56 protein-coding genes (2 of these 56 only partly in view) are annotated in these 56,050 nt (G+C 69.5%); 36 read left to right on the top strand and 20 right to left on the bottom strand.

The features are described 5' to 3' along the window. Together ACFYTS_RS12910 and ACFYTS_RS12905 are read right to left on the bottom strand one after the other, a co-directional pair. Positions 1-471, bottom strand: the 5' portion of a protein-coding gene (locus ACFYTS_RS12910; protein ID WP_387303633.1) for a PucR family transcriptional regulator. 741 nt of this gene lie to the left of the window's left edge; 471 of the gene's 1,212 nt are visible here — the first part of the coding sequence; the start codon lies at positions 469-471; its stop codon lies beyond the left edge, outside the window. 10 nt (positions 472-481) lie between these two features. After that, positions 482-2,245, bottom strand: coding sequence for an AMP-dependent synthetase/ligase (locus ACFYTS_RS12905; protein ID WP_387303829.1), 1,764 nt, complete (start codon positions 2,243-2,245; stop codon positions 482-484). A gap of 330 nt (positions 2,246-2,575) precedes the next feature. Here ACFYTS_RS12905 and glnA point away from each other — a divergent pair, with 330 nt between their 5' ends. Then, positions 2,576-4,012 carry a type I glutamate--ammonia ligase gene (gene glnA, locus ACFYTS_RS12900; protein WP_387303631.1) on the top strand — a complete coding sequence of 479 codons (1,437 nt, stop codon included), beginning with the start codon at positions 2,576-2,578 and terminating at the stop codon, positions 4,010-4,012. On the opposite strand, the gene helR is transcribed toward glnA, so the two are convergent. Continuing rightward, positions 3,997-6,174, bottom strand: coding sequence for an RNA polymerase recycling motor ATPase HelR (gene helR / locus ACFYTS_RS12895; protein ID WP_387303628.1), 2,178 nt, complete (start codon positions 6,172-6,174; stop codon positions 3,997-3,999). The genes glnA and helR overlap by 16 nt on opposite strands. Positions 6,175-6,354: 180 nt before the next feature. Next, positions 6,355-6,828 carry a nuclear transport factor 2 family protein gene (locus ACFYTS_RS12890; protein ID WP_357283979.1) on the bottom strand — a complete coding sequence of 158 codons (474 nt, stop codon included), beginning with the start codon at positions 6,826-6,828 and terminating at the stop codon, positions 6,355-6,357. 134 nt (positions 6,829-6,962) lie between these two features. On the opposite strand from ACFYTS_RS12890, the gene ACFYTS_RS12885 reads away from it, so the two are divergent. The 5 genes from ACFYTS_RS12885 (at position 6,963) to ACFYTS_RS12865 (ending at position 10,828) form a co-directional block, all read left to right on the top strand. Next, positions 6,963-7,742 carry a helix-turn-helix domain-containing protein gene (locus ACFYTS_RS12885; RefSeq protein WP_387303626.1) on the top strand — a complete coding sequence of 260 codons (780 nt, stop codon included), beginning with the start codon at positions 6,963-6,965 and terminating at the stop codon, positions 7,740-7,742. Positions 7,743-7,782: 40 nt separating this feature from the next. Further along, complete coding sequence (locus tag ACFYTS_RS12880; protein ID WP_357283974.1) at positions 7,783-8,067, top strand: hypothetical protein; 285 nt, start codon at positions 7,783-7,785, stop codon at positions 8,065-8,067. Next, positions 8,049-8,486, top strand: a complete 438-nt coding sequence (locus ACFYTS_RS12875; RefSeq protein ID WP_387303624.1) for a DNA-binding protein — start codon at positions 8,049-8,051, stop codon at positions 8,484-8,486. The genes ACFYTS_RS12880 and ACFYTS_RS12875 overlap by 19 nt, the downstream gene beginning before the upstream one ends. Before the next feature lie 275 nt (positions 8,487-8,761). Beyond that, positions 8,762-10,375 carry a hypothetical protein gene (locus ACFYTS_RS12870; RefSeq protein ID WP_387303622.1) on the top strand — a complete coding sequence of 538 codons (1,614 nt, stop codon included), beginning with the start codon at positions 8,762-8,764 and terminating at the stop codon, positions 10,373-10,375. Positions 10,376-10,468: 93 nt separating this feature from the next. Next, positions 10,469-10,828 carry an arsenate reductase family protein gene (locus ACFYTS_RS12865; protein WP_357283966.1) on the top strand — a complete coding sequence of 120 codons (360 nt, stop codon included), beginning with the start codon at positions 10,469-10,471 and terminating at the stop codon, positions 10,826-10,828. Between the two features lie 405 nt (positions 10,829-11,233). Here ACFYTS_RS12865 and ACFYTS_RS12860 read toward each other — a convergent pair whose 3' ends face one another. Then, positions 11,234-11,686, bottom strand: a complete 453-nt coding sequence (locus ACFYTS_RS12860) for a nitroreductase family deazaflavin-dependent oxidoreductase (RefSeq protein ID WP_387303620.1) — start codon at positions 11,684-11,686, stop codon at positions 11,234-11,236. Positions 11,687-11,813: 127 nt separating this feature from the next. On the opposite strand from ACFYTS_RS12860, the gene ACFYTS_RS12855 reads away from it, so the two are divergent. After that, the gene (locus tag ACFYTS_RS12855) at positions 11,814-12,503 is read left to right on the top strand and encodes a TetR/AcrR family transcriptional regulator (RefSeq protein ID WP_387303618.1); all 690 of its coding nucleotides are present in this window, start codon (positions 11,814-11,816) and stop codon (positions 12,501-12,503) included. Positions 12,504-12,522: 19 nt separating this feature from the next. Here the strand turns inward: ACFYTS_RS12855 and ACFYTS_RS12850 are convergent, their stop codons facing one another. Together ACFYTS_RS12850 and ACFYTS_RS12845 are read right to left on the bottom strand one after the other, a co-directional pair. After that, entirely contained in the window at positions 12,523-12,870 is a 348-nt protein-coding gene (locus ACFYTS_RS12850; protein ID WP_387303616.1) for a DUF4873 domain-containing protein, read from the bottom strand. After that, positions 12,867-13,784, bottom strand: a complete 918-nt coding sequence (locus ACFYTS_RS12845; RefSeq protein WP_357283955.1) for a diiron oxygenase — start codon at positions 13,782-13,784, stop codon at positions 12,867-12,869. The genes ACFYTS_RS12850 and ACFYTS_RS12845 overlap by 4 nt, the downstream gene beginning before the upstream one ends. Positions 13,785-13,878: 94 nt before the next feature. Here ACFYTS_RS12845 and ACFYTS_RS12840 point away from each other — a divergent pair, with 94 nt between their 5' ends. Both ACFYTS_RS12840 and ACFYTS_RS12835 read left to right on the top strand, forming a co-directional pair. Beyond that, a complete protein-coding gene (locus tag ACFYTS_RS12840; protein ID WP_387303614.1) occupies positions 13,879-14,592 on the top strand; it encodes a TetR/AcrR family transcriptional regulator in 714 nt (237 codons plus the stop codon). Positions 14,593-14,615: 23 nt separating this feature from the next. Further along, positions 14,616-14,936 (top strand): hypothetical protein, encoded by a 321-nt coding sequence (locus ACFYTS_RS12835; RefSeq protein ID WP_387303612.1) that lies wholly within the window; start codon positions 14,616-14,618, stop codon positions 14,934-14,936. Here ACFYTS_RS12835 and ACFYTS_RS12830 read toward each other — a convergent pair. Beyond that, the gene (locus tag ACFYTS_RS12830; protein WP_387303610.1) at positions 14,933-16,159 is read right to left on the bottom strand and encodes a DUF418 domain-containing protein; all 1,227 of its coding nucleotides are present in this window, start codon (positions 16,157-16,159) and stop codon (positions 14,933-14,935) included. The two genes, ACFYTS_RS12835 and ACFYTS_RS12830, sit on opposite strands and share 4 nt — an antisense overlap. 132 nt (positions 16,160-16,291) lie before the next feature. Between ACFYTS_RS12830 and dop the strand changes: the two genes are divergently transcribed. The 13 genes from dop (at position 16,292) to ACFYTS_RS12765 (ending at position 30,259) form a co-directional block, all read left to right on the top strand. Beyond that, the gene (dop, locus tag ACFYTS_RS12825) at positions 16,292-17,791 is read left to right on the top strand and encodes a depupylase/deamidase Dop (RefSeq protein WP_357283945.1); all 1,500 of its coding nucleotides are present in this window, start codon (positions 16,292-16,294) and stop codon (positions 17,789-17,791) included. 194 nt (positions 17,792-17,985) lie between these two features. Then, positions 17,986-18,180, top strand: a complete 195-nt coding sequence (locus ACFYTS_RS12820) for a ubiquitin-like protein Pup (protein WP_033089305.1) — start codon at positions 17,986-17,988, stop codon at positions 18,178-18,180. Next, a complete protein-coding gene (gene prcB / locus ACFYTS_RS12815; protein WP_357283942.1) occupies positions 18,177-19,037 on the top strand; it encodes a proteasome subunit beta in 861 nt (286 codons plus the stop codon). Before ACFYTS_RS12820 ends, prcB begins: the two co-directional genes overlap by 4 nt. Then, a complete protein-coding gene (prcA, locus tag ACFYTS_RS12810; protein ID WP_357283940.1) occupies positions 19,034-19,804 on the top strand; it encodes a proteasome subunit alpha in 771 nt (256 codons plus the stop codon). Before prcB ends, prcA begins: the two co-directional genes overlap by 4 nt. A 201-nt stretch (positions 19,805-20,005) precedes the next feature. Then, positions 20,006-21,364 carry a Pup--protein ligase gene (gene pafA, locus ACFYTS_RS12805; protein ID WP_357283937.1) on the top strand — a complete coding sequence of 453 codons (1,359 nt, stop codon included), beginning with the start codon at positions 20,006-20,008 and terminating at the stop codon, positions 21,362-21,364. Positions 21,365-21,552: 188 nt separating this feature from the next. After that, positions 21,553-22,545, top strand: coding sequence for a YafY family protein (locus ACFYTS_RS12800; protein ID WP_357283934.1), 993 nt, complete (start codon positions 21,553-21,555; stop codon positions 22,543-22,545). A gap of 122 nt (positions 22,546-22,667) precedes the next feature. Continuing rightward, positions 22,668-23,660: a helix-turn-helix transcriptional regulator gene (locus ACFYTS_RS12795; protein WP_387303827.1), complete on the top strand. Its 993-nt coding sequence runs from the start codon at positions 22,668-22,670 to the stop codon at positions 23,658-23,660. Then, positions 23,657-24,688: a 2-dehydropantoate 2-reductase gene (locus ACFYTS_RS12790; RefSeq protein ID WP_357283932.1), complete on the top strand. Its 1,032-nt coding sequence runs from the start codon at positions 23,657-23,659 to the stop codon at positions 24,686-24,688. Before ACFYTS_RS12795 ends, ACFYTS_RS12790 begins: the two co-directional genes overlap by 4 nt. A 64-nt stretch (positions 24,689-24,752) precedes the next feature. Beyond that, positions 24,753-25,025 (top strand): Sec-independent protein translocase subunit TatA, encoded by a 273-nt coding sequence (gene tatA, locus ACFYTS_RS12785; protein ID WP_387303606.1) that lies wholly within the window; start codon positions 24,753-24,755, stop codon positions 25,023-25,025. Positions 25,026-25,147: 122 nt separating this feature from the next. Further along, positions 25,148-26,122 (top strand): twin-arginine translocase subunit TatC, encoded by a 975-nt coding sequence (gene tatC / locus ACFYTS_RS12780; RefSeq protein WP_357284199.1) that lies wholly within the window; start codon positions 25,148-25,150, stop codon positions 26,120-26,122. A gap of 3 nt (positions 26,123-26,125) precedes the next feature. Then, positions 26,126-28,819, top strand: coding sequence for a DEAD/DEAH box helicase (locus ACFYTS_RS12775; RefSeq protein WP_387303604.1), 2,694 nt, complete (start codon positions 26,126-26,128; stop codon positions 28,817-28,819). Positions 28,820-28,931: 112 nt separating this feature from the next. Then, entirely contained in the window at positions 28,932-29,660 is a 729-nt protein-coding gene (locus ACFYTS_RS12770; RefSeq protein ID WP_387303602.1) for a DUF4333 domain-containing protein, read from the top strand. Positions 29,661-29,797: 137 nt separating this feature from the next. Then, complete coding sequence (locus ACFYTS_RS12765; protein WP_387303600.1) at positions 29,798-30,259, top strand: hypothetical protein; 462 nt, start codon at positions 29,798-29,800, stop codon at positions 30,257-30,259. A 39-nt stretch (positions 30,260-30,298) separates the two neighbouring features. Here the strand turns inward: ACFYTS_RS12765 and ACFYTS_RS12760 are convergent, their stop codons facing one another. Then, positions 30,299-31,276 carry a 5'-3' exonuclease H3TH domain-containing protein gene (locus ACFYTS_RS12760; protein WP_387303598.1) on the bottom strand — a complete coding sequence of 326 codons (978 nt, stop codon included), beginning with the start codon at positions 31,274-31,276 and terminating at the stop codon, positions 30,299-30,301. A 478-nt stretch (positions 31,277-31,754) separates the two neighbouring features. Between ACFYTS_RS12760 and ACFYTS_RS12755 the strand changes: the two genes are divergently transcribed. Continuing rightward, the gene (locus ACFYTS_RS12755) at positions 31,755-32,882 is read left to right on the top strand and encodes a M24 family metallopeptidase (RefSeq protein ID WP_387303595.1); all 1,128 of its coding nucleotides are present in this window, start codon (positions 31,755-31,757) and stop codon (positions 32,880-32,882) included. A 21-nt stretch (positions 32,883-32,903) separates the two neighbouring features. Here ACFYTS_RS12755 and ACFYTS_RS12750 read toward each other — a convergent pair whose 3' ends face one another. Further along, positions 32,904-33,332, bottom strand: a complete 429-nt coding sequence (locus ACFYTS_RS12750) for a PPOX class F420-dependent oxidoreductase (protein ID WP_357283913.1) — start codon at positions 33,330-33,332, stop codon at positions 32,904-32,906. 67 nt (positions 33,333-33,399) lie between these two features. Here ACFYTS_RS12750 and ACFYTS_RS12745 point away from each other — a divergent pair, with 67 nt between their 5' ends. Beyond that, positions 33,400-34,161, top strand: coding sequence for an SDR family NAD(P)-dependent oxidoreductase (locus ACFYTS_RS12745; protein WP_357283911.1), 762 nt, complete (start codon positions 33,400-33,402; stop codon positions 34,159-34,161). After that, positions 34,158-35,402: a precorrin-6y C5,15-methyltransferase (decarboxylating) subunit CbiE gene (gene cbiE / locus ACFYTS_RS12740; RefSeq protein ID WP_387303592.1), complete on the top strand. Its 1,245-nt coding sequence runs from the start codon at positions 34,158-34,160 to the stop codon at positions 35,400-35,402. Before ACFYTS_RS12745 ends, cbiE begins: the two co-directional genes overlap by 4 nt. Before the next feature lie 208 nt (positions 35,403-35,610). Here the strand turns inward: cbiE and ACFYTS_RS12735 are convergent, their stop codons facing one another. Continuing rightward, positions 35,611-36,147, bottom strand: coding sequence for a hypothetical protein (locus tag ACFYTS_RS12735; protein WP_357283905.1), 537 nt, complete (start codon positions 36,145-36,147; stop codon positions 35,611-35,613). Positions 36,148-36,584: 437 nt separating this feature from the next. On the opposite strand from ACFYTS_RS12735, the gene ACFYTS_RS12730 reads away from it, so the two are divergent. From ACFYTS_RS12730 to ACFYTS_RS12710, 5 genes are all read left to right on the top strand, one after another. After that, positions 36,585-37,067, top strand: coding sequence for a nitroreductase/quinone reductase family protein (locus ACFYTS_RS12730; protein WP_357283902.1), 483 nt, complete (start codon positions 36,585-36,587; stop codon positions 37,065-37,067). Positions 37,068-37,169: 102 nt separating this feature from the next. After that, positions 37,170-38,054: an alpha/beta fold hydrolase gene (locus ACFYTS_RS12725; RefSeq protein WP_387303589.1), complete on the top strand. Its 885-nt coding sequence runs from the start codon at positions 37,170-37,172 to the stop codon at positions 38,052-38,054. Positions 38,055-38,185: 131 nt separating this feature from the next. Beyond that, positions 38,186-38,932, top strand: coding sequence for a pirin family protein (locus ACFYTS_RS12720; RefSeq protein ID WP_357283897.1), 747 nt, complete (start codon positions 38,186-38,188; stop codon positions 38,930-38,932). A gap of 114 nt (positions 38,933-39,046) precedes the next feature. Then, the gene (locus ACFYTS_RS12715) at positions 39,047-39,250 is read left to right on the top strand and encodes a cold-shock protein (RefSeq protein ID WP_357085479.1); all 204 of its coding nucleotides are present in this window, start codon (positions 39,047-39,049) and stop codon (positions 39,248-39,250) included. A 154-nt stretch (positions 39,251-39,404) separates the two neighbouring features. Beyond that, the gene (locus ACFYTS_RS12710) at positions 39,405-39,662 is read left to right on the top strand and encodes a (4Fe-4S)-binding protein (protein ID WP_387303584.1); all 258 of its coding nucleotides are present in this window, start codon (positions 39,405-39,407) and stop codon (positions 39,660-39,662) included. 28 nt (positions 39,663-39,690) lie between these two features. Here ACFYTS_RS12710 and ACFYTS_RS12705 read toward each other — a convergent pair whose 3' ends face one another. After that, positions 39,691-40,503, bottom strand: coding sequence for a hypothetical protein (locus ACFYTS_RS12705; RefSeq protein WP_387303581.1), 813 nt, complete (start codon positions 40,501-40,503; stop codon positions 39,691-39,693). A 266-nt stretch (positions 40,504-40,769) separates the two neighbouring features. Between ACFYTS_RS12705 and ACFYTS_RS12700 the strand changes: the two genes are divergently transcribed. Both ACFYTS_RS12700 and ACFYTS_RS12695 read left to right on the top strand, forming a co-directional pair. Further along, on the top strand, positions 40,770-41,486 hold the full coding sequence (locus ACFYTS_RS12700; protein ID WP_387303578.1) for a sigma 54 modulation/S30EA ribosomal C-terminal domain-containing protein: 717 nt from the start codon (positions 40,770-40,772) through the stop codon (positions 41,484-41,486). Between the two features lie 144 nt (positions 41,487-41,630). Then, positions 41,631-42,590, top strand: a complete 960-nt coding sequence (locus ACFYTS_RS12695) for an acyl-ACP desaturase (RefSeq protein WP_357283886.1) — start codon at positions 41,631-41,633, stop codon at positions 42,588-42,590. An 18-nt stretch (positions 42,591-42,608) separates the two neighbouring features. Here the strand turns inward: ACFYTS_RS12695 and hsaA are convergent, their stop codons facing one another. After that, positions 42,609-43,772, bottom strand: a complete 1,164-nt coding sequence (gene hsaA / locus ACFYTS_RS12690; RefSeq protein ID WP_387303575.1) for a 3-hydroxy-9,10-secoandrosta-1,3,5(10)-triene-9,17-dione monooxygenase oxygenase subunit — start codon at positions 43,770-43,772, stop codon at positions 42,609-42,611. A gap of 205 nt (positions 43,773-43,977) precedes the next feature. On the opposite strand from hsaA, the gene ACFYTS_RS12685 reads away from it, so the two are divergent. The 4 genes from ACFYTS_RS12685 to ACFYTS_RS12670 all read left to right on the top strand — a co-directional run bounded on the left by ACFYTS_RS12685 (position 43,978) and on the right by ACFYTS_RS12670 (position 48,223). Continuing rightward, positions 43,978-45,195 carry a Rieske 2Fe-2S domain-containing protein gene (locus ACFYTS_RS12685; protein WP_387303572.1) on the top strand — a complete coding sequence of 406 codons (1,218 nt, stop codon included), beginning with the start codon at positions 43,978-43,980 and terminating at the stop codon, positions 45,193-45,195. Positions 45,196-45,261: 66 nt separating this feature from the next. Then, positions 45,262-46,209 (top strand): universal stress protein, encoded by a 948-nt coding sequence (locus ACFYTS_RS12680; protein WP_387303569.1) that lies wholly within the window; start codon positions 45,262-45,264, stop codon positions 46,207-46,209. Between the two features lie 78 nt (positions 46,210-46,287). Further along, on the top strand, positions 46,288-47,286 hold the full coding sequence (locus ACFYTS_RS12675) for an Acg family FMN-binding oxidoreductase (RefSeq protein WP_387303566.1): 999 nt from the start codon (positions 46,288-46,290) through the stop codon (positions 47,284-47,286). Between the two features lie 37 nt (positions 47,287-47,323). Next, positions 47,324-48,223 (top strand): universal stress protein, encoded by a 900-nt coding sequence (locus ACFYTS_RS12670; protein ID WP_387303564.1) that lies wholly within the window; start codon positions 47,324-47,326, stop codon positions 48,221-48,223. A 66-nt stretch (positions 48,224-48,289) separates the two neighbouring features. Here ACFYTS_RS12670 and ACFYTS_RS12665 read toward each other — a convergent pair whose 3' ends face one another. The 7 genes from ACFYTS_RS12665 to ACFYTS_RS12635 all read right to left on the bottom strand — a co-directional run. Continuing rightward, a complete protein-coding gene (locus tag ACFYTS_RS12665) occupies positions 48,290-50,017 on the bottom strand; it encodes a GAF domain-containing sensor histidine kinase (RefSeq protein WP_387303562.1) in 1,728 nt (575 codons plus the stop codon). Positions 50,018-50,145: 128 nt separating this feature from the next. Further along, positions 50,146-52,455, bottom strand: coding sequence for a phosphoenolpyruvate synthase (gene ppsA, locus ACFYTS_RS12660; protein WP_387303559.1), 2,310 nt, complete (start codon positions 52,453-52,455; stop codon positions 50,146-50,148). After that, entirely contained in the window at positions 52,448-52,624 is a 177-nt protein-coding gene (locus ACFYTS_RS12655) for a hypothetical protein (RefSeq protein WP_357283863.1), read from the bottom strand. Before ACFYTS_RS12655 ends, ppsA begins: the two co-directional genes overlap by 8 nt. Next, complete coding sequence (locus ACFYTS_RS12650; protein WP_387303556.1) at positions 52,621-53,100, bottom strand: DUF2267 domain-containing protein; 480 nt, start codon at positions 53,098-53,100, stop codon at positions 52,621-52,623. Before ACFYTS_RS12650 ends, ACFYTS_RS12655 begins: the two co-directional genes overlap by 4 nt. Positions 53,101-53,129: 29 nt before the next feature. Beyond that, positions 53,130-53,684 carry a flavodoxin domain-containing protein gene (locus ACFYTS_RS12645; protein WP_357283857.1) on the bottom strand — a complete coding sequence of 185 codons (555 nt, stop codon included), beginning with the start codon at positions 53,682-53,684 and terminating at the stop codon, positions 53,130-53,132. An 83-nt stretch (positions 53,685-53,767) separates the two neighbouring features. Continuing rightward, on the bottom strand, positions 53,768-54,646 hold the full coding sequence (locus ACFYTS_RS12640) for a DUF302 domain-containing protein (RefSeq protein ID WP_357283854.1): 879 nt from the start codon (positions 54,644-54,646) through the stop codon (positions 53,768-53,770). Positions 54,647-54,779: 133 nt separating this feature from the next. Further along, positions 54,780-56,050, bottom strand: the 3' portion of a protein-coding gene (locus ACFYTS_RS12635; RefSeq protein ID WP_387303823.1) for a heavy metal translocating P-type ATPase. Its footprint extends 1,000 nt past the window's final position; the window shows 1,271 of its 2,271 coding nt (coding positions 1,001-2,271); its start codon lies beyond the right edge, outside the window — the gene reads right to left on this strand; its stop codon occupies positions 54,780-54,782.

The following is a 56,050-nucleotide window of genomic DNA, read 5'->3' as shown; positions in this document are numbered from 1 at the left end:
GGCAATGGCCCGGCGGCGTTCCAGCAACTCCCAGCGCGGGTCGTGAGCGCGCTGCACGCAGGCGGTGGCGATGCGGGTGGTGAGCAGGGTGACGTAGCGCAGCAGCGAGATCGCGGCGTCGTCGAGGAGTTCGCGTTCGGGTCCGTGAGCGGTCTCGCGCACCCGCGACCAGATCAGCTCCGCGCCCAGGCTGTAGCGGTTGAGCACTTCCTCGAGCGTCTCGCCGTCGCGGATACGGCTCAACGCGATCTGCACGACCTCGGCGGTGTCCTCGGGCGAGGGCGCGACACCGGTGCGCAGGAACTCGAAGAACAGGTCCACGTTCAAGGCCGTGCCGCGCTCGAAACCGCTGGTCACCAGGGATTCCGGGAGCTTCGGGTAGGGCGGTGCGAGGGCGGGGAATTCCGCGCGCGCCACGACGGCGCGTCGGTACAGCTCCTCGAGCGTCCGATCCCGTAATCGCGCGTGCATAACTCTCCTACTACCCGTACAGCGACTCGATAGTAGCGGCGTAGGTGATAGCTATTGGTTTGCGCCTGAGTTTTCCGGTCGCCGTGAGGTGATCGGAGCCCGGGGCCCACACCTCCGGCAGCACCGCGAACTTCTTGATCTGCTCCACCCGCGAGAGCTTGCCGTTCGCCGCGTCCACGCCCTCCTGGAGGGCGGCGAGCACGCGCGGATCGCGGGCCAGGGCCGCGATGTCCCGCTCGGTTAGCTGGTGGCGCTCGGCGAACGCGGCGGCCAGGTCGGGGTCCAGGCAGATCAGCGCGGTGTTGTAGGCGCGGCCCTCACCGATGGCCACCACCGCACCCGCCAGGGGCGTGTGCTCGGTGACGGTGTTCTCGATATTGGTCGGCGACATGTTCTTGCCGGCCGCATTGATGATGAGTTCCTTCTTGCGGTCCACGATCCGCAGGAAGCCCTCGGCGTCGAGTTCGCCGATATCGCCGGTCTGCAGCCAGCCGTCGGCGTCCACGGTCTCGGCGGTCTTGGCGGGCTCGCCGCGATAGCCGCGCATCACGTTGCCGCCGCGCACCAGCACCTCGCCGTCCTCGGCGATGGCGACCTCGGTGCCGGGGAACGCGGTGCCGACAGTGCCGATCTTGATGCGGGCCGGGCGGTCCATGGTCGCGCCCGCCGTGCACTCGGTCATGCCGTAGCCCTCGCACAGCGGCAGGCCCAGGCCGAGGAAGAACTCGTGGGTGTCCTTCGGGATCGGGGCGGAGCCGGTGACGGCGATGCGAATCCGGTCCAGGCCCAGCTGCTCCCGCACGGCCGACAGCACCAGGCGATCCGCCAGCCGGAACCGCCAGGTGTCGAGGATGTTCAGCGTGCGTCCGTCCGACGCCGCGCGGGCTCGCGCCCGGCCGCTCGCGATCGCCCAGGCGATGAGGCGGCGTTTGATCGAGCTCGGCTCGGCGGCGAAGCGTTCCTCCAGCGCCGCTTTGACTTTCACCCACACGCGCGGCACACCCATGAACACGGTCGGATGCACCTCGCACAGCGCCGCGGCGACCTGCTTCAGGTCCGGGCAGGTGGTGATCTGGCCGCCGGTCAGGATCGAGAGATAGTGCGAGAGCCAGCGATTGGCGGCGTGCGCGTCGGGCAGATAGGAGATCACCTGGTCGGCGGGGGAGCCGCCGCCGAACTCGTCCACCACGCGGGCGTTCTCGAGGAAATTGGTGTGGGTGAGTTCCACGCCCTTGGGTGGGCCGGTGGTGCCGGAGGTGTAGACGATGGTGAGCAGATCCTCGGGAGCCACGGCGCGCCAGGCGGATTCGAAGTCGAACCCGCCCGGCGCGGTCGCCTCGATCTCCGCCAATGCCACGCAGCCCGCGAGCGCCTCGTCGACACAGATCACGTGTTCCACGGCCGCACCCCGCTCGGCGGCCCGTGCCACCGCGGCGCGGATCTGCGGCGCGAACTGCGCCTCGCAGATCACGGCCCTGTTGCCCGCATTGGTGAACTGGTAGGCCAGCACCTCCACCGGATTGGTGTTGTACACCGAGAACGGGGTCGCGCCGGTGTGCAGGATCGCGGTGTCGCACAAGTGGAATTCGGGCCGGTTGGTCATCATCAGCGCCACCGTGTCGCCCCGGCCGACGCCGAGCGCCGCGAGACCGGTGGCGATGGCGCGCACCCGGTCGGCGTACTCGCGCCAGGTGATCGAGACCGCCCCGCCGAGCGTGCGCAACGCGACCGCGTCCGGATAGTGGGCGGCGGTGGCCTGGAACGCCTCGACCATGGTGCGCGGGGTCGTCGCCGCTACCGATGTTGAACTCACGGTTCCAGCAGATCGCACAGCGCACGGGGCGGACCAGGGGCAATGGAGAAGAACTGTGACAGGCGATTTGTGCACTGTGCCAAAAATGGGGGAGCGGGCGGGTGTAGGTCGGAGCGGTGGGCCCCGCTCAGGTGGCGGCGGGTACCGCGGTGGCGCGAATGATCTTGGTGCACAAGCGCATTCGCGTCCGTCCGGGTGTCTGCGCGACGTATCGTGTTAGCACGACAGGACCGCCGGATCCCGACCGGGCCGTCCGATCGGGTAGGCGTGCGCGGCCACGAGGAGGCAGCGGTGATCACCCCTACCACCAATGGAGTACAGGACTACATCGACGCCGAGGGCGTCGAGTACGTCGACGTCCGCTTCTGCGACGTCCCCGGCATCCAGCAGCACTTCTCGATCCCGGCCAGCATGTTCGGCCCGGATCTGGTCGAGGACGGCATCGCCTTCGACGGCTCCTCGGTGCGCGGCTTCCAGGCCATCCACGAATCCGACATGCTGCTGCTGCCGGATCTGCGCACCGCGCGACTGGATTCGTTCCGCACCGCCAAGACCCTCAATATCAGTTGTTTCGTCCACGACCCGCACACCCGCGCCGCCTACAGCCGTGATCCCCGCAATGTGGCCCGCAAGGCCGAGGAATACCTGCGCTCCACCGGAATCGCCGACACCGCCTATTTCGGCCCCGAGGCCGAGTTCTACATATTCGACACGGTCCGCTACGACACCACCATGAACCGGGCCTTCTACGAAGTGGATTCGTCGTCGGCGGACTGGAATACCGGCGAGAAGATCAATCCCGACGGAACTCCCAACCGCGGCTACAAAGTCCGGCCCAAGGGCGGCTATTTCCCCGTCGCCCCCTACGACGCCGACGTCGACCTGCGCGACGCCATGTGCACGCACCTGCAACAGGCCGGATTCGACCTGGAGAAGGGCCACCACGAGGTCGGCACCGCCGGACAGGCCGAGATCAACTACCGGTTCAACACCCTGCTCGCCGCCGCCGACGACCTCATGCTCTACAAGTACATCATCAAGAACACCGCCTGGGCGGGCGGCAAGACCGTCACCTTCATGCCCAAACCGCTCTTCGGCGACAACGGGTCCGGTATGCACGTGCACCAATCCCTGTGGAAGGACGGCGCGCCGCTGTTCTACGACGAGGCGGGCTACGCCGGACTGTCGGACCTGGCCCGGCACTACATCGGCGGGCTGCTGCACCACGCGCCGTCACTGCTGGCGTTCACCAACCCGACGGTGAACTCCTACAAACGCCTCGTCCCCGGCTACGAGGCCCCGGTGAATCTGGTCTACAGCCAGCGCAATCGCTCCGCCGCCGTGCGAATCCCGGTGACCGGCACCAATGCCCGCGCCAAACGCCTCGAATTCCGCTGCCCCGACTCCTCGGGCAACCCGTACCTGTCCTTCGCCGCCATGATGATGGCCGGACTCGACGGCATCACCAACAAGATCGAGCCCGCCCTGCCCGTCGACAAGGACCTCTACGAACTCACCCCCGAGGAATCCGCCGAGGTCACCCAGACCCCCGCCGGCCTCGAAGCGGTCATCGACCGCCTCGACGCCGACCACGACTACCTCACCCGGGGCGGGGTGTTCACCGAGGACCTCATCGACACCTGGATCCGCCTCAAGCGCGACACCGAGATCGCCGAGATCAACCTCCGCCCCCACCCCTACGAATTCGAGCTCTACTTCGACGTGTAGAGCCCCTCCAGGGCACGCGGGAGCGGGCCGCGGTGCAGGACGCCCAGGCGCTGGGTGGCGCGGGTGAGGGCGACGTACAGCTCGGCCGCGCCGCGCGGGCCGTCGGCGAGGATGTGCTCGGGTTCGACCACCAGGACGGCGTCGAACTCGAGGCCCTTGGTCTCCGAGGCGGGGACCGTGCCCGGCATACCGGGCGGGCCGATCACGATACTGGTGCCCTCGCGGTCGGCCTCATCGCGGACGAATTCCTCGATAGCCGAGGGCATCTCGTCGGTGGGGAGCTGCCGGGCCCAGGGTCGGACACCGCAGGCTCGGACCGAATCCGGCGGGGTGACGTCGGGGGCGAAGTCGGCGAGCACGGCCGCGGCGACGGCCATGATCTCCGCCGGGGTGCGGTAGTTCACGGTGAGCGAGCGGTACTTCCAGCGGCCCGGAACGTAGGGGTCGAGCATCTCGGCCCATGCGGTCGCGCCCGCCGCGGAACGACGCTGCGCGAGATCGCCCACCACGGTGAAGGAATGGCCGGGGCAGCGGCGCATCAGCACCCGCCAGTCCATGGCCGACAGCTCCTGGGCCTCGTCGACCACGATGTGCCGGTAGGTCCAATCCCGGTCCGCGGCAGCGCGTTCGGCCAGTTCGCGGGTGTCGCGTTCGATGAAGCGCTCGGCCAGGTCCTCGCCGTAGAGCATGTCGGTGGCGAACAGATGGTCCTCGTCGTCCATGTGGTCGGCGCGGCTCACCAGCAGATCCAGCACGCCCTCGGCGTAGGCGGCCTGCGCCTTGCGTTCCCGCTCGGCCGCGGCCTCCTCGGCGGAGGTGTCGCGGCCCAGCAGGTCGGCCAGCTCGTCGAGCAGCGGGACATCCGACACCGTCCAGGCCTCGCCCTCGGCCCGCCAGAGCGACTGGTCGGCGCCCGCCGCGCGCAGCCGGTCGGTCGACGACAGCAGTTCCGCCAGCAGCTGTTCCGGCGTGAGCGTCGGCCACAGTTCGTCGAGCAGGGCGGTGAAGCCCTCGTGCTCGGCAAGTTCGGTGCGCAGGTCGGAGCGCATGTTCTCCCACGCCTCGCGGTCCTCGCGGGTGAGCCAGCCCTGACCGATGCGGGCGATCGCGCGCTCGGTCAACGCCCACGTGAGCACCTCCACGAAAGTGGCGCGGGCCCGATTGTGCGGCAGGCCGCTCTCGCGAGCCTCCGACCGCGCCCAGTCCGCGATGTCCGCGCCGATGCGGACCGTCACATCCGGGAGCTCCAAGGACACCGGCTCCGCGGGCACCCGCTGCCGGTCCGCGATCGCCCCCTTCAACACCTCGAGGATGCCCAGCGCACCCTTGAGCCGGGCCACCTCCGGAACGTCCTCGGCGGTCGCGTGCACGCCGGGCATGAGATCCGCGGTGGTGGTGAACACCACGTTGGTCTCGCCCAGCGACGGCAGCACGCGCCCGATGTGCCTGAGGAAGGCCGTATTCGGGCCCACCACGAGCACGCCGTTGCGTTCCATCTGCTCGCGCTGCGTGTACAGCAGATACGCCACCCGGTGCAGCGCCACCACGGTCTTGCCGGTGCCCGGCCCGCCCTCGATCACCAGCACGCCCGGGTGATCGAGCCGGATGATCCGGTCCTGCTCGGCCTGGATCGTCGCGACGATGTCGCGCATGCCCTCCCCGCGCGGCGCGTTGACCGCCGCCAGCAGGGCCGCGTCACCGCGCTCCCCATCCCCGGGACGGCCGAACACCTCGTCGGTGAAATCCACCACCTCACGGCCCCGCGTGTGGAATTGGCGACGCCGGCGCATGCGCTCCGGGGTCGCGGCGGTCGCGGTGTAGAACGCCTGCGACGCCGGGGCCCGCCAATCCTGCAGCAGCGGCTCGAATTCGTTGGTCTCGTCGTAGATGCCGATCCGGCCGATGTAGGCGTGCTCACCGGTCTCGCTGTCGAGACGCCCGAAACATAGGCCGTTGTCGGCCACACCCAGCCGGTTCATCTCCCTGGCCAGCGCCCGCGCCTCGGCATCCCGCTCCACCAGCACCGTCGCGTTGCCCCGCACCGTCAGCGTCTCGCCGTACCGGCCGCGCACCCGCGCCCGCTCGGCGTCCAGCCGCGCGTACAGCCCGGCCACGTAGTCGCGCTCGGACCGCAGTTCGTTCTCGTATCCCTGATCAGACATCAGCACCACACCTTCCGCCCAGCCGGTCCCCGGCCGCCGCCCACGCGCCATCCGCGCAGGCCGCGGCCCTCGGCCAGCGATTGTGCGCCATCACGGGGGCCTTGCCACAAGCCCCCCACTGCGATATATGTTGAAAGGGGAGAGAGGTACAGCCCTCCCCGATTCCCCTTCTCGCAGCCGCTACGCGGCGGTCGGACGCTGCCCGCCCGACGCCAGGTTCATGATGTCCTTGTTGCCGTCGGCCCACTGCGCCGTCATCACCATGGCCTCGACCTTCCACACACCGGCCACCAGGCGCAAGCCGATGCGGTAGGTGCCGCCCAGCGTCCAGCGCGGCGAGCCGAGCGGATTGGCCAGCAGATGCACCGCCTGGAAGACGGCGGTCAGCTCGGCCCGATCACCGTCGACGGTCACCAGATGATTGCCCAGCAGATGCTGGGTGGCGTCGAAGGCGCCGATCAAACTCTCCCAATCCGCCCGGATCCGACCGGGATTCACCGTCGCGGGCTCACCACCCCACACGCTCGAGTAGTCCAGGGTGACCACGTCGGCGAAGACGCCCGGGAAGGCGTCCCAGTCGCGAATGTCGATGAACCAGAACAGGCGGGTGACGGCCTCGATGATGTCGGCGCGCTGCTGAGCGGTGGCGGTCATGGCAAAACTCCTCCGGTGCAAGGGAATCGGTGGTAACTCTCGCCACCGAGCCTGCTCGCCCGCGCCGCCGGCGAACAGTGCACGCCGTGCCTCGTACCCCCAGGGCCACCCACGTCTTGTGTCACACTGCGGACATGGCCGTGCGCGAGGATCTGGCGGAATTCCTGAAGTCCCGGCGGGCGCGCGTCGATCCGCGGGACACCGGATTACCACCCTCGGGGGCGCGCCGAGTCCCGGGTCTGCGCCGCGCCGAACTCGCGCACCTCGCCGGAATCAGCGCCGAGTACTACCAGCGCCTCGAACAGGGCCGCGCCGCCAACCCCTCCGCCGACGTCCTCGACTCCCTCGCCGCCGCGCTGGGCCTCAACCCCGTCGAAACCGAGCACCTGCACGCTCTCGCCCGCCCACCCCGGCGCTCCGAAACCGCTTCCACCGCGCCGCGTCCCGAGCTGCTGCGCATGCTCGACCTGATCGACAAGGCCCCCGCCGCGCTCATCACCGACCTGTTCGACGTGCTCGCCGCGAACCCGCTGGCGCACTACGTCTTCGGTGACCTGATCGGCGACAATATGGCCCGCTCGCTGTTCTTCGCCCCCGCCGCCCGCGCCTTCTACCTCGACTGGGACGACGTGGCCGCCGCCACCGTCGCCCAGTTGCGCCGCGTCGCGGGCCGCTACCCCGACGACCCCGCCACCACCGCCCTCATCGACGAACTCGCCACCGGCAGCGCCGCATTCGCCGCCCTCTGGGCTGCCGGCGACGTCGAACACCGCACCCACGGCGGCAAACGCCTCCGCCACCCCCACTCCGGCGACCTCACCTTCGCCTACGAGAACCTCGAACTGCCCGGCGATCCCCGCCGCCGCATCGTCACCTTCACCCCCGGCCCGGACACCACCCTGCCGGTCCTGTGAAGTCGGCGCCACTTCCTACTTGGATTGACAAACCTCGGGTATGGCTCAGCCCGCATACGACATCGGTGAGGGGCCCGCTACGCGGATGAGCCTCTCGCTACCCGAGGGGACTGCCGAAGCGATCCGGCGGCGAGTCGGCACACGGGAGTTCTCCGCCTTCGTAACTTCGGCCGTGGAACGAGAGTTGCGAGGCTTGCGGCTGGACGAGTATCCGGAGGATTACGAGCGCCGCCGCGGGGCGTTGTCGGAGACCGACCGCCGGCACGCCTTCGATCGATTCGAGCAAGCGCTGACGGGCGGGGATACATGGCCGGACGAAAGCTGAGCACTCGGGCCCGAGGCGCGTCCTCGGCGCCCGGCACCGTCGTAGTCGACTGTGAAGGGCTCTCCGGCTTGGTATCGGAGGAACACGCGGTCGTCGCGTTGGTCGTGGAGGCTCGCAGCCGCGGGATGGACGTGGTGATCGGCGCGCTCACGATCATCGAAGCGACCCATCGCAAGATCGACCGAGCACGGCTGGCCTGGCCGCTGTCCAACCTCCGGGTGGAACCCGTCGACGACGTGCCCGCCCGCGCGGCCTCACACCTCCTACTCGAGACCGGATTGCATGGTCACAAGTACGCCATCGATGCCGCCGTGGCCGAAATGGCGATGCGGCAACACCCGCCGGTGGTCCTCATGACCTCGGATCCTCAGAGCTCGGGGGCACTGTGCGGTGACACGGTGCGGATCATCCAGCTCTGACGACACTCGACGCGCCGAGGCGGGTTACGGGTTCGTTCGGAGTGTTGTCGTTAGATTGGGGGCAGGACGGATCGATCGCGACGCGAGAGTGGCCCGCAGGGAGGCGGGTTCGTGTCGAGGTGCGGGAATACCGTTGTGACACAACGTGCCACGCGAATGACAACGCGTGGTCATGTGGGGTGGCGTCAAACTATGACCTTGACCTCAGTGACCACGCGGGGTCATGGTGCGGTCATACGATCCGGGGCTGACATATGCGGGAAGGCGAGTAGGCCATGGATCGAAATGCGTTCGTCGAGGTGATGAACGAGGCGAGCGGCATGCTGGAGACCGGCCGGGCCGAGGAGGCGCTGGCGCGGTTGTCGGCGTTCGACGACGAGCTGGCCGGGGTCCCCGATCCCAAGGAATACGGCTGGATCGTCTCCTACCGCTTCCGATCCGCCTTCGCCGCGGGCGATTACGCCCAGGCCCTGCACCTGGCCGAACACGGCCCGGCCCGCTACCCGGCCGACATCCCGCCCGCCACCCTCGCCACCATGTACTCCATGGCCGTCGAGGCCGCCACCCAGCAGGACCTGCCCGACAGCGCGGTCCTCATGGCCGACCGCTGCATAGACCTGCGCCGCGTCCACGGCGAACACGCCGAGGTGCTGATGGCGGCCATGACCGCCTGCACCCTGCTCGGCGACATCGAAAGACACGACCTGGCAAGCAGATATGCGCAACTGCTGATCACCGAGGGCGTCGGCCACGACGACTACCGCGGTTACGGGTACTACGCGCTGTGCGCCGCCATCGAACAGGGCGTCGGCGGACACCTCATCGACACCCTGCGGGCCGGGCGCGAATGGCTCGAGACCCAGGACAACGAATTCGCCCGGGTGGCATTGGAATATCTGCAGACCGCCCCCGCCCTGCGCGACCCGCTCGCCATCGATCTCGGCCTCGAGGACCCGCTCCGCAACGGCGCGCCGCTGGTCGAACCCGGCACCATGTTTCCCGAACCGGGCGCACCCTTTCCCGAACCGGGCGCACCGTTCCCCGAAGCCGGCGCACTGTTCCCCGAACCCGGCGCGGCCTTCCCCGAACCCGGCTCGGCACAGCCTGATCAGGCGTTCTCGCCGCTGGAACCCGCTGGCGCGCACCCCGAACCCGGCGCGCCGGGAGCCGGTTTCGGTGCCGCGCAGTCCGGCCCGGTGCCGGGCCTGCCGCCGCTCGACCCCGCCGTCGCGCCCGACGCCATGGCGACGCAGTACCTGCGGGTCGGCGACGGTGCGCCGCAGCTCGCGGCCGGTCCGGCGCAGCCGCCCGCCGAGCAGCTCGCGGGCGGCGCGACCGCCGACGCGTTGATGGACGCCAACCGTCCGGGCATCGCCGCCTCCGCTTACCGGGCGCTGATCGACGACGCCGTCGGCACCGGGCGACCGGACCCGCTCATCATGGGCAAGGCCACCCTGGGCCTGCTCACCGCGCTCATCTTCGACAATCGGGTCGGCGAGGCGCATTCGGTGTGGATCGACGAGCAGGGACCCACCTACCTGGGTATCTGGTCGCTCGAGAACGGCCAGACCTCGGTGCACGACGCCATCGCCTACAACCTGGTGGCCGCGTTCCTGCACTCGCTGAGCACCGGCGACCCGAACGCCGCCAACCACGCGGTCGACAGCCTGATGACCCGAAACGTGGAGTGGGCCTACGAGAACGACCGCCAGGTCGTCCCCGCCATGATCGGCAGCTGGCGGCGGCACCTGCTCGAGATCCACGGCGGTGAACCCGCGCCCGAATACCGCTGGCAGCTGACCCAGGCCGAACAGCGCTGGGGCGCGCCGATTCCCGACGGCGGCCTGTACTGGATGCGCCCCTACCGCTGGGTCGTCGACTGGCTGTGACCGTCCGGTTGCCCGGTGCCTGACCGTGCCGGTCGGTACGTCCTGACCGTGCCGGTGACCGGGGGAGTCGGCGTCGCCGCCTAGGCTGGCGGCATGGCGACCGAAATCTGGCACAACCCGCAGTGCTCCAAGAGCCGCACCGCCAAAGCGGTGCTCGAGGAAACCGGCTCGGACTACGTCGAGCGTCGCTACCTCGACAACCCGCCCTCGGCCGACGAAATCCGCGCCGCCCTGACCAAACTCGGCCTCGAACCGTGGGACATCACCCGCACCGCCGAGGCCCAGGCCAAGGAACTCGGCGTCGCCTCCTGGGGCCGCACCCCCGCCGACCGCGACCGCTGGATCGAAGCCCTGGCCACCCACCCCCGCCTCATCCAGCGCCCCATCGTCTTCACCGCCGACGGCCGCGCCTTCGTCGCCCGCGACAACGAAACCCTCGACGAACTGCGCTGACCTCAGGCGGCGACATTCCGTACGGCGGCCTGTGGATCCCGGCGGCGGTCCGCCGGGATCGCGCCACTCTCGGCCCTTCCGGTACGGGCCCCGTGAACAGCTTCGCTCGTTCTCGATGCGCCGCTGCTCGGCGGCCGCCCGGCCGCGCACTTCATGCGCCGACCGCATCCCCGGTCTGGCGGGCCGGGGACATCGGCGGACGGCGTGTAGTCCTATGTGGAAGCCGGTCACCGGCACGAGCGCATCCGCGCCCAGGCATGAAATCGCCCCGGCAAGGCACAGGCCTTGTCGGGGCGAGGTGTTCTCGGGTCGAAGCTCGAGGCGGTCGACAGCGGGACCGACGTCGTGGCGGTCGGGTGGACTGTGGCCCGGCCTTGATGTCAGCGTCGGGCAGGGGCCGAGGGGTCAGTGCAGGACGAAGACGGGGAATCCCGGTGCGATGTCGGCCAATTCGGCGTCGGTCGCGTCCTTGGTGACGCCCTCGAAGAAGCGGCCGACCTCCCAGCCCCAGCGGTCGAGGTAGGCGCGCAGGACGGGGATCTTGTCGGCGTCGGGGAGTTCGGTGGCGGTGAAGGTCTCGGACTTGCGGCCCAGGCGGAGTTCGCCGGTCCCGGCGACGCGCAGGTTGCGGACCCACTGGGTGTGGCCGCGCGGGGCGACCAGGTAGCGGGTGTCGTCGATGGTCAGGACATTGACCAGGGTGGTGCGCCATTCGCCGGACTTGCGGCCGCGCACCGCCAGCAGCCGCGAGCCCGCGACGCTGATGCCGAGCTTGGGGAGCATGTTGAAGAAGCGGTTCATGTAGGGGTCGAGACCGGTGGGGCCGATGTAGCGAGTGGCGGCGGTGTGGGCGTCCATGGGATCTTCCTTCACTCTGCGAGAGCGGTGCTCTCTGTTGTGATCAGTGTGCATGCACGCCTCGCGGAATGTCAAGAGCAGTGCTCTCGAAATATTCTGGTGATCCGAAACGTGGCACACTATCGGGATGAGCGTCCCCCGAACCGCCCGCGCCCGGGCCAGAGCCGAGATCACCCGCGAGATCACCGACGCCGCGCGCCGGCAGCTAGCCGAATCCGGCGCCCCCGCGCTGTCGCTGCGGGCCATCGCCCGCGAGCTGGGCATGGTGTCCTCGGCGCTGTACCGCTACTTCCCCAGCCGCGACGACCTGCTGACCACGCTCATCGTCGAGGCCTACGACAGCATCGCCGACGCGGTCGAGAACGCGGTCGCCGCCGCGGACACGCCCCGGGCGCAGTGGCGGGCGATCTCCCACGCGGTCCGGGACTGGGCCAAGGCGCACCCGCACGAGTACGCCCTGGTCTACGGCTCGCCCGTGCCGGGCTATCGGGCCCCCGAATCCACCATCGGCCCCGCCTCCCGCGTGCCGGTGGCCGCGCTGGGCGTGGTCAACCGGGCGTGGAAGTCGGCCAGTCTCACGGTGCCCGACGAACCGGTCGATCCGGTACTGGCCGCCCAGTCCGCGGGCATCGCCGAGCAGGTCGCGCCCGGTCTGCCCGAGGTCGCGGTGGTGCGCGGGGTCATGGCGTGGACGCAGCTCTACGGCACGGTGACCTTCGAGCTGTTCGGGCAGCTCGACAACAGTATGGATCCGGCCGGGCCGTTCTTCGCGTACTCCGTCGAGGCCATGGCCGACTTCATCGGCCTGACCCGCTAGCGACCCGAACGGCGGTGCGTTACAGCGGGAACGGCGGCGCGCCGATCCCGGCGATGCGTAGATTGCCCCACGGGTCACGCTCCTGGAGCACGCCGGGCGCCGGGGCCCGGCCCGGGACTGTCAGGAAGACCTGACCACGTCCCGGGTCGGGCAGGGTCGCCCGGTCGTCGGCAGAAACCCTTCCGTACCAATGAAACTGGCCATCGGTGGGATCCAGGTGGCCGGTCAGCGCGACTCGCACCGCGACTTCGACGCCCGGCGCGTCCAGGAGCGCCGGGCCCGAATAGTCCGGCGCCGGTTCGGGTTCGGTGCAGCCCTCCGGGGCGGCCGGTGGCCGGGGGGCGCGGCGGGCCCGCCGGAGCCTCACAGTAGCCCTCGGCGTCGCCACACGCGCTTGCCGATCGGCCCCATCAGTCCCTGTTCGTCCAGGAAAGCACCGAGATTCGCCGCGCCCAGCCCCAGTGCGCGCCGCGAATGCGGGTTGGCGCGGGCCATCCGCCGGGCCGCCCGCCCGTCCTCGATGCCCGCGCGGGCGTACATGTGCCAGTTGGTCATCAGGTACACGAACAGGGGAGCGGCCACCGCCACGCACAGTCGCGTGTACAGCGTTTCGGCCTTCGACATGCTCGGCGTCCGGTGTGTCAGGGCGTCGCGCGCGAACCCGATGTGCCGCGCCTCCTCGGTGACGTGGATGCGCATGGCCCGCGCGACCAGGGGCTGCAACCGCGGATCGTCGAGGGTGCGGCGCTGCAACGCGTCGAAGATCTCCTCGCCGACCAGCGCCCCCACCCACACCATCGACCCGCGCAGCACCTGCTGCAGCGCGCTGATGGTCCAGCGCTCGAGCCGGTTGGGCCAGTAGGGCCGCGCCTCGATGCGGTCGATGAGCTTGCCGAACATCATCATGTGCCGGCATTCGTCGCCCATCTCGGTAAGCGTGTAGTGCGCGTGCCGCGAGGTCGGGTCACCGGCCATGAGTTCGCGCAGCAGCAGGCGGTTGAGCAGGTTCTCGAACCAGATGCCGACCGAGAGCACATTGGCGAGTTCCTGCCGGGAGAGTTCGCGGCGCTGTTCGGGCGTCATGGCGTCCCAGAGCGGGGTGCCGTAGAGGGAGATGACCTCGGGTGGCAGGAACAGTTTGTCCGGGTCCAGCGGGGCGTCCCAGTCCAGATCGACGACCGGGTCGTAGGACTTCTTCGCCGATCCGGCCAGCAAACGCTGGGCGAATGATTCGCGCCCGGAGAGGCCGCGCGCAGCAGTGGAGACCGCGTTGTCGCCCATGACAGCTCCCGACTATTACTGGTACAGGCTGTTACACTCAGATTAGTGGTACATGCCGTCACGGTCAATGTCGGAGGTGGGTATCGTGAGGCGCGTGACCGGGACCCGACGCAGCAAACCCGCGCCGCCGGGCGCCGACGGCCGCAGTACCCGCTGGGACGACCACAAGGCTCGCCGCCGCGTCGAGATGCTCGACGCCGCGCTGACCGTGATCGAGGAGCACGGCACCGAGATCTCCGTCCAGCAGATCGCCGACCGCCTCGCGGTCCCGCGCCCGGTCGTCTACCGGCACTTCGACGGCCGCACCGACCTCGACGAAGCCATCCGCCGCCACATCCTCGACGGCCTCACCGCCGAACTCATGCCGCGCCTGCACCCCGACGGCACCGTCCGCGACCTGGTGCGCGGAGCCGTCGGCACCTACGTCGGCTGGGTGGAACGCCACCCCAACCTGCACCGCTTCCTCACCGCCGCCGCCGACCCGCACGGCGAATCCTCCACCGCGCTGGCCGGGGCCCGCGACCGGATCGGCGGGCGGCTCGCGGACCTGTTCGCCGACGCCCTGCACCGATTCGGCATCGACCGGAACCGGGCCCGCCCCATGGCCTTCGGCACGGTCGGCTTCGTCGACGGCGTGGTCAACAGCTGGCGCGCGGCCCCCGGGCTGTCCTCGGACCACATCGAGGGCATCCTCACCGAATCGGTGCTGTCGCTGCTCGAGGGCAATGCCCGTAGTCTGGACGTGCCGCTGACCCGCGACACCGTCGTCGCCGACCTGCTCTCGCGCACCGAGGCGGCGCGGGCGTGACGTCGATCGACCCGAGGACTCCGATGGCCGCACGCACTCTCGCCCGGCTGGCCCTGTTCACCGGAATCGCCGCCGGGGCCGCACTGGCTCCGGCCGCGTCCGCCGGCGCCGACACCGAACTTCCCGCGGGACTGCACTGCGACGTCCTGGACTGCCGCAACGACACCGACACCGAATACGTGGTCTCCGGCTACATGCAGTGCGAGTACCACGACTCGGACGGGGGCGGCTCCTCCGGCAGCGAGCAGTTCGTCGATTTCGTGCCGGCGCATTCGCTCTACCGGCTCTCGTCCTGCATCGACGGGCAGGCGCCCTATCTGCGCTCCATCGACGAGGTCGACTAGCCCCTCGCCGCGCCGGTGAGGGTCAGATAGCTGCGATTCCACAGCCACTCGACCGGTCCGCGCTCGAAGCGGCGCAGCCAGAAGTGGGCGAAGACCAGCATGAGCGCACACACCATCACATAGATCCCCACCGTGAACGGCACCCGGGCATTGGCCGACACCAGGCTCGCCAGGCCCAGACCCCAGCCGTAGCACAGGAATCCCGCCACCAGGTTCTGGAGGATGTAGCAGCTCAACGCCATTCGCCCGACCTCGCCGAAGCGGCGGCCCACCCAGCCGGGCCGGGGCCGATACGCGTACACCTCGGCGACCAGGGCGAGCAGGCCCAGCGAGACCACCGGCGCGGTGCCGTAGCGGGCCAGCAGGATCAGATCGCCGCCGATCAGGCCCAGCGCCAGGTCGACGGGCGCGGCGATGCCGAAGCCGATCAGCATGAGCCGCTTGCGGATTCGCGCCCCGCCCGGCTCGAAGATCCCGGCCCGGAACAGGCGCGCACCCAGCAGGAACAGGGCGATGGACATGGGGAAGATGAGCAGCGGTTCGAGCCGGAACACCAGCAGGTGCTCCCACCGGAACGCCACCAGATCCCAGAACGAGCCGTCCGCGTACGGATTCGGATCCAGCGTCCGGCGCGGGCCGGAATCGTCCGGCGATCCGACCGCGATCGCCACCGCGAACAGCGACAACAGGGTGAGGTGCACGCTCGCCGGCGCGATGAGCCAGCGCCGCTGCGCCTTCGGGCCGGTGGCCAGGATGAACGCCACCACCAGGCCGGTGACCGCGTACCCCATCAGCACGTCGAACTCGGCGACGAGGAAGAAGTTCAGCAGGCCGTCGAGGAACAGCAGCCCCGCCCGCACCGGATAGCTGCCCGGCCAGGCGCGCCCGCCCCGCCCCGCCGATCGCTGCTGGATAGCCAGACCGATGCCGAACATGATGGTCAGCAGCCCCAGGAACTTGCCCTGCGCGAGCTGCTGCAGGAATCGCTCGATCCACAGCCACGCCCCGTGCGGCTCGTCGCTGCGCGCGATGTAGCCGAGCAGCCCTTCGGCATTGGTGAAGATCCAGACATTGGTGCCCAGGGTGCCCAGGATCGCGATGCCGCGCAGCACGTCGAGCGCGGCCACCCGGCTCGAAACAGGCTGGGCGGGTGCGGAATCGGGGTCCTCGGCGACGGTGGTGACCTGGTGCGGCGGGCGGGGGAGGGGAGCCGATTCGACCATGCGGGTGATTGTGCCGTCGCGCCGGTCCCGGGCGGATCACCCGCGAGGACGATCCGGCGTACGACTCGCGAATGAGACCGACCCGGACAGTCCGGCCGCGTCCGGGCCTGCCTTTCGCCTAGGCTCGAAGCCATGCAGCGCATCATCGGAATCGAGGTCGAGTACGGCATTTCGACGCCGACCGAGCCGTCAGCCAACCCGATTCTCACCTCCACCCAGGCGGTGCTCGCCTACGCCGCGGCCGAGGGCGTGCCGCGCGCCAAGCGCACACGCTGGGATTACGAGGTGGAATCGCCGTTGCGCGACGCGCGCGGTTTCGATCTCGGCAGGCTCAACGGGCCCGCGCCGGTGATCGACGCCGACGAGGTCGGGGCGGCCAATATGATCCTCACCAACGGGGCCCGCCTCTACGTCGACCATGCCCACCCGGAGTACTCCGCGCCCGAGGTCACCGACCCCCTCGATGCCGTGATCTGGGACAAGGCCGGTGAACGGGTCATGGAGGCCGCCGCCCGCTACGCCTCCAGCGTGCCGGGCGCGGCCCGCATGCAGCTGTACAAGAACAACGTGGACGGCAAGGGCGCCTCCTACGGCACCCACGAGAACTACCTGATGAGCCGGGAGACCCCGTTCAATCAGATCATCGTGGGCCTGACCCCGTTCTTCGCCTCCCGGCAGGTGGTGTGCGGGTCCGGGCGCGTGGGCATCGGCCAGTCCGGTGACACCCCCGGTTTCCAGCTGTCGCAGCGCGCGGACTACATCGAGGTCGAGGTCGGTCTCGAGACCACCCTCAAGCGCGGCATCATCAACACCCGCGACGAGCCGCACGCCGACGCCGACAAGTACCGGCGCCTGCACGTCATCATCGGCGACGCCAACCTCGCCGAATGGTCGACCTACCTCAAGGTCGGCACCGCGGCGCTGGTGCTGGACATGATCGAGGCCGGTGAGGACTTCTCGGATCTGCAGCTGGCCCGCCCGGTCACCGCCGTGCACACCATCAGCCACGACCCGACTCTGCGTGCCACCGTTGCCCTTTCCGACGGCCGCGAACTGACCGGCCTTGCGCTGCAACGCATCTACCTCGACCGGGTCGAGAAGTTCATGGACCGCACCGGAAACGACGACCCGCGGGTGCTGGACGTCATCGAGAAGTGGGCCCACGTGCTGGACCTGCTCGAGCGCGACCCGATGGAATGCGCCGACCTGCTGGACTGGTGCGCCAAGCTGCGCCTGCTCGAGGGCATGCGCTCGCGTGAGGGCCTGTCCTGGGCCGCCCCCAAGCTGCACCTGGTCGACCTGCAGTACTCCGACGTGCGCCTGGACAAGGGCCTCTACAACCGCCTGGTGGCGCGCGGCTCCATGCAGCGCCTGGTCACCGAGCAGCAGGTCACCGACGCCATGACCAACCCGCCCACCGACACCCGCGCCTACTTCCGCGGCGAGTGCCTGCGCCGGTTCGGCGCGGATATCGCGGCGGCCAGCTGGGATTCGGTGATCTTCGACCTGGGCGGCGACTCGCTGGTGCGGATCCCCACCCTGGAACCGCGTCGCGGCACCAAGTCCCACGTCGGCAAACTCCTGGACGGCGTGCACACCGCCTCGGAACTGGTGCGCCAGCTGACCCACTAGGCCCACGTGAGGGGGGTACGGGACCTGAACCCCGTACCCCTTTTTCGTGTCCGCGACATGGCGGCGGGGAGATCGCGGGCACAGCACAATGACGTTTAATCCGGCATGTTGTCCCCGCTGGTGGGTACTGTTGACGGCACGAGCATCGGGTCTTCTCCGGTGCTCGCCGATGATCACAGAGGAGGTCGGCTGCTATGGCACAAGAGCAGACCAAGCGCGCCGGTGGCGGCGACGAGGACGAGGGCCCGGTCGGCGACGGTGGGGCTGGACAGGAGCGTCGCGAGAAGCTGGCGGAGGAAACCGACGACCTGCTCGACGAGATCGACGACGTGCTCGAGGAGAACGCGGAGGACTTCGTCCGCGCATACGTGCAGAAGGGCGGCCAGTGACCCAAGGTGACCCCCTGCGGCTCCAGTTGGGGTTCGCCCAATCCTCTTTCTCCGAGTACCTGCGTTTACACGCTCCGGAACTGTTGCCCGGCAACGGATTCGGACCCGGCGGCACGCACCCGAATCCGGGCGTGCCGTCGGATATCGCTCCGCACGGCACCACCATCGTCGCGGTCAGCTACCGCGGCGGTGTGCTGATCGCGGGCGACCGCCGCGCCACCCAGGGCAACCTGCTGGCCCAGCGTGACATCGAGAAGGTGTACATCACGGACACGTACTCCGCGGCCGGCATCGCCGGTACCGCGGGGATGGCGATCGAGATGATCCGCCTGTTCGCGGTGGAGCTCGAGTACTACGAGAAGATCGAGGGCGTGCCCCTCACCTTCGACGGCAAGTCCAACAAGCTGTCGAAGATGGTGCGCGACAACCTCCCCGCCGCCCTGCAGGGGCTGGCGGTGGTCCCGCTGCTGGTCGGTTTCGACCCGGACGCGCAGGACCCGGACAAGTCCGGGCGGATCGTGTCCTACGACGTGGTCGGCGGGCGCAGCGAGGAGCGGTTCGGGTACACCGCGGTGGGGTCGGGTTCCCTGTTCGCCAAATCGTCGCTGAAGAAGACCTACGCGCGCGGCCTCGACCAGGACCGGGCGCTGCGGATCGCGATCGAATCGCTCTTCGACGCCGCCGACGACGACACCGCCACCGGCGGTCCCGACACCATGCGCAACATCTACCCGACGGCCATCGTCATCGACTCCGAGGGCACCGTGGAGGTCACCGACGAGCGCCTGAAGGAGATCACCCGGGCGATGGTGGAGGAGCGGGCCGCGCTGGCGGCAGAGGGGATCGGCGAAGCATGACACTGCCGTATTACGCGTCGGCCGAACAGATCATGCGTGACAAGACCGAGCTCGCGCGCAAGGGCATCGCGCGCGGCCGCTCGGTCATCGTGCTGGTCTACGACAAGGGCGTGGTGTTCGTGGCCGAGAACCCCTCGGCCACCCTCCACAAGATCAGTGAGCTCTACGACCGGGTCGGTTTCGCCGCGGTCGGCAAGTACAACGAGTTCGAGGCGCTGCGCCGCGGGGGCATCCTGCAGGCCGACCTGCGCGGCTACCAGTTCGACCGCCGCGACGTGACCGGCCGGTTCCTGGCCAACCTGTACGCGCAGAGCCTGGGCACCATCTTCACCGACCAGCTCAAGCCCTACGAGGTGGAGATCTGCGTCGCCGAGGTGGGGTACCCGGAACAGTCCACGAACTCGGTGCTGTACCGCATCAACTTCGACGGATCCATCGTCGACGAACGCGAATTCGTGGTGATGGGCGGCAACACCGACCCGATCACCACCGCCCTCAAGGCGTCCTACAAGCCGGGCATGGACCTGCATTCGGCCATCACCACGGCGGTGGCCGCGCTGCAGAAGGCCGTGCCCGAGGGCGACAAGGACAAGCAGCGCACCGTGGGCGTCTCCTCCCTGGAGGTGGCAACCCTCGAGCAGTCCCGGCCGCGGCGGGCGTTCCGCCGGGTCCACGGCGCCGCGCTGTCGGAGTTGATCACCGGCAAGGCGCCGAACGCGAAAGCGGCCGCCGAGGCCGACAAGCCGTCGGGCGGGGACCCGTCCTAAGGCCCCGGCGACGTCGGCAAATCCCGCTATTCGGGATAAGGCTCCTTTGCACTCTCAATAGCAGAGTGCAAAGGAGCCTTGCTTTTTCGCAGGGTAGAGCGCGTGCCGCGTTGCATGCCGTGCTAAATCGTTGTGAATACGTTTGCATCAGTGCTCCGACAAGGCCGTTACCGGGCACTATTCCGCTGTAATGTCGATAGGGTGCAGCGACGAATCATGGGGATCGAGACCGAATTCGGGGTGACGTGCACGTTCCACGGTCACCGTCGGTTGAGTCCTGACGAGGTGGCCCGGTACTTGTTCCGCCGGGTAGTTTCCTGGGGCCGTAGCTCGAACGTGTTCCTTCGTAATGGTGCCCGGCTCTACCTCGATGTCGGTTCCCATCCGGAGTACGCCACGGCCGAATGTGACAGCTTGGTGCAGTTGGTCACTCACGACCGCGCAGGCGAGCGGGTCCTGGAGGATCTGCTCATAGACGCCGAGCAGCGGCTCGCGGAGGAGGGTATCGGCGGCGATATCTACCTGTTCAAGAACAACACAGACTCCGCGGGCAACTCCTACGGCTGCCACGAGAACTTCCTGGTGGTCCGGGCCGGGGAGTTCTCGAGGATCTCCGACGTGCTGTTGCCGTTCCTGGTTACCCGGCAGTTGATCTGCGGGGCCGGGAAGGTGCTCCAGACGCCGAAGGCGGCGACGTTCTGCCTGTCGCAGCGGGCCGAGCACATCTGGGAGGGGGTGTCTTCGGCGACCACGCGGTCGCGGCCGATCATCAACACCCGTGACGAGCCGCACGCCGACGCCGAGAAGTACCGGCGCCTGCACGTGATCGTGGGCGACTCGAACATGGCCGAACCGACGACCATGCTGAAGGTGGGCACGGCGTCGCTGGTGCTGGAGATGATCGAGGCGGGCGTCGCCTTCCGAGACTTCGCGCTGGACAACCCGATTCGCGCCATTCGTGAGGTCTCGCACGATCTCACCGGTCGTCGGCCCGTGCGGCTGGCTGGCGGGCGGCAGGCATCGGCGCTCGACATCCAGCGCGAGTACTACGCCCGCGCCGTCGAGCATCTGCGCAACCGCGACCGCGACCCGCAGGTCGACGCGGTGGTGGATCTGTGGGGCCGCACCCTCGACGCGGTCGAGGCGCAGGACTTCGCCAAGGTGGACACCGAGATCGACTGGGTGATCAAGCGCAAGCTGTTCCAGCGGTACCAGGACCGCTACAATATGGAGCTGTCCGATCCCAAGATCGCCCAGCTGGATCTGGCCTACCACGACATCAAGCGCGGACGCGGCGTCTTCGACCTGCTCGCCCGCAAGGGTCTGGCCAAGCGGATCACCGAGGACGACGCGGTCGACGCGGCGGTCACCACGCCGCCGCAGACCACCCGGGCCAAGCTGCGCGGCGATTTCATCACCGCCGCGCAGGAGGCGGGCCGCGACTTCACCGTCGACTGGGTCCACCTCAAGCTCAATGACCAGGCACAACGGACGGTGCTCTGCAAGGACCCGTTCCGCTCGGTCGACGAGCGCGTGGACCGGCTCATCGCCTCCATGTAGGGAACAGCCCAGCTCTCGGGACTCTCCGGGGCTTCGCCTGCGAGCCTCCTGGATCCCGGGGAACACGTCCGGCAACGGGCCGTGAACCACTCGGTTCGCGGTCCGTTGCGCGGGTTATGGGGCCGGTCAGGGGAAAAACGCGACCGCCCATGCGCCACCTCGGCGGCACTCCCATTACTCTCTACGGGGTGGCGATATCCAAGGTCGAGCGGTTGATGAATCTGGTTATCGCGCTGCTGTCCACCCGGCAGTTCCTGACCGCGGAGCGGATTCGGGAGTCGGTCGCCGGGTACGAGGAGTCCGCGAGCGACGAGGCCTTCAGCCGGATGTTCGAGCGCGACAAGAACGAGCTGCGCGATCTGGGCATACCCCTCGAGATCGGACCGGTGAGCCGGTTGTCGAGTGTCGAGGGCTACCGCATCAACCGGGATGCCTATGAGCTCCCGGACATCGATCTGACCAGTGAGGAAGCGGCCGCGGTCGCGGTGGCCGTGCAGTTGTGGGAGTCGCCGGAGCTGGCGGCGGCCGCCGAGGGTGGTCTGCTCAAGCTGCGCGCCGCCGGTATTCACGTGGAGCCCGACGCCGGGGTGTCGGCGGTGCCCGCGGTGCCGGCGCGGACGCGCGGCTCGGAGCCGGTGCTGGGCAAGCTGCTCGCCGCGATCGATGCCGGACGGTCGGTGCGGTTCAGACACCGGCAGTCGCATGGGGATCCGGTCGAACGCGACGTCCAGCCCTGGGGTGTGGTGACCCACCACGGCCGCTGGTACCTGGTCGCGCACGACAATGTGCGTGACGCACAGCGGGTGTTCCGCATCTCCCGCATCGACGAGGACGTCATCGAATACGGCCCGGCCAATGCCGTGCACAAGCCCGAGGACCTGGACCTGCGCGCCGTGGTCGCCGAGGTCACCGCACAGTCGCCGATCACCGGATCGGCCACGGTGTGGGTGGCGCAGGGTCGCGGCCAGGAGATCCGCCGCCTCGGACCGGTCATGGAGGACCGGGTGCTGGGCGGGCGGCCCGGCTCGATCGTGGAGGTGCCGATCCGATCCCGCGACTGGCTGGCCCGGCTCATCACCGGACTCGGCGCGGACGCGCTGGTGCTCGCGCCGGAGGACCTGCGCGACAACGTGATCGCGCGCCTGAAGTCGGTGCTGGAGCGGACGGAGGTGACGGCGTGAGTGCGGACGCGTCGCGGAAACGCCGGGGAGACAGCGTGATCGACAATGCCCGCAAGGGGGACGGCGCCCGGGCGTCGGAGGGTGCGAAGGACCGGCGGGGCAGCGCGGCGGCGAGCAGCCGCCTGTCGACCCGGCTGGCCCGGCTGCTCAACATGATTCCGTACTTCCAGGCCAACCCGGGCATCGGTGCGGCGGAGGCGGCGGCCGAACTCGGCGTCACCACCAAGCAGTTGATGACCGATCTGAACCAGCTGTGGATGTGCGGCCTGCCCGGTTACGGGCCCGGTGACCTGATCGACCTGTCGTTCTCCGAGGAGAGCATCGAGGTCACCTTCAGCGCGGGCATCGACCGCCCGCTGCGGCTGACCTCCCTGGAGGCGACCGCGCTGCTGGTGGCGCTGCGCTCGATCGCGGATCTGCCGGGCATGGTGGATCCGAGCGCCGCGCACGCGGCCACCGCGAAGATCGAATCGGCCATCTCCGGACGGGAATTCGCGGGCCCGGCGCTGCCAGCACCGGTGGAAGCGCCCGCGGTGGCGACCGTCCGGTCCGCCGTCGAGCACGATCACGCGCTGCGCCTGGTCTACTACTCGGCCAGCCGCGATGTGGTGTCCGAACGTGTCGTGGACCCGATCCGCATCGTGCTGGTGGACAACAACAGCTACCTGCAGGCGTGGTGCCGGCAAGCCGAGGGTGTGCGCCTGTTCCGTCTCGACCGCATCGAGGAGGCCACCGGCCTCGACGAGCCAGCGCGCCCGCCCGCCGAGGCCGCCCTCGACGAGTCCGCGGCGCTGGACCTGTTCGTCGACGATCCCGCGGTCCCGCTGGCGCGCTTGCTGATTCGCCCCGATTACGCGTGGGTGCTCGAGCAGTACCCGATGCACAAGGTCACCACCCACCCCGACGGCAGCCTCGAGGCCACCATGCGCTTCGCCACTCTGGACTGGATGGCGCGGCTGCTGCTCGGCTTCGGCGCCGGCGTCACCGTGCTCGGCCCCGCCGAACTGGTGACCGCGGTGCGGGATCGGTCCAGTTCGGCGCTGGCCGCCTACGCCGGACTCGACGACACCGGGCTCGGGAATCTGGCCGGGCTCGAGGAGGTCGGTCCCGCTTGAGTCTCCGGGTGACGGTGCTCGGCGCGGGCAGCATCGGGTGTTATGTGGGTGGGCGGCTGGCCGCGGCGGGCGCGGAGGTGACCTTCGTGGGCCGCCCGCGCGTCCTCGACGAGCTGAACACGCACGGCCTGCGGCTCACCGACCTCGACGGCAAGAACGTCACCGTCGAGCCGACCGCGTTCGAGACGGCCACCGAGCCCACCGACGAGGCCGATCTGGTGCTGATCACCGTCAAGTCCGCGGGCACCGCCACCGCCGCCGCCGAACTGGCCGGGGTGCTCGCGCCCGGCACCGTGGTGCTCAGCCTGCAGAACGGCATCGGCAACGACGCGGTGATCCGCGAGATCCTGCCCACCTGCGTGGTGCTGCCCGGCATGGTGATGTTCAACGTGGTCCACCGTGGCGAGGGCCGCTTCCACCGCGGCACCGCGGGCACCGTCGACATCGCCGACGATGCGGTGTTGAAGCGGTTCACCGGCGTCTTCGCCCGGTCGGGTCTGGGCTTCAAACGCCACGCCGACCTGCTGTCCGTCCAATGGGCCAAGCTGCTGCTCAACCTGAACAACCCGATCAACGCGCTGTCGGGTCGTCCGCTGCGCGAGGAGCTGGCGTCCCGCGACTACCGGCGCTGCCTGGCCCTGGCTCAGCGCGAGGCGCTGGCCGCCATGGCGGCCGCACGGATCCGCCCGGCCCGGCTCACCCCGTTGCCGCCGGAGTTGATGGCGCGTCTGCTGACCACGCCCGACGGCGTCTTCCGCCGGGTTGCCGGACGTGTGCTGGCCATCGATCCGGTGGCCCGCTCGTCCATGGCCGACGACCTGGCCGCCGGACGCGCCACCGAAATCCCTTGGCTGTGCGGAGAAATCGTCAGCCTCGGTGCCATGGTAGGAATACCCACGCCGGTGAACCAGAAGCTGATAGAACTCGTGACCGCCGCGGAGAACGGCGACCGGCGCACCTGGTCGGGAGCGGAATTGCTGGCACAACTCGAGGGCGCCGTGCGTGACGAGGCGGCGAACGAGGGTTGACAACGAGGTTCGCGGTATGCGGGTCCGGTAGCATCGGACTCACCAAGTCTTTGGAGGTAATGGAATGACAGGCGCCATCAGCCCGTGGCACTTGCTGATCGTTGTGCTGATCTTCTTGCTGTTCTTCGGCTCGAAGCGCATGCCGGACGCGGCCCGCAGCCTGGGTCGCTCGATGCGCATCTTCAAGACCGAGGTCAGCCAGATGCAGAACGAGGGCAAGACGGGCGAGGCCGCTCCCGAGGCCCAGGCCCAGCCGGTGCAGCCGCCGGCGCAGCTGCCGCCGGCCCAGCCGGTGCAGCAGCCCGTGGCACAGCCGAACGACCAGCAGAAGGCCTGAATCGGCCACCATCCGGGATGAGCGCGGGCTCATCCCGGATGTGGTGTTGTCCGGGTCCGGGGGCGCACCCGCGCCCACGTCTTCTGTGGCCGTAAGGCGGAGGCAGTCACACTCACATGCGTATTCGCATCCCGTTCGATCCGCGGCGCAGCAAGCGCCGTACGAACCCCGACGGCACCATGTCCCTGGTGGAGCACCTCTCGGAGCTCCGCAAACGCCTGCTCATCGCGCTGGCGTGGGTGGCGGTCGGCACCCTGTTCGGGTTCTTCTGGTACTCGCACACCCTGTTCGGGATCGAGAGCCTCGGTGAGATCCTGCGCGGCCCCTACTGTGCGCTCCCGGCCTCCTCGCGGGCCAATCTCAGCACCGACGGCGCCTGCCGACTGCTGGCGACCGCGCCGTTCGAGCAGTTCACGCTGCGCTTGAAGGTCGGCACCACGGCCGGTGTGGTGGTGGCCAGCCCGTTCTGGCTGTACCAGCTGTGGGCGTTCATCACCCCGGGCCTGTACGCGAAGGAACGCAAGTACGCGATCGCGTTCGTGGCGGCGGGCGCGTCGCTGTTCATCGCGGGCGCGGTGCTGGCCTACTGGGTGGTCGCGCATGCGCTCAGCTTCCTGATGACCATCGGCAACAATGTCCAGATCACGGCGCTGTCGGGTGCGCAGTACTTCAGCTTCATCATCAAGCTGCTGGTGATCTTCGGCGTCAGCTTCGAAACGCCTTTGCTCATCGTCGGTTTGAACTTCCTCGGGGTGCTGACCTACGAACGGCTCACCAAGTGGCGGCGCGGGCTGATCTTCGGATTGTTCGTGTTCGCGGCCATCGTGACCCCGCAGGATCCGATCTCCATGCTGGCGCTGGCGTTCGCGCTGACCCTGCTGTTCGAGATCGCGGTGCAGGTCGCGCGGATCAACGACAAGCGCAAGGCCCGCAACGCGCAGGCCTGGGACAAGCTGGCCGACGACGAGGCCTCCCCGCTCGATACCGCGCCCGGCGGCGTGGACGCCGCGACCCCGGTGCCCAGTGCCGAGCCGGTGAGCGCCACACCGGTGGAGAAAACCACGGGAGTCGTGTCGGATTACTCCGATACCCTCTGACGCGTGGCATCAAGGTCGCTCACTGGCGAACTGGCGGCATTCACCGCCGAACTGAAATTCGAGCTCGATCCGTTCCAGCGGCAGTCGTGTGCGGCGCTCGAGGGCGGGCACAGTGTGCTCGTCTGCGCGCCCACCGGCGCCGGCAAGACGGTGGTCGGCGAGTTCGCGGTACACCTGGCCCTGGCCTCGGGCGGCAAATGCTTCTACACGACGCCCATCAAGGCGCTGTCGAACCAGAAGTTCGCCGACCTCACCGCCCGCTACGGGCGCGACGAGGTCGGTTTGCTGACCGGTGACCAGTCCATCAATCCGGACGCCTCGGTGGTGGTGATGACCACCGAGGTGCTGCGCAACATGCTCTACGCGGGATCGGACGCGCTGCGCGGGCTTTCGTACGTCGTCATGGACGAGGTGCACTACCTGGCCGACCGCTTCCGCGGCGCGGTGTGGGAAGAGGTCATCCTGCACCTGCCGCCGGAGGTGCGCCTGGTCAGCCTGTCCGCCACGGTCTCCAACGCCGAGGAGTTCGGCGCGTGGATGGAGACCGTGCGCGGCGACACCGCGGTCATCGTCGACGAGACCCGGCCGGTGCCGCTGTGGCAGCACGTCATGGTCGGCAAACGCATGTTCGACCTGTTCGATCCCAAGTCCAGCGACGCCAAGGTCGTCGTCGACCAGGATCTGCAGCGCTACATCAAGCACCGCGAAGCTGTTGACCGGATGGACAATTGGGGCGTGCCCGGGCGCGGTCGCGGCGGGCCGCGGCGCTCGTTCCGGCCCATGCCGCGCCCCGAGGTGATCGCCCGGCTCGACGACGAGGGGCTGCTGCCCGCCATCACCTTCATCTTCAGCCGCGCGGGATGCGATGGGGCGCTGGCCCAGTGCGTGCGCTCGCGCCTGGACCTCTCCCGCGAGGACGATCGCGCGGTGATCGACGAGATCATCGAGAAGCACACGGGGGACCTGCCCAAGAGCGACCTCGAGGTGCTCGGCTACTGGGAGTGGCGCGAGGCGCTGCACCGCGGCTTCGCCGCGCACCACGCCGGCATGCTGCCCGCCTTCCGCCACACCGTCGAGGACCTGTTCGTGCGCGGCCTGGTGCGCGCGGTGTTCGCCACGGAGACACTGGCACTGGGCATCAACATGCCCGCGCGCACGGTGGTGCTGGAACGGCTCGTCAAGTTCAACGGCGAGAGCCACGCCGAACTGACGCCGGGGGAGTACACGCAGCTGACCGGGCGCGCTGGGCGGCGCGGCATCGACGTCGAGGGTCACGCGGTGGTGCTGTGGCAGCCCGAGGTCGACACCAGCGCGGTCGCGGGTCTGGCCTCGACCCGGACCTATCCGCTGCGGTCGTCGTTCCGGCCGGGCTACAACATGTCGATCAATCTGGTCGATCGCATGGGCGCGGTGGAATCGCGTGCGCTGCTGGAGCGTTCCTTCGCCCAGTTCCAGGCGGACCGCTCGGTCGTGGGCCTGGTACGGGGCATCGAACGCAACGAGGCCCAGCTGCGCAAGCTGCGCTCGCAGCTCGGTGACGAGAGCTTCTTCGAGTACATCCAGCTGCGCGAACGCATCCGGGACCGGGAACGGAACCTGGAACGGCAGGGCCGCACCGACCGGCGGCAGGCCGCGGTGTCGTCGCTGACCGCATTGCGGCGCGGCGACGTGGTGGCGATTCCGTCGGGCCGCCGGCAGGGGCTGGCGGTGATCCTGGAACCCGATGCGACACCGGGGGATCCGCGTCCGCTGGTGCTCACCGAGGACAAGTGGGCCGGTCGCGTCTCGGCCGCCGACTTCCCGACCCCGGCCGAATCGCTGGGCCGGTTGCGGCTGCCCAAGCACGTGGACCACCGCACCGCGCGGGTCCGCCGCGATCTGGCCTCGGCACTGCGCAGCACCGGCATCACCCGGCCGCGCCGCCCCCGCGCCGCCGGCAAGTCCAAGGCCGCCGACGACCGCGACCTGCAGACCCTGCGGCGCGCCCTGCGCAACCATCCGGCACATTCGCGGCCGGATCGAGAGCAGTTGGCGCGCATCGGGGAACGCTACAACCGCCTCGAACGCGAGACCGAGCATCTACGCCAGCAGGTGGCGGCCACCACCAACTCCCTCGCGCGCACCTTCGACCGCATCCTCGGGCTGCTCGAGGAACGCGGCTACGTCGAGAACGGCGAGGTCACCCAGGACGGGCGGCGGCTGGCCCGGATCTACGCCGAGGCGGATCTGGTTGTCGCGGAAAGCCTTCGGCAGGGGCTGTGGCGCGGGCTCGGCCCGGCCGAGCTGGCCGCGGTGGTGTCGATCCTGGTGTACGAGTCCCGGCAGGAGGGCGGCTACCTGGGGGCGTCCGGGCCCACCGCGCCCATCCGGCGGGCCGTGGACGCCACCATCGGGGTGTGGTCGCAGCTGCGCTCCGACGAGTCCCGGCACCGGTTGCAGCCCACCCGCGAACCCGACCTCGGTTTCGTCACGGGCGTTTACACCTGGGCGCGCGGTGACGACCTCGCCGACGCCCTGCTCGCCAGCGGTGATCGCGGAAACCCGCTCTCCGCGGGCGATTTCGTGCGCTGGTGCCGCCAGGTCATCGACCTGCTCGACCAGATTCACAGCACCGCCGACGACGTCGAGGTGGCGGCCACGGCCAGCAAGGCGGTGCGCGCCATCCGCCGGGGTGTCGTAGCCGTGGACGCGGCGTAGTAGATACGACTGTGCTTTGATTCTTGGATGTACCGACCGCAGCGGGAGCATACGCGTGCTCCCGCTCGGGGGGCTAGCGTGAGTACAACGGATTGCTATTGGAGGCAAGCAGATGAGCGGCCCGTACGGACCGAATGACGCCCCGGCGGGGGGCAACAACGATCCGACCCTGCAGTGGAGCGGACAGCAGCCCGCGCCCGGCGCCGGACCGACTCAGCAGTGGGGCGGTCAGCAGCCCGCCCAGCCGACCGCGCAGTGGGGCGATCCGTCGCATCAGCAGCCCGGCCAGCAGCCGTGGGGCCAGTCCCAGCCGCAGCAGCCCGCCCAGCCCTGGGGGCAGTCGCAACCGCAGCAGCCGGCCCAGCAGTGGGGGCAGAGCCAGCCGCAGTGGCAGCAGCAGCCGCAGGGTGATCAGCAGTGGGGGCAGTCGCAGCCCCAGTGGCCGCAGCAGGGTCAGCCGGGCCAGCAGGACTGGAACCAGCAGGCGGGGCAGCAGTGGCCGCAGCCCGGTCAGCAGGCGCCCGCGGGCAAGAAGAAGACCGGTGTGATCATCGGCGTGGTGGCCGCGATCGTCGTGGTGCTGGCCGCGGTCGGCGGCGGTCTGGCCTGGCTGCTCAGCAAGGACCAGCTCGACAACAGCGCCGTGCAGTCCGGGGTGCAGAAGGTCCTCAAGGACACCTACGGCATCGACGACGTGCAGGACGTGAAGTGCCCGTCGGGGCAGAAGGTCGAGGTCGACAAGACCTTCGACTGCACGCTCAAGGTGGGTGGCGAGAGCAAGAAGGTGACCATCAAGATCACCAAGGACGACGGCACCTACGAGGTCGGCCGCCCGAACTGATTTTCGGGGCAAAGGTGTTGGGCCCGGGCGCGATTGGGATCGCGGCCGGGTCCTTTTGTTTGCCAGGGGTTGTCTGGATGCTCGTTGCGAGTAAGGTGGGCCGAAATTCTTTCGGTTGATCGTGATCGGGGGGCGATATGAATTCGTTCGTTCGGGCCATCGGACTGGCCGGTACCACACTGGCGGTCGCGAGCGCGGCACTTGTCACCACGTCCTGCGCGGGGCAGGCGTCGTCGGCCGGGCCTGCGCCGTCGTCGGTCGTCGCGTCCTTCGCCGCGTCGCGGATGGAAGCTCCCGTGGTGAACGACTGCGTCGCGAACAAAGCCGTCGAGAAACCCGCGAGCATGCTGCTGGCCTGCGGTGACGGCGGGCTCAGCGTCCGCGACATCACCTGGAGCAGTTGGGGTCCCGACACCGCCGAGGGCGACGGCACCGAATACCGGCGGGTGTGCGAGCCCAGCTGTGCCGCCGGGCGCACGGCCAGCGGCGCGACCCACGTGACGCTGCGCAAGGTGCAGGACGGCTACTTCACCGAAGCCGCCATCACCGACCTCGACGGCAAGCCCGAAACGTGGCCCGTAGGCCCGATCCGCCGCTGACAGCGGTCGGCTCGCGGTCGACGCGACGGGCGAGTTCGGTCAGGATGCGGAGCGCTTGCCCATGGCGGTGAGCAGGCGTTTGACCGGGCTCTCCGCGTTGTAGGCGGCGGCCAGCGCGGCCAGTCGCTCCGGGTCGGCGGGAGTGAGGGGCAGCAGGTCGGGGCCGGAGTATTCGACGGTGGCGTCGCGGACGACCCGCACCACCGGGGCCGCGGCCTTCAGATAGTCGTCGGCGGCAACGAGTTTCGCGCGCACGCCCTTGGCCAGATCGGAGTCCGGGTCGGCGGCCGCCTCACGCAGCGCCTCCACCGAGCCGAACTTGGTGATCAGCTGGGCGGCGGATTTGTCACCGATTCCGGCCACACCCGGCAGGCCGTCGGAGGCATCGCCGCGCAGCGTCGCCATATCGGCGTACGCCGGGCCCGCGATGTCCTCGGGCACACCGTATTTGGCCGACACCTCGGCCGGACCCCACAGCTCGGCCTTCGCCAGCCCGCGCCCGACGTAGAACACCCGCACCGGTGGCGTCGGTGTGTCACGGACCAGTTGCAGCAGATCGCGATCGCCGCTCACGACGATCACCTCGTCGGCGCCCTCCCGCGTGGCCAACGTCCCGATGACGTCATCGGCCTCGAGACCCTCCGCGCCCGCGGTGGCGATTCCCGCCGCCTCGAGCAGCTCCATGATCATGTCGACCTGCGGTGTCAGCGTGTCGGGGACTTCCTCCGCGATCACGCCCGCCACCGGCTCGCCCGCGTCCTCGGCCACCCGGTGCGCCTTGTACGACGGCAGCAGGTCCACCCGGAACCGCGGGCGCCAATCCAGGTCCAGGCACACCACCAGCCGGCTCGGCGCATGCTGCTTGACCAGCGCGGCGATCATGTCGGTGAACCCGCGCAGCGCGTTCACCGGCCGCCCGTCGGGCGCGGTGATCTTCTCCGGGATCGCGTAGAACGCCCGGAACCACAGACTGGCCCCATCGAGCAGCAACAGCGGACCGGCGGCAGGGTTGCTCATAGCGCACGACCCTACCGTTCGCGTCCGACAGCGCGGCCGATGACGGCGCGGGGAGTCCAGCCCTCGGATTCGCGCCCGGGCCCTTCGAATTCGATGCGCGGACCGTGGCAGCGGCGGGGCGAGACGGCCCGGCGCTCCGAGCTCGGATCTGCGGGACGGAACGCTGCCGGTGGTCAGGTGCCGATCGGCTGTTCACAGGGCTTCGGCGTCGAGCATGGGCGTCCGTTCCAGGCCCGCGGTCGTGGCAGGACGTCGTGGGGGAACGCGGCCGCCTGGTCAGGGCGCGGATCGGTAGCGGGGCGCCTGGTGCGCAGAATGCCACGGTGCGATGCGGCGCATCATCGGAGGCGTTCGTGGATCGAAAGGTGCTCGGCGGCAGGGGGGTCGGGTGCTGCGGTGGTGGGGGTACCCGGTGGTGGGGGTGCGAAGTTCGGTGGTGGCTGGAGGGTGGCGGGGTGGGGGAGTAGCGTCGGATGGCATGAGCTCTCATGACGAGTCACGGTTCGCGGCGGAGGTCTATGGGGCGCGGTTGGAGCGTGCCGCGCGGTTGGCCAGGGATGCGCATCTGGACGCGCTGCTCATCACTCCCGGGCCTGACCTGCGGTTTCTCATGGGGTCGCGGGCACAGTCGTTCGAGCGGCTGACCTGCCTGGTGATCCCGGCCAGCGGGGAGACACCCTCGGTGGTGATCCCGAAGCTGGAGCTGGCCTCGCTGAAGGCGTCGGCGGCCGGGGAACTGGGGTTGCAGATCGTGGACTGGGTCGACGGGGTCGATCCGTACCGCATCGTCAAGAACGTGCTCAATGCCGGTGCGCGCGTGGCGGTCACCGATGTGATGCCCGCCCTGCACCTGCTGCCCATCGCCGATCAGTTTGGCTCGCTACCGGTTTCGGCCACCCCGCTGCTGCGCGAGCTGCGAATGCGCAAGGACCCCAGCGAGACCGAGGCCCTGCGGCGCGCGGGCGCGGCCATCGACCGGGTGCACGCCCGCATGGGTGAGTTCCTGCGCCCCGGCCGCACCGAGGCCGAGGTGGGCGCGGATATCGCCGCCGCCATCGTCGAGGAGGGGCACACCGAGGCCGACTTCGTCATCGTCGGCAGCGGCCCGCACGGCGCGGACCCGCACCACATGGTGTCCGACCGCGTGATCGAGCCCGGTGACGTGGTGGTCATCGATATCGGCGGCCCGGTCGAGCCCGGCTACTTCTCCGACTCCACCCGCACCTACGTCCTGGGCGAGCCGAGCGAGGAGGTGGCGGCGCAGTTCGCGGAACTGGAACGCGCCCAGGCCGCCGCGGTGGCGGCCGTCCGCCCGGGCGTCACCGCCGAATCCATCGACGCCGCCGCCCGCGACGTGCTGGCCGCGGCCGAGCTGGCCGACTACTTCGTGCACCGCACCGGCCACGGCATCGGCCTGTCGGTGCACGAGGAGCCCTACATCGTGGCGGGCAACGACCTGGTCCTGCAGGAGGGCATGGCGTTCAGCATCGAGCCGGGCATCTACTTCCCCGGTCAGTGGGGCGCCCGCATCGAGGACATCGTCATCGTCACCGCGGACGGCTGCGAGTCGATGAACAAGCGTCCCCACGGGCTGACCCGGCTCTAGCCGCCGAGCCCCCGCAGCAGGTCAGTGGCCGAGGGCGGGGGCTCCCGGCTTGAACACGCTGCTGGCCAGCACCCGCTGGACCTGGATGGCGATGACCACGCGGGTCGGGTTCTCGCGGGGCTGGCGGTAGCGGCCGGCGTACCGGTCGACGGCATCGGCCACCGCGGCCGGGTCGTCGAGCACGGTGGCCGGTCCCTCGAGGGTGATCCAGCGCGGGCCGTCGACCTGGCTCACCGCCGCGTACCCGGAGCGGCGCACATTGTTGACCTTCACCGAGCCGTCATTGGTGATGATGCGGGCGATCCCGGCCTCCGGATCCCATGTGAAGCCGACGGCGACGACGTGCGGGGTGCCGTCGGCGCGCAGCGTGGACAGGGTGGCCAGGTGACGCTCGGTGACGAAGTCGGCGGCGGCGGGGGACAGTTCGGGGCGTGCGGCGGTGCTGGTCATGATTCGACGCTAGCAATCCGCCGTCGGGAGCACCGGGCGGCGGTGCCCGGGTGGCACACTGTGGGCCATGGGTTTCGGATCGCGGGACGTCGACAAGGGCGTCGTACTGGTGCTGGGCGGGCGCAGTGAGATCGGGCTGGAAGTGGCACGCCGGTTGTCGCCGGGCCGGGAGGTCATTCTCGCGGCGCGCGGCGCCGACCGGTTACAGGCGCAGACCAAGGAGCTGCTGATCGCGGAGGCGGCGGCGGTGCACTGCGTCGAGTTCGACGCCGACGACATGGCCTCGCATCAGCCGCTGCTGGAGAAGATCATCGCCGAGCACGGGCGCATCGGTGTCGCGGTGGTGGCCTTCGGAATCCTCGGGGATCAGGCACTGGCCGAACAGGACCCCGAACACGCGGTCGCGATCGTGCAGACCGATTTCGTGGCGCAGGTCAGCGTACTGACCAGTCTGGCGAACCTGCTGCGCGAGCAGGGCGACGGGCAGATCGTGGTGTTCAGCTCCATCGCCGGTGTGCGGGTTCGGCGCGCCAACTACGTGTACGGGTCGGCCAAGGCGGGCCTGGACGGCTTCGCCGGCGGCCTGCAGATGGCCCTCGAGGGCAGCGGTGTGCACCTGCTGATGGTGCGATCCGGCTTCGTCATCGGGCGCATGACCGCGGGCATGAAGCCCGCCATCATGTCGAGCACCCCGGACCAGGTGGCCGACGCGGTGGTGGCGAGCCTGTACCGGCGCGCCCGCAATGTCGATGTGCCGCGCCGCATTCGGCTGCTGTTCATCGCCATGCGCCTCACGCCCTACGCGCTGTGGCGGCGGGCCCGCCGATGACCGAGCTTCCCGTGCCGTCGGTCCCGATCGCCGTGATCGGGATCGGGGCCGACGGCTGGGACGGTCTGGGCGGCCCGGCGCGGCGCGAGATCGCCGCCTGCGACGTCCTGCTCGGCTCCACACGGCAATTGGCGCTGATCCCCGAGGACGAGACGGGCGCGGAGCGGGTGGCCTGGCCCTCGCCGCTGGTGCCCGCCCTCCCGGGACTGCTGCGCGAGTACGCGGACCGCAAGCTGGGTGTCCTCGCCAGCGGCGACCCGATGTTCTTCGGCATCGGCGTGACCCTGACGAAACTGGTTGGAGCCCAAGCGCTGCGCGTGCTGCCGCAGCCGTCGTCGGTGTCGCTGGCGTGCGCCCGCCTGGGCTGGGCGTTGGATGCGACACCGGTCGTCAGCGCGGTCGGCCGGCGCGTGGAGACCGTGGTCCCGGAATTGTCCTCCGGCCGCAGGATTCTCGTCCTGAGCTCCGACGAGCACACCCCGGCCGCGGTAGCGGAGCTGCTGGCGCGCAATGGATTCGGCGAATCGGCTCTCACGGTCCTGGAACAGCTCGGCGGCCCCGCCGAACGCCTGGTCACCGGTACCGCCGCCCGCTGGGATCACCCCCTCGGTGATGCGTTGAACATCATCGCGATCGACTGCGTGGCGGACCCGTCGGCACCGCGTCTGACCCGTGGGCCCGGCCTCCCCGACGAGGTCTACGACGGCGACGGCCAGCTCACCAAGTCGGAGGTGCGGGCCCTCACCCTGTCGGCGCTGGCCCCCGCGCCCGGCGAACTGCTGTGGGATGTCGGCGGCGGATCCGGCACCATCGCGATCGAATGGTGCCGCACCCACCCGGCCTGCCGGGCGGTCACGTTCGAACGAGTCGAGAGCCGCCGCAAGCAGATCGCCGCCAACGCCGCCACCCTCGGCGTCCCCGGCGTCGATGTCCACGGCCCGGCCCCCGACGCCTTCGCAGGCCTCCCAGCCCCCGACGCGATCTTCATCGGCGGCGGCCTGACCCAGGACGGAATGTTCGACGCCTGCTGGTCGCGCCTGCGTCCCGGTGGCCGTCTGGTCGCGAGCGCCGTCACCGCCGAATCCGACAGCCTGCTCCTGCGTCTGGCCGACGAGCACGGCGGCACCCTGCGCCGCTTCCAGATCTACCGCGCCGAACCCCTCGGCGGCTTCACCGCCTGGCGCCCCCAACTCCCGGTCACCCACTGGGTGACGACGAAACCCGCCGCGCCGCAAGGCTAGCCACGCGGAGAGACCACCGGTGGTGCGGCGGACAGGGGTGCCGCACTGCCGGCGATGTCGCGAACCAGAGCTGGACGCGTGGTGCGCCATGCCGCGAGATCGGCGCGACGTGAGGCGGTGCGTGACACGCGAATACCCACGCCGCCAGGTTGGGCGCGGCGCAGGGGTGATCGCGACGAGACGTCGGATGCGGCGTTGGCCGGCGCGGTCAGCCGACCGGGGGAAGCGCGAGGGGGCCGGGTTCGAAGACGGTGACCAGGACGACGATGTTGCCGTAGGGGGCGGAGCCGTTGGCCAGGCGGTGGGCGGCCTTGGCCAGTGAGGTGCGCCAGCCGTACTTGGCGTCGATCGCCGCCTCTACCTTGGCGAGCAGGTCGCCCTCGGCGACCAGGTTGGCGTGGCCCATGAGCTGACGGCTGCCGACGGCCGGGTTGCCGCGCCAGTCGCCGGGCTGGACCAGGACGCGGGGGTCGAGGGCGAGTTGCTCGGCTTCCGCGGCGAACGACGAGACGCGGAAGGCGAGGCCGTTGTCGCCGAAGGGAATCACCAGGCGCGGGGCGGTGACCAGTTGGCGGTGTCCGAGCGTCCTGGTGACCAGTGCGGTCTTGGCCTTCTCCCATACCGTCGACGGCCGCGCCGCCGCGGCCTGGGCCGGTATGGTCCGGGCCGGTGTGGCTGTCACGGCCACCGTGGGTCGCGCGAACGGGGTGCGGCCGACCGCCGCGTCGATGGTCATATCGGTCATCGCCTTCGATCCTTCCGTGCCGTTTCCTCTGCCAGGGCTCGGTGTCGGGCGCGCGTGAGCCGGTGCGGTTCGGCACCAACACGGCGTTTGCCGTGTATTCGCTCATCGGGCGGCGACCCTCACACTGTCGGTCGGTCGATCCGGTCCGCGCAAGAGCGACACACTGGGCCGCTCATTGAGTTTCGCCACTCGTCACCTTCGGGCCACCCTGCCCCAACGCATCTCGACGGCACTGAGCCCTCCCTTTCGATAGTCCCGGCGTTTCGCGGATCCGGCAACGACACTGGTCAGGCGCATGTACGCCGGTAACGGAAAAGTCGCTCCGGGCGGCGTCAGTGGGACGCGGGCGCATTGGTGACGTGTCTCGAATCCCGTGGCCGGAACAGGGCGGTCTGTACGGGGCGGGTTCGCGGACCGGTGTCGTGTTTACTGGCGGTATGGCGCTGTTCGGTCGAATGGTCTCGGCCGGTTCGCGATTCGCGAATCGTCGCGGTATCTACCTGGGTCGTCGATCCACGACGGTGCACGTGCGCGTCTATCGCTGGTCGCGCGGCCGGATCGGCGGGCGCGTGCCCGGCTGGCGGGGCGGCCGCATCCTGCTGCTGGACCACGTCGGCGCGCGCAGCGGCGTGCGCCGGACCTCCCCGCTGATGTACGTCGAGGCCGATGGCGTGCTGGCGGTCGCGGCGTCCAAGGCGGGGGAGCCGGAGCATCCGGCCTGGTTCCACAACCTGCTCGCCCACCCGGACACGGTCGTGCGGGTCGGTGGGACGGTGCGGCCGGTCCGGGCGCGCGTGGCGACCGCGGACGAACGGGACCGATGGTGGCCACGGTTCGTGGCGGCGATGCCGGACTTCGCGTTCTATCAGGAACGCGCGGCCGGACGATTGATCCCGGTGGTGCTGCTCGAGCCACGGTGACGGCCCCGAGTCGGGCTGTCGGTTCGGCCCGAATTGCCCTGCCCCCGTGTGGAACAACGTTGTTTGACCTGTTGGGGGCAGGTTTCGCCTAGGCTGGCCCGCGTGAGTGCTGCCGTGTCGCGAACGATTGCTTTGCCGCACTGCCGGGTGAGTTACGCCGAGTACGGTGCGGGGGATGGGATGCCGGTGCTGTACTGCCACGGCGTCCCCGGAACGCATGTCGAGGGTGAGGCTTTCGACGCCGCCGGAGCCGCCGCCGGGGTCCGCGTCATCGCGGTCGACCGCCCCGGCATGGCGGAATCGTCACTACCGGCCGGGGAGCAGGTCGTCGACTGGGCGGCCACCGTGGCCGCGGTGGCGGACCGGCTGGACCTGAACCGTTTCGGCGTGATCGGGGTGAGCGGCGGCGGCCCGTTCGCCCTCGCCGTCGCGGCTCGCCTGCCCGAGCGCGTCACCGGCGTGGCCCTCGTGTCCGCCCCCGCCCCGACCAGCGAACAGCCCGCTGCCGCGGATCTCGACCCGGTGGCGCTTCGCCGGCGCAAGGGCTTGAACGTCCTGCGCCGCGTCCCGTTCCTGGTCCACCCCATGGCCCTCGAGATGTCGGTGGTCATCCGCCGCCGCAACGGCGTCGCGGGCCTGGTCTCGCAGATGGCCCCCGTCGACCGCGACCGCGTCGAAGCCGACCCGGAGCTCTCCGCCAAACTCGACACCAACCTCCGCCGCAGCTTCGAACAGGGCAGCCGCGGTTTCGCCGCCGACATCCGCCTGGTCTTCACCCGCGACTGGGGTTTCGACCTGACCGAGGTGACCGCCCCCGTCCAGGTCTGGCACGGCGAAGCCGACGGCAATGTCCCCGCAGCCGACGCCACCAGCCTGGCCGCGGCCCTCCCACGGGCCCGCCTGCACCTCGTGCCCGATGCCGGTCACCTGCTGTTCGTCGAACGATCCGCCGACATCCTGGCCTCGCTGCGAGCCGATCTGGTCTGAGCGGGCGCACCCGGGCCGGGTCACGCCGACGATCACCGCCTCGGTGCGGTGTGAGGCGTGGCTCGGCCGGGAATGCCCGGCCGCCCGCCCGGTTTACAGAGGCGGGAGGGACCGGCTGGTGGAGGCGAGCGATGGCGGTGCGTGAATCGGAGGTCCGAGTGGTCCCGGCCGCGGATCGGTGGCGGTGGCGCAGCGAGTGGCTCGATTCCCGGCAGTCGTTTCCCGCGACCGGCAGTTTCGATCTGGCGGCGAACGCGCACGGCCTGCTGATGATCCACAACGAGGACATCGTCGATCCGGGTGAGGGGTTCGACACCCATCAGCACCGGGATATGGAGATCGTGACCTGGGTACTGGAAGGTACTGTCGTGCACCAGGATTCGGCGGGCAATTCCGGTCTGATCCATCCCGGTATGGCGCAGCGCATGAGCGCGGGCGCCGGAATCATGCATTCCGAACGCAATGGCGCCGGCTATCTGGAGCGGGAGCGGCTGCATGTCGTGCAGATGTGGGTGCCGCCCGACGAGCCCGGTGTGACCCCCGGCTATCAGGAATTGGATATCGCCGACCGGTTGACCGGAAACAGTCTGGTCACCGTCGCGTCCGGGATGCGCCGAGACCGCGATCGGACAGCGATCGCGATCGGCAACAGTGGAGCCGCCTTCCATGTGGCGAGGCTGGACCCCGGCCACGCCATCCAGGTCCCCGACGCGCCCTACGGCCATGTCTTCGTGGCCCGCGGATCGGTGGATTTCGAGGGCTCCGGCAGGCTGTCGCAAGGCGACGCTGTGCGCTTGTCCGCTGGTGGCGGGCATATTGTGACCGCGCTCGAGCCTGCCGAGGTGCTGATCTGGGAGATGCATACCGCACTGGCCTGAGTGTGTGCTCAGGCACGATTGTTAGGGATTAGTTCCAAAAGGTGGCATTCTTTACGCTGAGAACGGGCAGTCGAACTGATCGCCCGGCTCGCTACAGAAAGAACGCATCAAGTAATGACGCAAGGCACTGTGAAGTGGTTTAACGGCGAAAAGGGATTCGGCTTCATCGCCCAGGACGGTGGCGGCGCCGATGTCTTCGTCCACTACTCCGCGATTACCGGCTCCGGGTTCAAGTCCCTCGATGAGGGTCAGCGCGTCGAGTTCGAAATCGGCGAAGGCCAGAAGGGCCCGCAGGCCCAGCAGGTCCGCGCCATCTAGTCGTCGACCACGAGGAAGCCCGCGCATCACCGCGCGGGCTTTTTTCGTGCCCGCGTTCTCGCCACCCGGGCAACCTCGACTTCGAGGGCTCGGGCATGCTCGAGTGGGAAGTGCGCACCACCTTCGCCCAGCTCCGCCGACTGAAGGAGATCCCATGCCCCACGAGAAGTCGGACGCGATTCGCGAGTACTCCGCGCCCGGCGTCACCATCACCTGGGAGCCGGGCCGCTGCCGCCACGCCCAGGAATGCGTCCACGGCCTCCCCTCGGTCTTCGACCGCGACCGGCGTCCCTGGATCGACCCGTCCGCGGCCTCGGTCGACGACATCGTCGACGTGATCGACCGCTGCCCGAGCTATGCCCTCGGCTACCGCACCGGCGACGGCCGCACCCGCACCGCCCCGCCGGCGTAGCTCGGCCCGATCCACGCGAGATCCCTGGTCAATGGCTGGGGGAAGGGGCGGAAGCTGTTTCACCATCCCGGTGGGATCGGCGGATCTGGTCTGGTGCCTGTGAATCGGCCCGATCGAACCGCTGCGGCCCCGGATCGGCCGATTCCGTTGTACCGCTGAAGAAGTCGCGGTAGACGCGGAACGCCATGGCCAGGTAGGCGATGGTCTTGGGGATCATGAGCAGGCCCAGTTGCGGGATTCGGCGAGCCCACAGGATGACTGGGAGGTAGCAGGCGAAGGACGCAGCCATGGCGTCGGAGAGGAAGCGGAAAGTGCGGTCGCCGGTGCGGGCGGCCTCCCGGCGCATGAGGTAGATCTCGCTCGCGCCCACGGCCAGGAGCGGGACGTTGCGGTCGACGCCGTAACCTTCCGGGGTTTCGTCCTTGTCCCAGTTGTTGAACGGGGTCGCCAGCAGAATCAACCGAACGAACGACAGTCCCAGCACCGAACGGGTGAAACCGTCCCAGGATCGGCGGAACCGCAGCCGCCAGGCATCCAGGGACAGCACGTAGAACAGGGTGATGGTGATCGAGGTGGCCATCTCGCCGAGTCCGATCAGGCTCGCCCGCCGTCCCCGCCAGGTCAGGTAGCCGCGGTCCTCGCCGCGCGCCATCGACACCGCCCGCAATGCCAGATGCGCGGTATCGCCGGTGGCCAGCAGGGTGAAGGCTTCCTCGAACCGGGCCGCGGTCGCCCGCTGTTCCTGCGGAACGCGGTCGCGGTGTCGCCGCATCGCGATCACCAGGCCCCAGATGACCGCCAGATAGGACACGTTGAAAGCCAACTCGAATCGTTTGCGCATGACGATCAGTCTGTTGTGCGGAGCCGATCCGGGAGCAGGGCCCAAGGTCCCTTCGTGGCGGACGTGCGATGGAAATTCCACTCCGCCTTGATCGCAGCAGAAGGCCATGTAGAAAGTCCGCGCATCGGTGACCTTCGGCCCTTCTCGGCGCCGTGCGGGGACCGGCACTCTCGGCAGGAACGGTGATGTGTCCGGTGGGCCGAGAACGTGGAGGTGGTGCGATGCTGAGGGCGTCCGAGGCGTGGACCTCGAAGGCGTTTCCGGACGTGGTCGTCGTCGCCCGAGGCCGGGTGCCGGTGCTCGAATGCGAGCGGTACGCCGGGGCGGTGGGCCGGCAGCTGCGGCGGATACGGGTGGAAGACGGTGCGCGGCTGCGGATCACCGGGCCGAACTGCGATATCGGCCCCTATCTGGCTCAGGTGAACCTGTCGGTCGGCGGAACCCCGGTGCGGATTCAGACATTGACCCACGGAGCGGGAGACGCCCTGCCGATGGTCGTGCGGCTGGAACGCCGGATTCTGGCTCTGCGCACGGCATGGCAGCCGCGCACATGGCCCGAGCCTGACCGTCGACCGTTGGACGCGCCTGGGCCGGGAGCCGTCGCGCGCCGCAAATCCGTTTCGCTGCAGACTCTCTCGCCGTCGCACGCGGCCATGATCATGGACCGGATGGACTACGACGCCCACTTGTTCATCGACATCGAGACCGGTGAGGACGCCGTCGTCTACCGGGCTGGTCCCTCAGGGCTCCGGCTCACGCGTCAACACAGTGTCCATCCGCCGCGTGCGGACGGCGATGCGGCCGGGCCGTTCGTCGTGAACCCCCGCCCGGCCCCCACGCTCATCGAAGCCGATGCGGTGCGGCGGGTGTGCGAGAGCGGATTGCCGTTCCTGTTCTTCGTTGATCCGGCCACCGGTCGTGGCCGGCTGCTGTACCGCCGCTACGACGGCGATCTGAGTCTCGTGACCGCTGACGGCGGGTAGTCGCGAGCCCGAAGGCTCACAGTTCTCTTCCCATATCGGTTGTCACACCCCGATGCGTGTCTGCTGTGCACGCGCATGCGGGGTAGGCGGCCATGTTTCACCCTCTCCCGTTCCTGTTTCCGGAAATGAAAGGCGGACAATCCATTGGCGCGAGATCTGACTCAGTTGGAGATCCTGACCGAACTCGAATCCGATGCCGCGGCGGCGCTGAACCGGCATCTGTCGATGGCCAAGGACTGGCATCCGCACGACTACATCCCGTGGGACGAAGGCCGGAACTTCGCGCAGCTGGGCGGAACCGACTGGGATCCTGAGCAATCGCAGCTGTCCGAGGTGGCGAAGGCGGCGCTGATCACCAATCTGCTCACCGAGGACAATCTGCCTTCGTATCACCGGGAAATCGCGGAGAACTTCTCTCGCGACGGCGCCTGGGGTTCCTGGGTCGGGCGATGGACCGCCGAGGAAGCCCGGCACAGCATCGTGCTGCGTGACTATCTCGTCGTGACGCGTGGCGCCGATCCCGTCGCGCTCGAGAACGACCGGATGGCGCACATGACGAACGGCTTCGCCCCGCCCGTCGATCAGCTCACCGCGCAGGGGCAGGCGGGATTCCTGTATTCGGTTGCGTACGTGTCGTTCCAGGAGCTGGCAACCCGGATCAGCCACCGCAATACCGCCGCGGTATGCGACGACCCGATCGCCGATCGGATGCTGCAGCGCGTCGCCCTGGACGAGAACCTGCACATGATCTTCTACCGCACCTTGTGCGGCGCCGCCCTGGATCTGGTTCCCGATCAGGCGATGGAGGCCATCGATCTGATCGTGGAGAATTTCCGGATGCCCGGCGCCGGGATGCCGAACTTCCGGCGGCACGGCGTGCTCATGGCCAAGCACGGCATCTACGACCTGCGCCAGCACCTCGAGGAAGTGCTGGAGCCGGTCATGCGGCAGTGGAACATCTTCGGCCGCGACGATTTCGGGCCGCGCGGGGAACAGGCCCGGGAACGCCTCGCGAGCTTCCTCGACAACCTCGCGAACTACCAGATTCCGCGTTTCGAGGAACAGCGCGACCGCGCACTCGCGCGGGAGGCGGCCCGGGTCTGACCGCCGGCCGCCGCCGGGCTACACCATCGTGTCGCCCGGCGGCAGCCCGAAAGCGTGGTTGCCGTACATGACGTAGACGCGCTCGGCGTCGTTGGCCGCGTGGACCCGCCCGGCATGCGCGTCACGCCAGAACCGCTGCAGCGCGGTGTCTTCGGCCAGTGCCGTCGCCCCCGCCGCCTCGAACAGCCGGTCGATGGACGCGATGGCCCGTCCGGTGGCCCGCACCTGGTCGCGACGGGCGGCCGCCCGCAGCGCGAACGGGATATCGCGGCCCGCGACGAGGTGCGCGTATTCCTCGGCCACGTGGCCGGACAGTTGCCGCCAGGCGGCGTCGATATCGCTGGCGGCCTCGGCGATGCGCACCTTGGCGAACGGATCGTCCTTGGCCTGTTCGCCCGCGAACGCCGCGCGCACTCGCGTGCCCTGATGCTCGACGTGCGTGGCGTAGGCGCCGTAGGCCATGCCGACGATGGGGGTGGAGATGGTGGTGGGATGGATGGTGCCCCAGGGCATCCGGTACACCGGGTCGGGATTGACCTCCAGGCCGGGCGATTTCAGCTCGCCCATGGCCTGGAAGCTCAGGAAGCGGTGTTCGGGGACGAAGACCCGCTCGACGACCACGGTATTGGATCCGGTGCCGCGCAGTCCGACCACATGCCAGACGTCCTCGATGCGGTAGTCGTCGCGGGGGATGAGGAACGAGCCGAAGTCGACGGGCTTGCCGTTGTCGAGGACCGGGCCTCCGACGAACACCCAGTCAGCGTGATCACAGCCCGACGACCACGCCCACGCCCCGGTGACCAGATAGCCGCCCGCGACCTTCGTGCCCGCGCCCAGGGGCGCGTAGGAGGACGCGACGCGGGCATCGGTGTTCTCGCCCCAGACATCCTGCTGCGCTTGCTGATCGAACAGCGCCAGATGCCAGTTGTGAATGCCGAGGATGCCGGCCACCCAGCCGGTGGAACCGCAGGCGCTCGCGATGATGCGGACGGTGTCGTAGAAGACGACCGGGTCCGCGGCCAGACCGCCCCACCGGCGGGGCTGGAGCAAGGTGAAGAACCCGGTCTCCTGGAGATCCTTGATGGACTGGTCCGGGATCCGGCGCAGCCGCTCGGTTTCCTGGACTCGTTCGCGCAGTGCCGGAAGGACCGCTGCGACGCGGTCGATGATTTCCTGGGTCATCTCGCGGAATGCTCCTGACTATCGGGCGGGCGGCTTTCCGACCGCCATTTGTAGAACACGTTCTCGTCAATATCGAGCACCGTTGCGGCAAGGGCTAGTGGAGCAAATGACTGAATAGTAGGGACTTTCGACCATTGTCACTGTGGTCAACCGTGCCCGAAGCTGACGATGTTCTGAAACATGTTCTAATTGCGAGGAGTGTGTGATGGTGCCGAACCCGAAGGGCTACGGAGGCAAGGTCCGCGACATCGACGTGGGCTCCGCGCCCAGCCGGTATGCCCGGGGATGGCACTGCCTCGGCCTCGCCGATTCCTTCCGTGACGGTCGACCGCATCCGGTCGAGGCGTTCGGGACCAAGCTCGTCGTCTGGGCCGACAGCACGGGCGAATTGCAGGTGCTCGATGCCTACTGCCGCCATCTCGGCGGAGACCTCGCGACGGGAAAGATCAAGGGCGACAACATCGCGTGCCCGTTCCACGACTGGAGTTGGGGCGGTGACGGCAAGTGCAAGGACATCCCCTATGCGCGGCGGGTTCCGCCCTTGGCCCGGACGCGCTCGTGGCTCACCCTGGAACGCAACGGTCAGCTGTTCGTGTGGCACGACCACGAAGGCAATCCGCCCGCGCCGGGGGTGACGATCCCCTACGCCCCCGGCGCGTACATCGACGCCGCGGGCCGCGATCTCGACACCATGAATCCCGGGTGGACCCCGTGGACTTGGCGCTCGATCCTGATCGAGGGCTCCCACTGCCGCGAGATCATCGACAACATCGTGGACATGGCGCACTTCTTCTACATCCACTACGCCTTCCCGACCTTCTTCAAGAACGTCTTCGAGGGCGAGGTCGCCACGCAGTACCTGGAGACCAAGGGACGCCCGGATGTGGCGACCGGCGCCAAGTACGGCGGCGACACCCTGCTGACCTCACAGGCGTCCTACTTCGGACCGTCGTACATGATCAACACATTGCTCAACAACTACGGCGGGTTCGAGGTGAACAGTGTCCTGGTCAACTGCCACTACCCGGTCAGCCAGGACTCGTTCGTCCTGCAGTACGGCATCAGCCTCGAGAAGCCTCTGGGCCTGTCCGATGACGCGGCCGACCGCCTGGCCGCCAAGATGACCGAGGGCATCGCCGCGGGCTTCCTGCAGGACGTGGAGATCTGGAAGCACAAGACCAAGATCGAGAATCCGCTGCTGTGCGATGAGGACGGCCCGATCTACCAGCTGCGGCGCTGGTACGAGCAGTTCTACACCGATGTCGCCGCCGTCGACCCGAGGTCGCGGCAGCGTTTCGAATTCGAGGTCGACACCTCCCGTGCCAATGAGGTGTGGGAGGCCGAAGTGGCCGCGAACCTGCGCGAGTCCCAGGTGGCGGCCGGGTCCCCAGGCGGTGGGGGAGGACGTCCCGCCGGAGTGTGACGTTGTTCTCTGTGGCCGATCCGGTGCGGGCGGGATGCTCGGGGCACCGCCGATTCAGGAGATGCCATGGAAGACAACGCCCACCCCACAACGACTTTCGAACCCGCCGGTGACGACGACCTGGGGATCGTGGTCGGCACCGATGGGTCCGAGATCTCGTATCAGGCGGTGGCCTGGGCCGCCGCCGAAGCCGATCTGCGGGGATGCCGGCTGCATATCGTCACCTCCTACGCGAATCCGATCGTGCCCGGTGCGCCGGAGTTGGGGCCCGACGACGTGCGAGATCTGCGGGTGCGGGGGCAGCAGGTCCTGGCCGACGCCGCGCGGATCGCCCGCCACACCGTGCCGGGCGAAAGCCTCCACATCAGAACCGAACTCATCTTCGACATGATCACCACGGCGTTGCTCGACCGCTCGCGCCGGGCCCAGGTGCTGGTGGTCGGCAATCGGGGGCTCGGTGCGCTGCGGCGGGCGGTGCTGGGGTCGGTGAGCACCGGGGTGGCCCGGCAGTCGCATTGCCCGGCGGTCATCGTGCACGGTGTTTCGGAAACCGAGCCGGAGTCGGTGACCAAGCCGGTGGTGGTCGGCGTGGACGGATCGCCGAACAGCGCTCCGGCCGTCGAGTTCGCCTACGAGGAGGCCGCGCGTCGCAAGGTGGACCTGATCGCGGTGCACGCGTGGAACGACACCACCGGCTTCGACGCGCCCGCACTGGGCTGGGAGTCGATCCAGAAGACCGAAGACGTGCTGCTGGGATCGGCGCTGGCCGGATACGCCGCGCGGTGGCCGGAGGTGACAGTGCACCGGGTGGTGGCTTGGGACACCCCGGCTCGGGTACTGCTCCACCATGCCGAGTCGGCCCAGTTGGTGGTGGTCGGCAGCCACGGCCGCAGCGGGCTCACCGGCATGGTGCTCGGCTCGGTGAGCACCACGCTGCTGCACACCGCGCCGTGCCCGGTGGTGGTGGTCCGTCAGCCCTCGCGAAACCGGGCCGAAGAACCCGCGGGACAGTGACCTTCGGCCGTCACCGGCGGCCCGCGATCGGACCATGCTGAAGGCAACAGCAACGCGAATTCCGAGGAAGGACAAGCGATGTCGAAACACCCCGATCCTGATACCGTCCGCGCCGCCCTGGCGCTGGCGGTGCGGGCGCCGTCGGTGCACAACACCCAGCCGTGGCTGTGGCGGGTCGGGGACACCACGGTGCACCTGTACGCCGACGACAGCCGGCGCCTGCCCTACACCGATCCCGACAGTCGTGAGCTCGTCGTGAGTTGCGGTGCGGCGCTGCACCATCTGCAGGTCGCGTTGCGTGCGTTCGGCTGGGAGCCGGTTGTGCACCGGTTCCCGAACCCCGCGGAACCGCGGCACCTCGCGTCGGTGGAGTTGCGGCCGGGCACCGTCGACGAGGCGGCGGTCCGGACGGCCCGCGCGATCGCGCAGCGACGTAGCGACCGTCGTCGCTTCACCTCCTGGGAGGTGCCGTCGGCGCAGGTGTCGGCGATCGCCGCCGCCGGTGCGGAGGCATCCGGAGTCCAGGTCCGCGAAGTCGACGCGAACGGTGAGCACGCCCGCCTGCTGCGGGCCTTCGTCGACGCGGCGACCGCGCACCGCGGTGATGCGGCCTACACCGCCGAACTGGCGCAGTGGAGCGGGCATCACGCCGATCCGCAAGGCGTTCCCGCGCGCAACGCGGTCGCGTCCTCGGACCCGACCGTGCGGCCGTTCGGCGACCCGCGTCTGCCCGAGGCGGTGGTTCGTGACACCGACGAGGAGGCCCGCATGCTGCTGGTGTGCACCGCCGCCGACGACCTGAACGCCTGGCTGGGCGCCGGCGAGGCGGCCAGCGCGGTGCTGCTCGAAGCGACGGTGCGCGGACTGGCCACCTGCGCGCTGAGTGAACCGCTCGAGATCACCGGAGTGCGGTCGAGGATCCGCCACGATCTGCTGGGTGATTTCGGTTATCCGCAACTGATCATTCGCATGGGCTGGGCGGCGACCAGCGCCGTTCCGGTACCGGCCACACCCCGGCTGCCCTTGCAGGACGTGGTGCGGCCGCTCGAGCCCGTGATCTCGTCCGGCGAGAGCTGAGAACCCGCGACCGGACAAGGAATCAGGAGAAATCATCATGACCGAGAACACTGTCCCGCAGGCGGATTCGAATCCCGCGATCGTCGTCGCGGTGGACGGATCGGCCGTCTCGTACCAGGCCGTGGCGTGGGCGGCGCTCGACGCCGCGCGGCACGGTTGCCCGTTACGGATCGTCACCTCGATCTGTGCGCCGGTCGGGCCGGCGCCGACCGTGGTGCTCAGTGCCGAGGACATGGCGTGGCTGGAATCCGAAGGCGAGCGGGTAGTCGGCGAGGCGACCCGGATCGCGTCGGAGACGCTGCCCGGCGAAGGCGTTCCGATGTCGTCGGAGGTCACGACCGAGCCGATCATCCCGCATCTGATCGCGCTCTCACGGCACGCCCGCCTGATGGTGCTCGGCAGCCGCGGGCTCGGAGCGCTGCGGCGCGGACTGCTGGGCTCGGTCACCACCGCGGTGACCCACCACGCGCACTGCCCGGTCGCGGTGATCCATTCGACCGCGGCGGCGGACCCGATCTCGGCCCGGCAGCCGGTGCTCGTCGGTGTGGACGGAACCGCGAACAGCGTCGCCGCGCTCGAGCTGGCGTTCCAGGAGGCGTCGCTGCGCAAGACCGGCCTGACCGCCGTACACGCCTGGAGCGACGTCAGCGGACCCTACATGCCGATGGCGGGCTGGGAGACGCTCGAGGAGCAGGAGCACGCGACCTTCGCCGAGGAGATGGCCGGATACGCCGAGCGCTACCCCGATGTCCCGGCCCGGCGAATCCTGGTGAAGGACAGGCCGGTTCGGTCACTGGTGGACGAATCCGAGCACGCGCAGCTGGTGGTCGTCGGCAGCCACGGCCGCGGCGGGTTCCTCGGCATGCTGCTTGGCTCCACCAGCAATGCTCTGCTGCACGCGGTGGACTGCCCGATCATCGTCGTGCGCGGCGACTGATCCGGCCGGAGCGGACGCGCCGTCAACCCTGTGCGGGGTCGGCGGCGCACCCGGCGTCGTGTCCGGTCACGGCAACGGCACGGCCCAGCGCAGCAACGTCCCCGCGCCGTCGGGGTTGCTGCCGAAGGTGAACGTGCCGCCCAGCTGTTCGGCTCGGCGGGCCAGGTTCTGCAGACCGCTGGGGGTGATGCCGGCGGGAATGCCGCGGCCGTCGTCGGCGATCAGCACGGTGAGATCGTCGGAGACGTCGATGGTCACCGCGACCGTCTCGGCGTGCGCGTGCCGGACCGTGTTGGAGATCGCCTCGCGCACAACGGCTTCGGCGTGATCGGCCAGTTCGGCCGCCACCACCGACAACGGCCCGGAGATGCGCAACGAGGTGCGCAGTCCGGTGTCGGCGGTGTGCTTGCGGATGACCTCCTCGATCCGCTGCCGCAGCCGGGTGCTGCCCTCGGCGCCGCCGTGCAGGTCGAAGATGGAGGTCCGGATCTCCTGCACCACATCCTGGAGATCGTTGATGACGTCGGAGATCCGTTCCCGGATCTCGGCCGAGCGGGCGCGGGCCACGGTGCCCTGCAGGCTCAGCCCGGCCGCGAACAGCCGCTGGATGACATGATCGTGCAGATCCCGGGCGATGCGGTCACGATCGGTGAGCACGTCGAGTTCGCGCATCCGCTGCTGCGCTTCGGACAGCTGGATGGCCAGGGCGGCCTGACCGGTGAATGCCGCTGCCAGTCCCTGCAATTCGTCCGAGAACGGGGGCGCGCCGACCGGGCGGACCATGACCAGCACGCCGAAGGTCGAGTCCTGCGCGTTGAGCGGCAGGACCAGCGACGGACCGGCGTCGAGTTCGGTGTCGAGGCCGAGATCCTCGCCGACGTCCGGGCAGTGGGGCAGGCCCTGGCGGAACGCCAGCCCGACCGCGGTCCCCGACGTGCGGGCGAATCCGCTGTGGGTCTTGCCGTCCGGCCCGGAACAATGGCTGATCCGCAGCCCCTCCACCGCGTCGGGGTCGCTGTCGGGTTCGTCGTCGACCGCCAGGAACGCCCAGGCCGATTCGGTCAGGGTGCGCGCGTGCACGACGACGTGCGCGAGGACTTCCTCTGGATCGGTTCCGGCCAGGAATTCGGTGGCGATATCGCGCGTCGCCTCGATCCAGGCCTGCCGGCTGCGACTGGATTGGTACAACCGCGCGTTGTCGATGGCGGTGCCCGCGGCCGCGGCGAGCGCCTGCACGATCACCTCGTCGTCCTCGGTGAACGGCTGCCCGCCGGCCTTCTCGGTCAGGTACAGGTTGCCGAAGACCTCGTCGCGGATGCGCACCGGTACGCCGAGGAAGGTGCGCATCGCCGGGTGGTTGGCCGGAAAGCCCACCGACGACGGATGATCGGCGATGTTGTCCAGGCGGATGGTCTTGGGCTGGGTGATCAGCAGCCCGAGGACGCCACGGCCCTCGGGTAGTTCGCCGATCTCGGCGCGGGTCGCCTCGTCGATGCCTTCGTAGATGAACTGCTCGAGCGGATCCTGCCCGTGCTGATCCTGCCCGCGCACGCCGAGGGCGCCGTAGCGGGCGTCGACGAGGCTGATGGCGGTGTGCACGATGGTACGCAGGGTCTGGTCCAGATCGAGCCCGGAAGTGACCGCGAGCATGGCCTCGACCAGGCCGTCCATGCGATCACGGGCGTCGATGATCAGCTCCACCCGGTCCTTGACCTCGACCAGTAGTTCCCGGAGCCGGAGCTGGGAGAGGGTCTCGCGCACCGAGTAGGAGCCGTCCTGGGGCTCTACGGTCATATCGTCTTCCTGTACGTGTGGGATCCGCGCACGTTTTGTCCGTTACGGCCTGCCCCGAGTTTAGGTCGGTTCAGATTCTAGGCGGCAGAGGACGAAAGCCGATCACCGACAGCGCCGCCGCTTTTCGGTCACCTCCCGTCCGGCACCGACAGCGCGCGGTCCAGCAGTACGCGGCGCTCGGCCGCGGCGACCGCGCGGCGGGTGCGCCCGACCGCGTCCGGGGAGACCGAGACCGAGGTGATGCCCGCCCGCACCAGGTGCTCCACGAACTCGGGCTTGGTGGAGGGCGCCTGACCGCACAGTGAGGAGGTGATTCCCAGCTGCCGCGCGCCGGTGACGATCCGCTCGATCGCATCGAGCACCGCGGCGTCGGATTCGTCGAACAGTTCGGCGCACTCCTCCGAATCGCGGTCCACGCCGAGCATGAGCTGGGTGAGATCGTTGCTGCCGATGGAGATTCCGTCGATGCCCAAGGCGACGTATTCGGGCAGGCGGTACACCACCGAGGGCACCTCGGCCATGATCCAGCGGTGCAGGCCGCGCTGGCGGCCCAGCGGGCTGGCGTCCACGAGCTCGAGGCAGGCTTCGAGCTCCCAGCGGGTGCGGACGAACGGGATCATCAAGTGCACGTTCGGGGTCTGTTCGCGCACCCGGGCCAGGGCGGCCAGTTCCAGCCGGAACATCTCCGGTTGGCGGACATAGCGGTAGCAGCCCCGGAAGCCGATCATCGGGTTGTGTTCGCTGGGCTCGTAGCGTGCGCCGCCCTCGAGCGCGCGGAATTCGTTGCTGCGCATATCACTGGCGCGATAGATGACGGGTCTGGTGCCGAACGCGGAACTGATCCGATGGATCGAGGAGGCCATGCTCTGGATGAACTTCTCGTCCTCGCCGCGGGCGATGAGGTCGCGGGGGTGCCGCCCGCCCAGCGCCTGTGTCAGCAGGACCTCCGCGCGGAGCAGGCCGACCCCGTCGGCATCGGTGGCGGCGACGCGTTCGGCGGCCTCGGCCAGCGCCAGGTTCACGTAGACGCGCGTGGCGGTGGCCTCCGGTGCCGCGGCAGCCCCCACCGGGCGCGGGACGGCCGTGACCGCCGCGGGAAGCCGGTTTCCGGCGTACACCTGACCCGCGGAACCGTCGACGGTGACTTCCTCTCCGGTGGACAGCTGCGCGGTGGCGGTCCGGGCTCCGACGATGCACGGAATGCCGAGTTCACGGGCCACGATGGCGGCGTGGCAGGTCATGCCGCCGCTGTCGGTCACCACCGCGGCGGCCCGCGACAGGGTCGGCAGCCAGTCGGGGTTGGTCATGGGGGCGACCAGGACCTCCCCGTCGCCGAGCGCGGATCCTTCGGAGGGAGAACGCAGTACCCGGACCGGCCCGGTGGCGCGCCCGGGCGCCGCGGCCAGCCCGCGTGCCAGGACCTGGCCCTCGACAGTGTGCGCTACGGGCGGTTTCGCGTCGACGTCGTCGGGCAGCGTGGTGATCGGCCGCGCCTGCACCAGCCACAGGTGGTCATCGTCGAAGGCCCATTCCACATCCTGGGGGCGGCCGCCGTGGTGGGCCTGCACCTCGAGCGCGAGCCGGGCCACGGCCAGGGTCTGGTCCTCGGTCAGCGCGGGGGCCTGGGCCTCGGACTCGGAGAGCTGGATCCGCCGGTCGCCGTCGGGACCGGCCACGATGACGAAGCTCTGGTGGCCGATCCGGCTGTCGAGCAGCGTCGGCCCCGCGGCGTCGAGCACGTAGGTGTCGGGCGTGACGGCTCCCGACACCACCACCTCGCCCTGGCCGCGCGCCGCCTCGATGACGATGCGATCGCGCGAGCCGCTGGCCGGATCCGCGGTGAACGCGACGCCCGCGGTGCGGGCGGTGACCATGCGCTGTACCACCACGGCCATCTGCGGGTGATCGCGCATGCCGCGCCGCGCCCGATAGGTCAGGACCCGTGGCGTGAACAGGGACGCCCAGCAGTCCGAGAGCGCGGTGATCACGGCGTCGTCGCCGTGAATGTTGGTGCGTGACACGTTCATTCCGGCGAAGGACGCGGTCGCGCTGTCCTCGCCGACCGCCGAGGAGCGGACCGCCACCAGGACGTCGTCGCCGAGCCGGCGGTACGCCGACACGACGGCGTCGCGGACCGACGCCGGGACTGGGGTGTCGTGCACGAGTTCGCGCATGCGGCGGCACAGCTCGTCGAGCTGCTGTCCGTCGATGCGCGTGGCCCCCGCCGCCGCGGCGAGCCCGCGAGTATGCAGCTCGTCGAGTTCGGGGCCGTGGGCTCCGGCCCGGATCACCTCCTGGTAGGTGGCGGCGAGTACTACGAAACCCGGTGGCACGGGGAGCTTCGCGGCGACGAGTTCGCCGAGGTTGGCTCCTTTGCCGCCGGCGCGGTCGGCGTCGGTCAGCCGCAGTTCATCGAAGGCGGCGACATAGTCACCCATGACTACTCCAGTTCTTGTTCGATCCCGGCAGTAGCAGCAGCCCCAGGATCGGGATGGCGAGGACGAGCAGGGCGCACAGCAGCACCGTCGGCGATGCGCCGGTCAATTCGAGGCCGGTGACGACGAAGGGCAGTGCGATGACGAACAGGGGTGCGTGGCGAATGCTCACGAGCGGACCTCGGGAGCCTCGAAAATGCCCGCCGCGGTGAGAATGTCGCTGAAGTCGGCGCCGAGCAGCACGCGCCGCAGCGGTGCGGGGAGCTGGGCCAGGACGTGGTCGAGCTGGCCGGGGGAGAACAATTGCGCCAGTGCGTCGGTGACCGCCGCGGCCGACCGTCTCGCCTCCTCCACCGACACGTCCGCCGAACGGGCGAATTGGTGCAGGAACGACTGCGGATCGTGCGGCACCGGAACGCGTCCCGGCGTCCAGCCCTCGAAGTAGACCCCGCGCACCAGGGTGGGCAGTTGCGCGCTCAGATGTGCGGCGGCGCCCACATCGAGGCGGTCGCGCACCGTGTGCAGCCAGGCACGCAGCGCCTGGTGCGCGGCCATCCGGTCGTCGGTGCCGAGACGGTCGGCGACGGTGCGCAGCCAGACGCGGCCGGTATGGATCGCGGGAGCGAACGGATCGGTGTGATGGCTCATCGGCGTGGCCTCTCTCGCGGAGAAGAAGGTCAGGGGTGGGTCGGGATGGCCTGCGGCCGGGGCAGTTTCAGCTCCTGGGCGACGGTGTCGATCCAGGCCGTGATGGCGGGCCAGTCGCGCAGGTCGCCGTAGCGGTGGCCGCCGAGCAGGCGGTACAGGGCGCGTGCCGGGAGCGAGACGCCCGCGCGTTCGTAGTGACCGGCGAACGCGCGGTATCCGCGCGGCATGACGGCGTCGCGTACCTCGACGATTCGCTTCGGAACGGCCCGGCCCATCAGGTGTCCGATCGGGCCGACCAGGGCGGGGCCGAGGCCGACGCTGAACAGCCAGACGGGCCGCGCGCGCAGTTCATGACGGTGGTCGCGGACGAAGCCCTCCAGTTCCGGCAGCAGGGCGCGGTCGTGGACGGCGCTGCCGAGGATCAGGGCGTCGAAACGTGTCGGGTCGGGGGCGTGTTCGGCGTCGGCGACCTCGACGGTCGCGCCGCGAGCCGCGAGCGAGGCGCCGATGAAATCGGCGATCTCGCGCGTGGACCCTTGCGCGGAGGCGTAGACGACGGCGATGCGGGGTGCTGTGGTTGCCATGTGTCGAGCGTGCTCGCGTGGGCGAAATTCGGTGAGAGGACTCGTACCCGCGTCGGTCGGGACCATGGTCCCCGGCATCGCCGTCAGCCCGCGGCAGCGGCGGGCTGATCCAGTCCCGACAGCGCCCCGGCGAGCATGCGGCGCATCTCTTCGGCCGAGGACGCCAATTCGGGCCGGGCCAGGACCTGGACCAGCAGGGTCGGATCGACGGCCTCGACCAGCACACCGGTGTCCTCGGCGCGGATGACCACGGTGCAGGGCATCAGCAGCCCGGCCTCGCGATCGGTCGCCAAGGCCAGACCCGCGAGCTGGGGGTTGCAGACGCCGAGGATCAGATACTCCTCGATGTGCTCACCGGTCCGCTCCCGCAGCGACGCCTGCACGTCGAATTCGGTGACGACGCCGAATCCACGCTCTCGCAACACTGTTCGGGTTCGATCCACCGCGTCGGAGAAGGTGGTGGCCAGGTGTACCGCGATGGCCGGGGCGGGCGCCACCGGGATCCGGATCTCGGTGATCAGCAGCCGGGGATCGCTCACCTCGTCCGGCCCCACGAGGTACGCCTCGGTCGGCGGTCCGACGGGACGATAGCCGGCCTGTCGCAGCCACTCCCGCAGGGCGCGGTAGGCGGCGTCGATATCGCCGTAGCCGCCGCGATGGCTGGTGCGGGCCACCAGGATCGGGGACTGGATGACCAATTCGGCCCCGGAACTCGGTCCGAGCGCCGGGGCCGCTTCGATCGGAAGCCCGAAGTCGACGACGATGGCGTCCTCGGCGGGTAGCTCCCGATGGAAGGTGATGGTCGGCGCACCGTTCGCGGTCAGTCCCGCCTTCCCGGCGACCTCGCTCAGCCGGTCCATCCCGCTGACGATGCCCTCGCTCAACAGGTCGGGCCGGATTTCCAACGGGATGCGCAGGACCGCCTGCGGCGCTGTCTCGCACACATTGACCCGGTATTCCATCGCATGCCTCCTTCGATTGCTGTCTCACCAGCCTGCGCACCGGTCGGGCGGGGTTCCAGAGGAGAAGGTCCCGGTGGGGCGGGAACAAGTCGATGACCGGACCGCGCCGAGTGTCCCGAGGGGCGGGCTGCCATCACAGCCGTTCGTCGGCGGCGAGAACGAAGTAGTTTTCCTCCTCCTGCAGGAAGTGCAGGCGCAGGACGGCGTGCAGCCCGTAGAGGCACGCGAGCAGATCGTCGATCTGGTCGGGATCGAAACCATCACGCGCCCGCGCCAATTCGAGGTGCGTGCCGATTCTCGTGGTCAATCGCTGGATCTCGGCGTGCGCCCGGCTCATGGTCGCCGTCGCCTCGGATCCGCCGAGGGGCCCGGCCAGCGCCGGGTAGAGCTTCGTCTCCTCGGCCCGCTCGTGCGGCAGCAGATCCTCGACCAGGAATCGGTGCGCGGCCTCGAGCGCCTTCAGCGCCTCGGCATCGGGGCGTTCCGCGATCCGGTCGGCCACCGCCCGCAGCGTGGCGAGCGTGTCGCGCAGGGTGTCGTGTTCGGCGGCGAAATGCCGGAGCAGTTCATCGGTGTCGACCGGTACGGCGCGCCCGCTGGCGGGGCCGGAGCGCAGGGCCCGCAACGCGTTCAGGATCACGGCGACGTCGATGGCCTCCTGGAGCAGCGCGCCCGGCGCGGGCGGCAGCCACCCGAAGGCGGCGACGACCATTGCCAGCAACGACAGCCCCATCCCTACGGTCGCGCTCTGCACCGCGATGCGCCGCGAGCGGCGGGCGATGTCCATCGCATCGGCGAGCCGGTCCAGCCGGTCGGTGGTGAGGACGATGTCGGCGGCCTCCGACGACGCGGTCGATCCGCGCGCGCCCATGGCCACGCCGACCGTGGCGGCGGCCAGGGCCGGGGCGTCGTTGATCCCGTCGCCGACCATCACGGTCACGTGCCGGTCGCTCTCCCGCCGGACCGCCTCGACCTTGTCGGCCGGACTCTGGTTCGCGCACACCTCGTCCAAGCCCAGCACGGTGGCGACCTCCCGCGCGGGTTCGGGGCGATCACCGGTCAGCATGACGAGCCGGTTCAGTCCCGCCTCACGCAGCCGCCGCAGTGTGCGGGGCGCGTGCCGCCGCAACGGGTCGCGCAGCAGCACGGCCCCGAGCGGGTCGTCGTCGACGGTGACCCAGGCGATCGCGGCGGAATCGAGCCGGGCGCGGTTCATGACCGGCCGGGCCCAGCCCGGAACGGTCGCGCCGTCGGGCAGTTTGCCGACCTGCACGCGGCGGCCGTCCACCACGCCGCTCACGCCGTGCCCCGCTCGTTCGGAAACCTCGGTGGCGACCTCGAGTCGCAGGTCCCGTGCCAGTGCCTCGGTCACGATCGCCGCGGCCAGGACATGCGGCGAGAGCT

The organism is Nocardia sp. NPDC004151 (assembly GCF_042874235.1).
Lineage (GTDB): Bacteria > Actinomycetota > Actinomycetes > Mycobacteriales > Mycobacteriaceae > Nocardia.
Note: the sequence above shows the minus strand (reverse complement) of the source record. Positions and strands in the feature narration are given on the sequence as shown.

Excerpts from the sequence above, each read along its gene's own strand:
- ACFYTS_RS12905 (WP_387303829.1), bottom strand. The coding sequence starts at position 2,245 with ATGGTCGAGGCGTTCCAGGCCACCGCCGCCCACTATCCGGACGCGGTC.
- helR (WP_387303628.1), bottom strand. The coding sequence starts at position 6,174 with ATGTCTGATCAGGGATACGAGAACGAACTGCGGTCCGAGCGCGACTAC.
- ACFYTS_RS12890 (WP_357283979.1), bottom strand. The coding sequence starts at position 6,828 with ATGACCGCCACCGCTCAGCAGCGCGCCGACATCATCGAGGCCGTCACC.
- ACFYTS_RS12885 (WP_387303626.1), top strand. The coding sequence starts at position 6,963 with ATGGCCGTGCGCGAGGATCTGGCGGAATTCCTGAAGTCCCGGCGGGCG.
- ACFYTS_RS12880 (WP_357283974.1), top strand. The coding sequence starts at position 7,783 with ATGGCTCAGCCCGCATACGACATCGGTGAGGGGCCCGCTACGCGGATG.
- ACFYTS_RS12875 (WP_387303624.1), top strand. The coding sequence starts at position 8,049 with ATGGCCGGACGAAAGCTGAGCACTCGGGCCCGAGGCGCGTCCTCGGCG.
- ACFYTS_RS12870 (WP_387303622.1), top strand. The coding sequence starts at position 8,762 with ATGGATCGAAATGCGTTCGTCGAGGTGATGAACGAGGCGAGCGGCATG.
- ACFYTS_RS12865 (WP_357283966.1), top strand. The coding sequence starts at position 10,469 with ATGGCGACCGAAATCTGGCACAACCCGCAGTGCTCCAAGAGCCGCACC.
- ACFYTS_RS12860 (WP_387303620.1), bottom strand. The coding sequence starts at position 11,686 with ATGGACGCCCACACCGCCGCCACTCGCTACATCGGCCCCACCGGTCTC.
- ACFYTS_RS12855 (WP_387303618.1), top strand. The coding sequence starts at position 11,814 with ATGAGCGTCCCCCGAACCGCCCGCGCCCGGGCCAGAGCCGAGATCACC.
- ACFYTS_RS12845 (WP_357283955.1), bottom strand. The coding sequence starts at position 13,784 with ATGGGCGACAACGCGGTCTCCACTGCTGCGCGCGGCCTCTCCGGGCGC.
- ACFYTS_RS12835 (WP_387303612.1), top strand. The coding sequence starts at position 14,616 with ATGGCCGCACGCACTCTCGCCCGGCTGGCCCTGTTCACCGGAATCGCC.
- ACFYTS_RS12830 (WP_387303610.1), bottom strand. The coding sequence starts at position 16,159 with ATGGTCGAATCGGCTCCCCTCCCCCGCCCGCCGCACCAGGTCACCACC.
- dop (WP_357283945.1), top strand. The coding sequence starts at position 16,292 with ATGCAGCGCATCATCGGAATCGAGGTCGAGTACGGCATTTCGACGCCG.
- ACFYTS_RS12820 (WP_033089305.1), top strand. The coding sequence starts at position 17,986 with ATGGCACAAGAGCAGACCAAGCGCGCCGGTGGCGGCGACGAGGACGAG.
- prcA (WP_357283940.1), top strand. The coding sequence starts at position 19,034 with ATGACACTGCCGTATTACGCGTCGGCCGAACAGATCATGCGTGACAAG.
- tatA (WP_387303606.1), top strand. The coding sequence starts at position 24,753 with ATGACAGGCGCCATCAGCCCGTGGCACTTGCTGATCGTTGTGCTGATC.
- ACFYTS_RS12770 (WP_387303602.1), top strand. The coding sequence starts at position 28,932 with ATGAGCGGCCCGTACGGACCGAATGACGCCCCGGCGGGGGGCAACAAC.
- ACFYTS_RS12765 (WP_387303600.1), top strand. The coding sequence starts at position 29,798 with ATGAATTCGTTCGTTCGGGCCATCGGACTGGCCGGTACCACACTGGCG.
- ACFYTS_RS12760 (WP_387303598.1), bottom strand. The coding sequence starts at position 31,276 with ATGAGCAACCCTGCCGCCGGTCCGCTGTTGCTGCTCGATGGGGCCAGT.
- ACFYTS_RS12755 (WP_387303595.1), top strand. The coding sequence starts at position 31,755 with ATGAGCTCTCATGACGAGTCACGGTTCGCGGCGGAGGTCTATGGGGCG.
- ACFYTS_RS12750 (WP_357283913.1), bottom strand. The coding sequence starts at position 33,332 with ATGACCAGCACCGCCGCACGCCCCGAACTGTCCCCCGCCGCCGCCGAC.
- ACFYTS_RS12745 (WP_357283911.1), top strand. The coding sequence starts at position 33,400 with ATGGGTTTCGGATCGCGGGACGTCGACAAGGGCGTCGTACTGGTGCTG.
- cbiE (WP_387303592.1), top strand. The coding sequence starts at position 34,158 with ATGACCGAGCTTCCCGTGCCGTCGGTCCCGATCGCCGTGATCGGGATC.
- ACFYTS_RS12735 (WP_357283905.1), bottom strand. The coding sequence starts at position 36,147 with ATGACCGATATGACCATCGACGCGGCGGTCGGCCGCACCCCGTTCGCG.
- ACFYTS_RS12730 (WP_357283902.1), top strand. The coding sequence starts at position 36,585 with ATGGCGCTGTTCGGTCGAATGGTCTCGGCCGGTTCGCGATTCGCGAAT.
- ACFYTS_RS12720 (WP_357283897.1), top strand. The coding sequence starts at position 38,186 with ATGGCGGTGCGTGAATCGGAGGTCCGAGTGGTCCCGGCCGCGGATCGG.
- ACFYTS_RS12715 (WP_357085479.1), top strand. The coding sequence starts at position 39,047 with ATGACGCAAGGCACTGTGAAGTGGTTTAACGGCGAAAAGGGATTCGGC.
- ACFYTS_RS12710 (WP_387303584.1), top strand. The coding sequence starts at position 39,405 with ATGCCCCACGAGAAGTCGGACGCGATTCGCGAGTACTCCGCGCCCGGC.
- ACFYTS_RS12705 (WP_387303581.1), bottom strand. The coding sequence starts at position 40,503 with ATGCGCAAACGATTCGAGTTGGCTTTCAACGTGTCCTATCTGGCGGTC.
- hsaA (WP_387303575.1), bottom strand. The coding sequence starts at position 43,772 with ATGACCCAGGAAATCATCGACCGCGTCGCAGCGGTCCTTCCGGCACTG.
- ACFYTS_RS12685 (WP_387303572.1), top strand. The coding sequence starts at position 43,978 with ATGGTGCCGAACCCGAAGGGCTACGGAGGCAAGGTCCGCGACATCGAC.
- ACFYTS_RS12680 (WP_387303569.1), top strand. The coding sequence starts at position 45,262 with ATGGAAGACAACGCCCACCCCACAACGACTTTCGAACCCGCCGGTGAC.
- ACFYTS_RS12675 (WP_387303566.1), top strand. The coding sequence starts at position 46,288 with ATGTCGAAACACCCCGATCCTGATACCGTCCGCGCCGCCCTGGCGCTG.
- ACFYTS_RS12670 (WP_387303564.1), top strand. The coding sequence starts at position 47,324 with ATGACCGAGAACACTGTCCCGCAGGCGGATTCGAATCCCGCGATCGTC.
- ACFYTS_RS12665 (WP_387303562.1), bottom strand. The coding sequence starts at position 50,017 with ATGACCGTAGAGCCCCAGGACGGCTCCTACTCGGTGCGCGAGACCCTC.
- ppsA (WP_387303559.1), bottom strand. The coding sequence starts at position 52,455 with ATGGGTGACTATGTCGCCGCCTTCGATGAACTGCGGCTGACCGACGCC.
- ACFYTS_RS12650 (WP_387303556.1), bottom strand. The coding sequence starts at position 53,100 with ATGAGCCATCACACCGATCCGTTCGCTCCCGCGATCCATACCGGCCGC.
- ACFYTS_RS12645 (WP_357283857.1), bottom strand. The coding sequence starts at position 53,684 with ATGGCAACCACAGCACCCCGCATCGCCGTCGTCTACGCCTCCGCGCAA.
- ACFYTS_RS12640 (WP_357283854.1), bottom strand. The coding sequence starts at position 54,646 with ATGGAATACCGGGTCAATGTGTGCGAGACAGCGCCGCAGGCGGTCCTG.